Annotated in this window: 40 protein-coding genes and 2 pseudogenes; 23 read left to right on the top strand and 19 right to left on the bottom strand. The window is 41.1% G+C overall.

The features are described 5' to 3' along the window. Positions 1-108: 108 nt before the first annotated feature. The 6 genes from ACIY19_RS07010 to ACIY19_RS06985 all read right to left on the bottom strand — a co-directional run bounded on the left by ACIY19_RS07010 (position 109) and on the right by ACIY19_RS06985 (position 4,515). Complete coding sequence (locus ACIY19_RS07010; RefSeq protein WP_409003046.1) at positions 109-525, bottom strand: hypothetical protein; 417 nt, start codon at positions 523-525, stop codon at positions 109-111. A gap of 107 nt (positions 526-632) precedes the next feature. Continuing rightward, positions 633-1,283: a metal-dependent transcriptional regulator gene (locus ACIY19_RS07005; RefSeq protein ID WP_049538620.1), complete on the bottom strand. Its 651-nt coding sequence runs from the start codon at positions 1,281-1,283 to the stop codon at positions 633-635. 83 nt (positions 1,284-1,366) lie between these two features. Beyond that, positions 1,367-1,861, bottom strand: coding sequence for a thiol peroxidase (gene tpx / locus ACIY19_RS07000; protein WP_409003045.1), 495 nt, complete (start codon positions 1,859-1,861; stop codon positions 1,367-1,369). Between the two features lie 122 nt (positions 1,862-1,983). Further along, a complete protein-coding gene (gene psaA, locus ACIY19_RS06995; RefSeq protein ID WP_409003044.1) occupies positions 1,984-2,913 on the bottom strand; it encodes a metal ABC transporter substrate-binding lipoprotein/adhesin PsaA in 930 nt (309 codons plus the stop codon). Between the two features lie 34 nt (positions 2,914-2,947). Then, positions 2,948-3,796: a metal ABC transporter permease gene (locus ACIY19_RS06990; RefSeq protein ID WP_004263061.1), complete on the bottom strand. Its 849-nt coding sequence runs from the start codon at positions 3,794-3,796 to the stop codon at positions 2,948-2,950. Further along, positions 3,793-4,515, bottom strand: a complete 723-nt coding sequence (locus ACIY19_RS06985) for a metal ABC transporter ATP-binding protein (protein ID WP_409003043.1) — start codon at positions 4,513-4,515, stop codon at positions 3,793-3,795. Before ACIY19_RS06985 ends, ACIY19_RS06990 begins: the two co-directional genes overlap by 4 nt. Before the next feature lie 176 nt (positions 4,516-4,691). On the opposite strand from ACIY19_RS06985, the gene pepO reads away from it, so the two are divergent. Continuing rightward, positions 4,692-6,584, top strand: a complete 1,893-nt coding sequence (pepO, locus tag ACIY19_RS06980; RefSeq protein WP_409003042.1) for an endopeptidase PepO — start codon at positions 4,692-4,694, stop codon at positions 6,582-6,584. A 39-nt stretch (positions 6,585-6,623) separates the two neighbouring features. Here pepO and ACIY19_RS06975 read toward each other — a convergent pair whose 3' ends face one another. Then, a complete protein-coding gene (locus ACIY19_RS06975; protein WP_000690831.1) occupies positions 6,624-7,253 on the bottom strand; it encodes an MBL fold metallo-hydrolase in 630 nt (209 codons plus the stop codon). Between the two features lie 101 nt (positions 7,254-7,354). Next, a complete protein-coding gene (locus ACIY19_RS06970) occupies positions 7,355-8,548 on the bottom strand; it encodes a ferric reductase-like transmembrane domain-containing protein (RefSeq protein WP_000838549.1) in 1,194 nt (397 codons plus the stop codon). Positions 8,549-9,100: 552 nt separating this feature from the next. Between ACIY19_RS06970 and ACIY19_RS06965 the strand changes: the two genes are divergently transcribed. After that, positions 9,101-13,609: a YSIRK-type signal peptide-containing protein gene (locus ACIY19_RS06965; protein ID WP_409003041.1), complete on the top strand. Its 4,509-nt coding sequence runs from the start codon at positions 9,101-9,103 to the stop codon at positions 13,607-13,609. Positions 13,610-13,690: 81 nt separating this feature from the next. Here the strand turns inward: ACIY19_RS06965 and ACIY19_RS06960 are convergent, their stop codons facing one another. The 3 genes from ACIY19_RS06960 to ACIY19_RS06950 form a co-directional block, all read right to left on the bottom strand. Further along, on the bottom strand, positions 13,691-14,767 hold the full coding sequence (locus ACIY19_RS06960; protein ID WP_409003040.1) for a DUF2974 domain-containing protein: 1,077 nt from the start codon (positions 14,765-14,767) through the stop codon (positions 13,691-13,693). 111 nt (positions 14,768-14,878) lie between these two features. Beyond that, positions 14,879-15,655 carry a ferredoxin reductase gene (locus ACIY19_RS06955; protein WP_409003039.1) on the bottom strand — a complete coding sequence of 259 codons (777 nt, stop codon included), beginning with the start codon at positions 15,653-15,655 and terminating at the stop codon, positions 14,879-14,881. An 86-nt stretch (positions 15,656-15,741) separates the two neighbouring features. Beyond that, positions 15,742-16,311, bottom strand: a complete 570-nt coding sequence (locus tag ACIY19_RS06950; RefSeq protein ID WP_409003048.1) for a TetR/AcrR family transcriptional regulator — start codon at positions 16,309-16,311, stop codon at positions 15,742-15,744. 321 nt (positions 16,312-16,632) lie between these two features. Between ACIY19_RS06950 and ACIY19_RS06945 the strand changes: the two genes are divergently transcribed. The 5 genes and pseudogenes from ACIY19_RS06945 (at position 16,633) to ACIY19_RS06925 (ending at position 20,066) form a co-directional block, all read left to right on the top strand. Further along, complete coding sequence (locus tag ACIY19_RS06945; protein ID WP_000548972.1) at positions 16,633-17,310, top strand: response regulator transcription factor; 678 nt, start codon at positions 16,633-16,635, stop codon at positions 17,308-17,310. Beyond that, on the top strand, positions 17,303-18,277 hold the full coding sequence (locus tag ACIY19_RS06940) for a sensor histidine kinase (RefSeq protein WP_000887982.1): 975 nt from the start codon (positions 17,303-17,305) through the stop codon (positions 18,275-18,277). The genes ACIY19_RS06945 and ACIY19_RS06940 overlap by 8 nt, the downstream gene beginning before the upstream one ends. Positions 18,278-18,283: 6 nt before the next feature. After that, positions 18,284-18,382, top strand: a pseudogene (locus tag ACIY19_RS06935) (peptide ABC transporter); the annotation flags it as partial. 55 nt (positions 18,383-18,437) lie between these two features. Further along, a pseudogene (locus tag ACIY19_RS06930) lies at positions 18,438-18,688 on the top strand (hypothetical protein). Positions 18,689-19,016: 328 nt separating this feature from the next. After that, complete coding sequence (locus ACIY19_RS06925; protein ID WP_000147512.1) at positions 19,017-20,066, top strand: DUF389 domain-containing protein; 1,050 nt, start codon at positions 19,017-19,019, stop codon at positions 20,064-20,066. Positions 20,067-20,278: 212 nt separating this feature from the next. Here the strand turns inward: ACIY19_RS06925 and thrS are convergent, their stop codons facing one another. From thrS to ACIY19_RS06910, 3 genes are all read right to left on the bottom strand, one after another. Beyond that, complete coding sequence (thrS, locus tag ACIY19_RS06920; protein WP_125389116.1) at positions 20,279-22,222, bottom strand: threonine--tRNA ligase; 1,944 nt, start codon at positions 22,220-22,222, stop codon at positions 20,279-20,281. A 10-nt stretch (positions 22,223-22,232) separates the two neighbouring features. Continuing rightward, a complete protein-coding gene (locus ACIY19_RS06915) occupies positions 22,233-22,859 on the bottom strand; it encodes an AAA family ATPase (protein WP_409003038.1) in 627 nt (208 codons plus the stop codon). Positions 22,860-23,116: 257 nt separating this feature from the next. After that, entirely contained in the window at positions 23,117-23,491 is a 375-nt protein-coding gene (locus ACIY19_RS06910) for a hypothetical protein (protein WP_049490304.1), read from the bottom strand. 195 nt (positions 23,492-23,686) lie between these two features. Between ACIY19_RS06910 and ACIY19_RS06905 the strand changes: the two genes are divergently transcribed. The 4 genes from ACIY19_RS06905 (at position 23,687) to ACIY19_RS06890 (ending at position 27,333) form a co-directional block, all read left to right on the top strand. After that, positions 23,687-24,538 (top strand): metallophosphoesterase family protein, encoded by an 852-nt coding sequence (locus ACIY19_RS06905; RefSeq protein WP_409003037.1) that lies wholly within the window; start codon positions 23,687-23,689, stop codon positions 24,536-24,538. Positions 24,539-24,698: 160 nt separating this feature from the next. Continuing rightward, on the top strand, positions 24,699-25,640 hold the full coding sequence (locus ACIY19_RS06900; RefSeq protein WP_000801525.1) for a hypothetical protein: 942 nt from the start codon (positions 24,699-24,701) through the stop codon (positions 25,638-25,640). Positions 25,641-25,805: 165 nt separating this feature from the next. Next, positions 25,806-26,243 (top strand): Rrf2 family transcriptional regulator, encoded by a 438-nt coding sequence (locus ACIY19_RS06895; protein ID WP_049490302.1) that lies wholly within the window; start codon positions 25,806-25,808, stop codon positions 26,241-26,243. Positions 26,244-26,310: 67 nt separating this feature from the next. Beyond that, a complete protein-coding gene (locus ACIY19_RS06890; RefSeq protein WP_409003036.1) occupies positions 26,311-27,333 on the top strand; it encodes a YdcF family protein in 1,023 nt (340 codons plus the stop codon). 286 nt (positions 27,334-27,619) lie between these two features. Here the strand turns inward: ACIY19_RS06890 and ACIY19_RS06885 are convergent, their stop codons facing one another. The 5 genes from ACIY19_RS06885 to ACIY19_RS06865 all read right to left on the bottom strand — a co-directional run bounded on the left by ACIY19_RS06885 (position 27,620) and on the right by ACIY19_RS06865 (position 31,454). Continuing rightward, entirely contained in the window at positions 27,620-28,402 is a 783-nt protein-coding gene (locus tag ACIY19_RS06885) for a DUF4037 domain-containing protein (protein WP_000581068.1), read from the bottom strand. A 129-nt stretch (positions 28,403-28,531) separates the two neighbouring features. Then, on the bottom strand, positions 28,532-29,191 hold the full coding sequence (locus tag ACIY19_RS06880) for an amino acid ABC transporter permease (RefSeq protein ID WP_215804429.1): 660 nt from the start codon (positions 29,189-29,191) through the stop codon (positions 28,532-28,534). Between the two features lie 9 nt (positions 29,192-29,200). Next, entirely contained in the window at positions 29,201-29,878 is a 678-nt protein-coding gene (locus tag ACIY19_RS06875; RefSeq protein WP_000131152.1) for an amino acid ABC transporter permease, read from the bottom strand. A gap of 12 nt (positions 29,879-29,890) precedes the next feature. Next, positions 29,891-30,685, bottom strand: a complete 795-nt coding sequence (locus ACIY19_RS06870; protein WP_081103316.1) for a transporter substrate-binding domain-containing protein — start codon at positions 30,683-30,685, stop codon at positions 29,891-29,893. A gap of 10 nt (positions 30,686-30,695) precedes the next feature. Further along, positions 30,696-31,454, bottom strand: a complete 759-nt coding sequence (locus ACIY19_RS06865) for an amino acid ABC transporter ATP-binding protein (RefSeq protein ID WP_409003035.1) — start codon at positions 31,452-31,454, stop codon at positions 30,696-30,698. A 178-nt stretch (positions 31,455-31,632) separates the two neighbouring features. Here ACIY19_RS06865 and recJ point away from each other — a divergent pair, with 178 nt between their 5' ends. The 12 genes from recJ to brnQ all read left to right on the top strand — a co-directional run bounded on the left by recJ (position 31,633) and on the right by brnQ (position 46,029). After that, positions 31,633-33,849, top strand: a complete 2,217-nt coding sequence (gene recJ, locus ACIY19_RS06860; RefSeq protein ID WP_409003047.1) for a single-stranded-DNA-specific exonuclease RecJ — start codon at positions 31,633-31,635, stop codon at positions 33,847-33,849. A 284-nt stretch (positions 33,850-34,133) separates the two neighbouring features. Then, on the top strand, positions 34,134-34,781 hold the full coding sequence (locus ACIY19_RS06855; RefSeq protein ID WP_409003034.1) for a CHAP domain-containing protein: 648 nt from the start codon (positions 34,134-34,136) through the stop codon (positions 34,779-34,781). Positions 34,782-35,292: 511 nt separating this feature from the next. Then, positions 35,293-36,954 carry a ribonuclease J gene (locus ACIY19_RS06850; protein ID WP_409003033.1) on the top strand — a complete coding sequence of 554 codons (1,662 nt, stop codon included), beginning with the start codon at positions 35,293-35,295 and terminating at the stop codon, positions 36,952-36,954. 68 nt (positions 36,955-37,022) lie between these two features. Further along, entirely contained in the window at positions 37,023-37,802 is a 780-nt protein-coding gene (locus ACIY19_RS06845) for an alpha/beta hydrolase (protein ID WP_409003032.1), read from the top strand. A 104-nt stretch (positions 37,803-37,906) separates the two neighbouring features. Then, positions 37,907-38,608, top strand: coding sequence for a M57 family metalloprotease (locus ACIY19_RS06840; protein WP_409003031.1), 702 nt, complete (start codon positions 37,907-37,909; stop codon positions 38,606-38,608). Positions 38,609-38,709: 101 nt separating this feature from the next. Continuing rightward, positions 38,710-40,557, top strand: coding sequence for an excinuclease ABC subunit UvrC (uvrC, locus tag ACIY19_RS06835; protein ID WP_409003030.1), 1,848 nt, complete (start codon positions 38,710-38,712; stop codon positions 40,555-40,557). Further along, positions 40,547-41,401 carry a metallophosphoesterase family protein gene (locus ACIY19_RS06830; protein ID WP_409003029.1) on the top strand — a complete coding sequence of 285 codons (855 nt, stop codon included), beginning with the start codon at positions 40,547-40,549 and terminating at the stop codon, positions 41,399-41,401. Before uvrC ends, ACIY19_RS06830 begins: the two co-directional genes overlap by 11 nt. Before the next feature lie 173 nt (positions 41,402-41,574). Next, on the top strand, positions 41,575-42,180 hold the full coding sequence (locus tag ACIY19_RS06825; protein WP_409003028.1) for a nitroreductase family protein: 606 nt from the start codon (positions 41,575-41,577) through the stop codon (positions 42,178-42,180). A gap of 12 nt (positions 42,181-42,192) precedes the next feature. After that, a complete protein-coding gene (pepV, locus tag ACIY19_RS06820; protein WP_409003027.1) occupies positions 42,193-43,593 on the top strand; it encodes a dipeptidase PepV in 1,401 nt (466 codons plus the stop codon). Between the two features lie 53 nt (positions 43,594-43,646). Then, complete coding sequence (locus tag ACIY19_RS06815) at positions 43,647-44,237, top strand: uracil-DNA glycosylase family protein (RefSeq protein ID WP_409003026.1); 591 nt, start codon at positions 43,647-43,649, stop codon at positions 44,235-44,237. After that, positions 44,234-44,521: a rhodanese-like domain-containing protein gene (locus ACIY19_RS06810; protein ID WP_409003025.1), complete on the top strand. Its 288-nt coding sequence runs from the start codon at positions 44,234-44,236 to the stop codon at positions 44,519-44,521. The genes ACIY19_RS06815 and ACIY19_RS06810 overlap by 4 nt, the downstream gene beginning before the upstream one ends. A gap of 182 nt (positions 44,522-44,703) precedes the next feature. Next, positions 44,704-46,029: a branched-chain amino acid transport system II carrier protein gene (gene brnQ, locus ACIY19_RS06805; RefSeq protein ID WP_409003024.1), complete on the top strand. Its 1,326-nt coding sequence runs from the start codon at positions 44,704-44,706 to the stop codon at positions 46,027-46,029. Positions 46,030-46,123 lie beyond the last annotated feature (94 nt).

Raw genomic sequence — 46,123 nt, 5'->3', positions numbered from 1 at the left:
TGGGACTTTTTTTCTACAACAAAATAGGCTCCATAATATCTATAAGGGATTTACCCACTACAAATATTATAGAGCCAGAAAACCAAGCCCAACTGGCTTGGTTTTTGTTTAGAAACAATCCCAGAAAGAGATATGTTTGTCGTAAAAGTCTGGATAGTTTTCTCTTAGGTGGCTAGCCGTCAGATAATAAAAAGTAGAATGGCAAGAGGTGACGATTGGCATAAGAGAGGAAAATCGCTGAGAACTAGTGAGGGCTAAAAGGACAAATAATAGAAAGTCAATGGTGAGAACTCCTAAATAGTAGAAGCGAATCTTTTTATTGATTTGAGGATAAATCTCAGGGAAATGATGCTTGAGTCGGAAAACCAAGCGAAATAGCAGTAATCCCTGAGCAAGGATTAAAATGAATCCAGAGAGTAGGAGCCAGTCCAAAGATGTCTCGGATTTGGTGTAAAAAAATGTAAATAGTAGTAGCAAATCGCTGACTGCAATAGCTGCAAAATGGATTCTAAAGAGCTTTTTCATAGGAAGACCTCCCTCTTTTATCTAACTTCATTTTACACCAAACGAATGGGAGTTGCAACTAACATAATAAAAAATCCCTAAAAGGAATTTCTTTCAGGAATAAGGGGTTAGTTGATTTTTTCGACATAGAGTTGTTTGGCGATATCCATACTAACTTGGAGGTCTTCGTCTTTGTTGACCAGAGTAAAGCTATTGGAAAAGCCATCAAACTGCTTGACTTGGAGTTGGTCACCGATATGAATTGCGTGCTTTTCTAGATATTTGAGTAGTTCAAAGCTATCATGAACCCGAGTCAGGAGATAGGTTCCAGCTTCCTGGACGGCTGCTAGTGGCAGGTTATTGATTTCAACCAAGAGTTCTCCCTCAGCAGGTATGGTTCCGCCGTGGGGGCAGGTTTGAGGGAAACCAAGCAGTTTATCCAGTCTCTTTACAAATAGGTCAGAGACAGTGTGCTCTAGGACCTCAGCTTCTTCGTGGATTTGATCGCTAGTATAGTCTAGATGGTGAACTAGAAAGACTTCAATCAAACGGTGTTTACGATAGAGCTCAGAGACCAGTTTGAGGCCAATATCTGTCAATAGATAGCCGTTCTCCTTATCCTTGAGGATGAGATTTTCACTTTTCATGCGTTTGATCATCTCTGTTACAGCAGGCGGAGAGACCTGCATACGGGCAGCAATTTCTTTGTTGGTGATTTTTTGCATGTCCGTACCGATTTCATAAATACATTTTAAATAATCTTCTTTATTTGGAGTCATTCGTTTCCTCTTGTATATTCTCTCCATCTAGTATACCAAAAAAAGCTAGATTTCTCTAGCTTTCTGTCATAATGCTTGTGATTTTAGTCCAACTCTTTAACGGCGGCAATTGCGGCTTCGAAGTTTGGCTCAGAATTGATATTATCCACGTATTCAACGTAGCGAATCGTATTGTCAGTATCGAGGACAAAGACTGCGCGTGCTAATAGGTGCCATTCGTTGATCAAGAGGGCATAATCGTGCCCGAAAGAATGGTCAAAGTAGTCTGAAAGCATAATGGCATTGTCAAGGCCTTCAGCACCGCACCAACGTTTTTGAGCAAAAGGTAGGTCCATTGAAACAGTCAATACGACCGTGTTGTCCAGTCCAGCCAATTCTTCATTAAAACGACGTGTTTGAGTTGAGCAGATGCCTGTATCGATAGAAGGAACGACACTCAAGACTTTTTTCTTGCCATCAAAATCAGCCAGAGATTTTTTAGAAAGATCTGTTGTAGTAAGAGAAAAATCAAGCGCCTTGTCTCCGACTTGTAGTTGTTTACCTGTAAAGCTCACAGGATTTCCGAGAAAAGTTACCATAGGATACTCCAATCTTTTTTCTTCCATTGTAGCTGAAACAGTCGAAATTTTCCAATGATTTGACCGGAAATGTGGGCATAGAAAAAACGCCAGCTCATATGAGAATGACGTTTTTCAGAGGCTTATTTTGCCAATCCTTCAGCAATCTTGTCAAGGTTGTATTTCATCATGTTGTAGTAGCTGTCGCCTTCTTTGCCTTCTTCAGCGATTGAGTCAGTAAAGATTTGCGCGTAAATTGGGATATTTGTGTCTTGTGAAACAGTTTTCATTGGACGGTCATCGACACTTGATTCAACAAAGAGGGATGGAACTTTTGTTTGGCGAAGTTTTTCAACCAAGGTCTTGATTTGTTCAGGTGTTCCTTCTTCTTCAGTATTGATTTCCCAGATGTAAGCACTTGGGACACCATAGGCTTTAGAGAAGTATTTGAATGCTCCTTCGCTGGTTACAATGAGTTTCTTTTCAGCAGGGATGTTATTAAATTTATCCTTACTTTCTTTATCAAGTTTGTCTAACTTATCAGTATATTCTTTGAGATTTTTTTCATAGAATTCTTTGTTGTTAGGGTCTTTGGCGCTCAATTGTTTGGCGATATTTTTAGCAAAGATAATCCCATTTTCAAGGTTGAGCCAAGCGTGTGGGTCTTCTTTACCTTTTTCATTTTTTCCTTCAAGGTAGATGACTTCAACCCCTTCACTGACTGCAAAGTAGTCTTTGTTTTCAGTTTTCTTGGCATTTTCTACCAATTTTGTAAACCAGGCATTGCCACCTGTTTCAAGGTTGATACCGTTATAGAAAATGAGGTCAGCCTCAGAAGTTTTCTTAACATCTTCAGGGAGTGGTTCGTATTCGTGTGGGTCTTGTCCAATCGGAACGATACTGTGAAGATCAATCTTGTCACCAGCAATATTTTTAGTAATATCAGCGATGATTGAATTTGTAGCAACAACTTTTAGTTTTTGACCAGAAGCTGTATCTTTTTTTCCGCTAGCACATGCTACAAGAGCAATGACGGAAAGAAAGAGAACGAGTAATGTACCTAATTTTTTCATTAGATCCTCCAATTTATTATTGGGGCTTTGCCCCTTATTTTAACAAATGTTTATTTTTTAGTTTCAAATATCGTTGTTTGGGAGCGATAAAGAAGCTAATGAGAAAGAAACTAGCAGCTGTAAGCACGATACTAGAACCTGCCGCAACGTTAAAGCTATAGCCGATAAAGAGTCCCAAAACTGAAGCAGTAGCTCCAAAGGTTGAGGAAAGGAAAATCATACTTTTCAGGCTATTAGCATACAGATAAGCAGTTGCGGCTGGGGTAATCAGCATGGCTACAATCAGGATAGTTCCGACACTTTGCATGGCTGTCACAGACACGAGAGTCAAGAGTACCATGAGAAGGTAGTGATAGAAATTGACAGGCATTCCCATGGCTTTAGCCAAGAGTTCATCAAAGGAAGTTATCAAGAGTTGCTTGAAGAAAATCCAGATTAACAAGAGAATGACTGCTCCCACACCCATAGTAATAAACATATCCGTATCTTGGACGGCCAGGATATTACCAAAAAGGATATGGAAAAGGTCAGTTGAACTTTTAGCGACACTAATCAAGATGATACCGAGGGCTAAGAAAGAAGAAAAGGTAATGCCGATGGCGGTATCGCTTTTGATAATCGAGTTTCCCTTGATGTAGGTAATGATGATGGCAGCTAGCAGTCCAAAGACAATGGCTCCGATAAAGAAGTCAAGGCCCAAGATAAAGGAGAGGGCTACACCTGGTAATACAGCATGTGAAATGGCATCTCCCATGAGTGACATCCCGCGTAGGATGATGAAACATCCCACAGCTCCAGCTACGATCCCGACGACAATGGCTGTTATCAAGGCATTTTGTAAGAAATGGAATTTTTGCAATCCATCGATAAATTCTGCAATCATAGGTCACCTCCATTGAAAAAGAGTCGATTACCGTAAGCTTCTTTGAGATTGGCTTCGGTAAAGGTTTCTTTGGTTGGACCAAAGGCAATCACTTCTCGATTGACAAGCAAGACTTGATCGAAGTAGTGGGGAACCTTGCTGAGGTCGTGGTGGACGATGAGAACCGTCTTTCCAGCTTTTTTCAAATCTCTCAGCGTATTCATGATGATTTCCTCACTGACAGAATCAATCCCAACAAAGGGTTCATCCAAGAGGATATAGTCTGCTTCCTGAACCAAACATCTGGCAATCAAGACCCGCTGGAATTGACCTCCAGACAGTTGACTGATTTGCCGTTCAGCGTAGTCAGCTAGACCGACGATTTCAAGGGCTTCTTTCACTTTCTTCCAATGTTTAGCCTTTAAACTGCGAAAGAGAGGGATAGAAGGAAGGAGTCCTAGCGAGACGCATTCCTTGACCTTGATGGGAAAGTTGTAGTCGATATTGATTTTTTGTTCGACATAGGCAATTCGGTGTAAGGATTTTTTAACTTCCTTGTCATCGAGAAATGCCTGACCTTGATGTGGGATAATTCCCAACATACCTTTTAATAGTGTTGATTTCCCAGCGCCGTTTGGACCAATGATGCCGGTAATTGTTGGTCCATGGAGCACTAGTGAAATATCCTTAAGTGCCAACGTTTCTTTGTAGGAGACACTGAGGTTTTCGATACGTATCATAAACTTGTATTCCTCCTGTCTCTTAATATACATTAAAAAAAAATTAAGTCAAGTTAATTTTTGAAAAAATTAAAATAATAACTGAAAAACAATAGGAAACATCCGTTTATTTTTAATTGCATTCCTAGGTAATTTTTGTTAAGCTAAAAACAAGTACAAATGAAAGCGAGAACAAGATGACACGTTATCAAGATGATTTTTATGATGCAATCAATGGAGAATGGCAGAAAACAGCTGAAATTCCAGCAGATAAGTCTCAAACGGGAGGTTTTGTTGATTTAGATCAGGAAATTGAAGACCTGATGCTGGCGACAACAGACAAGTGGTTGGCAGGTGAAGAGGTGCCTGAGGATGCTATCTTGGCAAACTTTGTCAAATACCACCGCCTAGTTCGTGATTTTGACAAGAGAGAAGCTGACGGTATCAAACCTGTCTTACCACTCCTTAAAGAATTCCAAGAATTGGAGACTTTTGCAGATTTCACTGCCAAACTAGCAGAGTTTGAGCTTGCTGGCAAACCAAACTTTCTTCCTTTTGGTATATCGCCAGACTTTATGGATGCCAGAATCAATGTTCTATGGGCTAGCGCTCCAAGCACGATCCTGCCAGATACGACCTACTATGCAGAAGAACATCCTCAGCGCGAAGAGCTCTTGACTCTTTGGAAAGAAACTAGCGCAAATCTCCTCAAGGCTTATGATTTCTCTGATGAAGAAATTGAAGACTTGTTAGAGAAAAGACTAGAATTGGACCGTCGAGTGGCGTCAGTAGTGCTTTCTAATGAAGAAAGTTCAGAGTATGCTAAACTTTACCATCCATATACTTATGAAGATTTCAAGAAATTTGCGCCTGCCCTACCTTTGGATGACTTCTTCCAAGCTGTTCTTGGACAAGTACCAGACAAGGTTATCGTAGACGAGGAACGTTTCTGGCAAGCCGCAGACCAATTCTATAGTGAAGAAGCTTGGCCTCTCCTCAAGGCAACCTTAATTTTAAGTGTTGTTAATCTCTCAACCAGCTATTTAACAGAAGAAATCCGTGTCTTGTCAGGTGCTTATAGCCGTGCGCTATCTGGAGTTCCAGAAGCCAAAGACAAGGTCAAGGCAGCCTATCACTTGGCCCAAGGTCCCTTTAAGCAAGCCCTTGGTCTCTGGTATGCGCATGAAAAATTCTCCCCAGAAGCTAAGGCAGACGTAGAGAAAAAAGTGGCGACTATGATTGATGTTTATAAGGAACGTTTGGCTAAGAATGACTGGCTCACTCCTGAAACGCGTGATAAGGCTATTGTCAAACTCAATGTCATCAAGCCTTATATCGGTTATCCAGAGGAATTGCCAGCCCGCTACAAGGACAAGGTAGTGGACGAAACTGCCAGTCTCTTTGAGAATGCCCTAGCCTTTGCGCGTGTGGAAATCAAGCACAGCTGGAGCAAGTGGAACCAGCCAGTTGACTACAAGGAGTGGGGCATGCCAGCACACATGGTTAATGCCTACTACAATCCTCAGAAGAACTTGATTGTTTTCCCAGCTGCCATTTTACAGGCTCCATTCTATGACTTGCATCAGTCATCTTCAGCCAACTATGGTGGTATCGGAGCAGTTATCGCTCACGAAATTTCTCATGCCTTTGATACAAATGGAGCTTCCTTTGATGAAAATGGTAGCCTCAAGGATTGGTGGACAGAGAGTGACTATACTGCCTTTAAGGAAAAAACTCAGAAAGTTATCGACCAGTTTGATGGTCAAGAATCTTATGGTGCCACTATAAATGGTAAGTTGACAGTTTCAGAAAACGTTGCTGACCTTGGAGGAATTGCTGCAGCCCTTGAAGCTGCTAAGAGAGAGCCAGACTTCTCTGCTGAAGAATTCTTCCACAACTTTGCTCGTATCTGGCGTATGAAAGGCCGTCCGGAGTTGATGAAACTCATGGCCAGTGTCGATGTGCACGCGCCTGCTAAACTCCGTGTCAATGTCCAAGTACCAAACTTCGATGACTTCTTTACAACTTATGATGTCAAAGAAGGCGACGGTATGTGGCGTTCACCAGAGGATCGTGTGATTATTTGGTAAGACAAAAACCAAGGATTTTCTTCCTTGGTTTTTTGCTTGCTAGAAAAAAGGATTAAAGGTCTTTTCGTGAGCGATGGTCGTAGCTGGACCATGCCCAGGATAGACATCGTAGTTAGGAAGAGTAAAGAGTTGCGTCTGAATGCTATGGAGGAGTTGTTCCGTGCTACCTGTAGGAAGGTCTGTCCGTCCGATGGTTTCTCGGAAAAGAGCATCTCCGGTCAAGACTAGATGAGCATCAGGAAAGACCAGGGAAACGCCGCCGATAGAGTGCCCTGGGGTCGGTAGAACGGTAAAACGAAATTCCTCAAGCTGGTATTCCTCATGAAAGACAAAGGTGTGCTCTGCTGGTTTTGCGACCACATCTGCCATATCATCATGACGAGGGAGACCAGAGAGATTATCGACTGGAGTGTAAAGCCAGCTAGCTTCGCTCTCTGCTACATAAACTGGAGGATTTCCAAAAGTCTCGCGAACCAAGTCCAGACTCATAATATGGTCGTAGTGGGTGTGGGTCAGGAGAATCGCGCAGACGGGTTTGTTGATTTTTTCGATAGTCATGCGAATAGCTTCCCAATGGCTACCTGGGTCAACCACAATCAGGTGTTGGTTTCCCTCTATGTAGTAGGTATTTTCATAGGCAACGGGATTCACGGTTTTATGGATTTTCATACTGGCTCCAATCTCAAAGAATGTACTAAACTAAGTATAGCATAGAAGAGAGAAATAAAGTGAAAAGAAAGTCCCACTTTTGTGTTAGAGGGACAATGATCTTATTTAAACTTGAAACCTTCGTAAATGAGTTTTGCTTTGGGATTCTTTTTCTTGATTTGCTTGGCAAGGGCTTTCATCATAGGAAGAGGTCCACACATATAGACCGTAGTCTGGTCAGGGATTTCTTCTTGATCCAAAGTCAGGTATCCTTTTTCATTGCTATCGATCAGCTGCAGGTCAAAGTTAGCATTTTGACGGGCGTAGTCTCGAAGTAGATCTAGGTAGACAGCATTTTCCTCTCCACGGAAACTATAGTAGAAGCGGACGCTCTTGTCTAGGATAGGATGCTCCCGGATATAAGAGATGAAAGGTGTCATTCCAATTCCACCTGCGATCCAGATTTGCTGCTTTGGACCATGTTCCATAGTCATATGCCCATAGGCGCGATCAACCGCAACCTTGCTACCAACTTGAAGATTGTCATAGATATTCTTGGTGTGGTCACCAGAGTTTTTTATCGTAAAATAAAGAGTTCGTCCTTGCCCTCCTGAGATGGAGAAAGGGTGTGGAGCAGTCTCAAAACCTTTTTGGAAAATTTTTAGAAAGGCAAATTGTCCATATTCGTAGGTGAAAGGATGACTAAGTTCGATTTCAATTTCAGTTGTATCGTGGTTGAGGCGTTTGATTCCTACGATTTTTCCAAGATAGGTGAAACCGACTTTTTGATAAAGAAAAATAATATAAAAACCTGCAAGCAAGCCTAAAAGAGCATAGATTCCAAAGATAAGACCTAGGAAACTAAAGGAGAGAAGACGATTTCCCATGATCATCAAAACATGAAAAAGGCCAAAGATATAGGCTAGATAAACCAATCGATGAATCCATCTCCATGCTTCATACTGGATATATTGTCCCAGATAGGCAACCAGAACGATGCTGATAAAGATATAGATAGCAATATTTCCAAACTGGGCGGCCAAATGCGAACCCCAGAGACCGCCCATGCTAAAGTTGTGTAGGGTTAGTAGGAGAATGGATAGAAAAGCCGTGAATTTATGAGCTAGATACATCTTTTCAAGTCCGTTGAACCAAGCCTCAAGCAAGGGTAAACGGCTAGCTAGTATAAAAGTAAGTGAGAGGGTAGTGAGAGCTAAACCAGGGATTAGAAACTGACTAGCACCTGAACTGATCCAAGCTAGAATAGTCAGAAGCATACTAAGTCCGATAAATAAAATACCTTTTAATGATTTCATAGTAGAATTCCTTTCATGGATTTATCTTATATTAGATGTAATAATATTTGTTACATTTTAACAAAAAATGAATCTCTAGTCAAGGTTTAGGTTCTAGGCCTCTAAGTCAAATCTTCATGATAATCCATAAATAATGGCTAAGAAATATACTGTTAAATTTGTGCACTTCTTATAGAAAATTTTTTGTTATAACAATGTAAGGCTTGGGAAAATTTAACTTCTACAAGACTCCAAAAAATAAATTGATACATTAAAGTGTATTTTATTTAATTATAAGATAAATGATTCCGGGAGTTTACACGCTGTAAACCTTCATGGATATTGGTTTTTTAAAGCATTTACCATTAAATTATTTTTGTATTTTTCTAAAATAAAATTATAAAAGTTGTTGAAAAAGATAGGGAAAAGTGTTAGTATGAATATGCATATTGAATACGAGGATATAATCCTTTTGAAATATCAAAATTTAAAAGCCTTTTTAAGGAGAGAAAGAAATTTTGTTTTTCTATATTTCAATATCAACATAATGAAAATAGGGAGGTTGTGTATCTTATGAAGAGTAAGCAACAGGGTTTTAGAACGGAGAAGTACATTCGTTATGGCATTCGGAAGTACAGCTTTGGGGCAGCGTCGGTGGCAATTGCGACCGGTTTGATGATGTTCCTAGGTAATGGTGCGGTATCGGCAGCGGAAGTACAAGGTGCAGATGCAACAGTGGCAACGACAACACCAGTAGCAACAAAGGAGTCGGAGTCAACTATAACGGCGGAGAAATCTGAAGCTAAGGCGTCAGAAAAAGTAGTAGAGACTAAAAAAGTTGATAAGACTGCTCTGACTAAAAAAGTAGTTGAGTTAGAAGCGAAGATTGCATCTGCAAAGAAAGCTGATGCAACAGCGATAGCTACTGCAAATGAAGTATTGACTGCGGCAAAGGCAGTTCTTGCAAACGAAACTGCAAAACAGGCTGATATCGATGCAGAGCATGCTAAAGTTGAAGCTTTGATTACAGTTGTAGTTGAGTCAGACGAAGCTGGGAAACAAGTTGAGAAAACAGCAGCAACTACAGCAGTCAAACCAGTGGCGACCACTGCTACAGAAAAAGCAGAAAAAGTAGAAGAAACAAAAGAAACTGTCGAACCAGTCCAAGAAGCTAAAAAAGTCTTAGAACAAGTTACCTCTGAAGCTGAGGTAACCAATGTTTTAGCAACTGAAGCAATCCGGAAAAATAACCTTGAGGCTGAAAACAAAGCGGCAATTGAGGCAGCGATAGCTAATAATAAAGAAGTTATTGCGGAAGCTAAAAAAGTGTTAGTTACGGATAGCGTTACAGCTAAACAAATCAATGATCAATTGTCACGCTTAAATGATTCCATTATTGCTGTCTACAATGATCTGAAAAAAGCAGGAATCGGAAAAGATGGAAACTTCGGAGTAGCTTTGGCTGCTCAAGATTTCTATGCTGAAGAGGGTTCTAACACAACTCATGCATCGGAAACAAACGCTGCAAATCATACTGGTAAAGATACCTATACGATCCCGGTACAAGAAATTAAATTAATTAAAGGTACTGATGCTACAGGGCTAGAGATTGAAGTCTATTCTAATCAACGGACTGGTGAAGATACCAATGCTGGAAATGGGATGCATACAGAACAAGGTGGAAAAACTGGTCATAACAACAAAGGACGTGTAGACTATCCATTAACCCCTGATGCTGCTAAAAAGTTAGCTGAAGAAGCACCACTTTGGAGAAATAAACTCCGTGCGGATGGGTCAAGAATTTCAAACGCTGCGACGTCAATATACTCTGCTAACGGTGGTTATGAATACCTAGCTACAGAAATTTATGGCTATGGGTATGAACAAGGAGTTGACAGAGTTTATATTAAAGGCTTGAAAGATCGTATCGCTGTTTCTGAAAATGCCAAGCAAGCTGGTTGGAGTTTAACTTCTGTAACCCCAACTAACCTTGTGCCGGGATTGACATACGATTCAGAAACAGACACAATTCAAGGAAAAGTTATAGCGGATATTGAAAATGGAGTGTATGACTTACGATTCAATATTACTGCAACGAATACAGATGGGCGGACTGTCACCTTCCAAATTCAGAATCTACGTGCTGGTTGGGTAGGTTGGCAAGATAGTACGCCTCCTAAAATAAAATCAGATTCAGCTCGTTATGATAGAACTGTTGGTGATGATGCGAATATCAATCTTCGTTTTCATGATTCTTCGGGAGCTAGTGCGATACCTGGCAATTCAGCAGGAAACTATGACTATACAACTGCTGAAGGTAAAGTAGTTAAAGTTCGTCAAAATTCTTCTAAAGCAGTCACAGGTGTCTCAGGCTACAACACTATAGGAGCAGAATTAGATGATTCTAAAGTGTTGATTCCTGGCACCAACTATACTGTAACAAACAGTACTGCTGAAGAGCAAAAAGCTGCTGGAACCAATATGGGTAATGCTGTCATTGGAGGTAAGGTGACAGAGGCAGGTATCTATACCGTTTCAGTATTTGCTAAAGATTATGATAAGTTATCTAATAATACGACATGGAATCAGTCAGGTCAAGAGGCGCACGGTTCTATTACTGTAGTTGTTAAGCCTAAAGTTGAAGTTCAAAACGTTGAAACTTACTCAACAGTTGTACCAGTTAAAATTTCTAAAGGTGCATCAAGTGCTAAGGTAACAATGCCTGATGGTACTGTAACCAATCTAAAAGCAGTTAATGGCAAATGGCTCGTAGACAGTGCTTCAACCAACACAGCTGTTTCTGAAAATCAAGAATTAGGTATTGTAGATTCCGATACAGTCTTTAATATTCCTGTGACATCAGAGGCGACTGCCAAAGTTGGTGTGGACAATATTAAAGTGGAAGCATCTGTTGAAAATGTGAAGGGAACTTTCTTACGTGAACAAGTTGAGTTAAATGGAACGGATGGGCAAAAACATACTGCGACTTTTAATAAGGCTACCGGACACTGGGAGTTACCTGGCGACTATGCTGAAAGTAAAACACTGAATAGTGATGGTACGACAAGATGGACTAAACGTCAAGTGTACACAGAAGCTCAGCAAGACGGTGGTATGAAATTTTATATCTATGAGTACATTCGACAGCTTGATAGCACTGGGAAAGTGACAAGTGTAGAAACGCCAACTCGCCCAGAAACGATTTATGTTTCTAAGAATACTAATCAGGTAGGTGATGGAATGTCAGTAACTGTCACTTATGACAAACATTCAAATACCTGGGCGTCATCTGATGGAACGGAAGTGACTGCTACTAAGCTTGGAAATGACTCTTGGGAAGTTCATACTAAGTCAGGATTTGGTGGTATTATTAGAGGGACTATTGCCACAAATACGGATGTGGCAACGGTTGTAAATACAAAACCAACAGCAACTTCACAAGATTATACTTCAACAAAAGGTACAACTGTTGATCTTCGTAATGAAGCAAAAGCTGCAGTAAGCATCTCAGACTCTGAAGATACGAAATATGGAAAAACTACCTATATCACTCGAATCACAGTAACATCGCCTTCAGGAGTTCAAAAAGTATTTGATACCAAACAAGATGCAAATAACTATAATATTGCTAGTGGATATAGCTTAAATGAAGTAGGAGTATATACTGTTAAGATTGATGTTATTGATAGTAATGGAAATTATACTACTGAAGCAACAATCGGTGGAACTGAGTCGGGAGTTGATCATGGAGTTGATTCATCAACCGCTACAACAACCTACCATATTACAGTAACTGATACGATTGAAGGACATAATGTGACTTCGACTGATATTCAAGGTGCTACTCAAAAAGAAACTCCAACCTTTACATCTGTTGGAGATGGATCGCCAGTAAAACCAAGTGCTTCTTCGCCTGCTAAGTTAGTAGATCCAAAAACAGGTGGATTTGTTGATACTCTAACAATTGATGGTCAGGGTACCTACTCAATTAATAATGAAACAGGTGAAATAACTTTTGTTCCATTGAAGACATTTACCGGTACAGCTACACCTGTCACAGTTTCACTTACTGCAAAATTAGGAAAAGATGCTAATGATACGGATATTACAGCAACTGCTACAGCAACGTATACTCCAACTGTAATACCTGTTAAACCAACTTCTACAGATGATGAGTCTGAAGGACCTAAAGGACAAACACAAAACGGTACACCAACTTTTACTGGTGGTAAAGTTGAAGTAAACGGTGTAGAGAAGACTGTTGAAATTGATGAAAATGTTAAACCAACCTTTGATGATGGCACAACTAAGAAAGTTGTTCCAGGAGAAGGAACTTATACCATTGATGAAAATGGTGTGGTAACTTTCACACCAGAAAAAGACTTTGTTGGGAAGGCTTCAGGAGTTACAGTCAAACGAGTTGATAAGAACGGAACAGAAATAACTGCAAAATACACTCCAACTGTACGTCCAATTACTTCATTTGTAGATACTGAGGGGAATACATTAATTCCAACCGAAGACGGTGAACAACCTAAGAAGGATATTCCAGGCTACCGCTTCGTAGAGACTAAGAAACTTCCAAACGGTGACACAGAACATGTCTACGAAAAAGTGAAGACTAGTCACAAGGATAAGGAAGGCAATGAAATTCCAGGTTATCCAACCGAAGACGGTGAACAACCTAAGAAAGATATCCCAGGTTACCGCTTCGTAGAGACTAAGAAACTTCCAAATGGCGACACAGAACACGTTTATGAGAAGGTTAAGACCAGTCATAAGGATAAGGAAGGCAATGAAATTCCAGGTTATCCAACCGAAGACGGTGAACAACCTAAGAAAGATATCCCAGGTTACCGCTTCGTAGAGACTAAGAAACTTCCAAACGGTGACACAGAACATGTCTACGAAAAAGTTGTTACTGCCCCTCAACAAAAACCGACTGAGCAATCTCTAACTACTAAAGCAACCAAAGAATTACCTAATACTGGTATGGAAGATCATGCAGCTTTGGCAACTCTAGGAGTACTTGGTTTGATGAGCGGATTTGGACTTGTGTCTCGCAAGAAAAAAGAAGACTAATTCTATACTCAAGATTCTAAGTAGTATCCATTAGTTTCTTAAACAAAAAACCAACTAACCATTAGGTTAGTTGGTTTTTGTCTATTCTCGATTTTTCCAAGCTTGGTAACGGGTATCGATCAAGAGTTGGGTTAAGCGTCCCATGATTTCTCTTTCTTCGGGAGTGAGGGATTGGGCTTGGACAAAGAGATGGTGAACGTGTTCAATGACCTTGAAGGAAGAGAGGTCGTTGATAGAAGAGATGCCTGCATCGAGAATGATTCCAAAAAAGAGATCAAAGTAGAGCTGCAGTTCAGTATCAGGGACCGTCTCAACCCATTCCTTGAAGGTAGTATCGACTTGCTGGCTGTCACTATTGGTCTCGTCCAGTTGGACAAAGTGTTTGTCTTCAACCTGCCAACTAAAGGTGTCATGCTGGGCAAGACCACCCAAGGCAGTGCTTCGAACGACGATTTTTTTATCAGGAATTTCCAGCATCATCCCGATGATAGACCCTTGTGGGACAAATACTTTCGTTCTTTCCATCATGTTTTGATAGCCAGCTGTTTCGGTTAGTTCCTTGTGAAGTCCAGGCGCATCAAAAGTATAGACAGCGACAATGTTTTTTTGTAAAAGTGAATCGAGTTGACTAGCAGCATAGACAGCTAGATTTCCCCCTTTTGAGTGTCCTGCTAGGATAACCTTTTGGTTAGGATGTTTGGCAAAAAAGTTCTCTAAGTACTGGAGGGCATGTTTTTGAGCTGGGATTTCCTTCATATAGGTCATATGGAAATCTTCTTTCCATCCAATGATACTGTCATCAGTTCCACGAAAAACAAGTAAATAGGTATCAAGACTGATACGATAAGCCATAGCTGCAAACTGTTTTTGCAATTCAGGATCGATATCGTTGATAAAGTCTGAAAGCTTGCAATTTTTAAAGCGTTTGTGTTGAGCGAGCTGATCCAACAACTGGAGACGGTTTTTATTGGTCAACATCGTCGTGTCTCTAGGAATTTGGGGTGCAAGATCTATGAGGCGCTGGTTTTTTTGGGTGACTACACCATCAAAAGCAAGGTAGGTTAATTCGGTCAAGGCAAGAACATCTAACTCGTTCACGGGGAGGTCATAAAAGGAATCGTATGCTACATCATTCAGGTAGTCAAAAATATTGGCCATAAAAGCTCCTTTCTCTATGTTTATCCTATCACATTTACCTAGAATTGGCTAGTAGGCTTGTTCGAATGACTTAGTAGGGTTTGATTGAAATACATAGAAGATAGATTGCTCCTATTTCAAACCTCTAAACGAGCTTACTTGTATGTTTTTGCTATCAATCCCATTTTCCTTTAAAAAATTCTTCATCTCATTTACATCATCAGGCTGACCTGTGATGAGATAGCTGGCTTGATTGCCGTATTCATCAATAGCATGTTTTAAAAATGCTTGACTTTGAGAAAGTTCATCGCTAGTTTTATAAGTAAAATTCGATGTTTTTTGAGCCAGTTCCTTCATCTCATTATCGAAAATAGTAACTCCTTTGTCAAAATGGTTGAGAATAATTGGAGCTTTACCAGCCCATTCTTTGATAAGGGGGCGTAGAGCAGAAATGCCGACATCAGATGCAAAGCAAACTAGTGGCTGATTCGTATCTTTAACAGTCAAAGAGGAATCCAGCCAACTCATCTCAATCTCACTGCCAGCTGGTAAATGTGTCAAGGTGTTCTTAAAGTTGCTACCACTATTATGAGTCAAAATGAGAATTTCATCTTCATCAGGTGTGGAGGCAATGGTTAGCCATCGACTAGTTTGCTCTCCCTTAGCTTCATATTTTTTAGCAGTAGACGAGGTATCAGGGAGTGTAAACTTAGCATAAGCCCCAGCTTTCCAGATTTGATGACTCGGTTTTGTGATATGAATTAAATATAGATCTCCGCTGGGGTTTTCGATGGATTTTATCGATAATGTCTGGCTTCGTCCAAGATAAGCGATGGCACCCCAAGTTATAATACATAGCGCTCCAAGTGTTGATAGAATGATAATAAACATTTTTTTACCTCTTTTCATTTTTTATGACTCCTAATCTTAATTATTGAATGAACTTAAAATAAATTCATTCACATATTTCCAAAAAATAAAGAAAACCATTTTCTTTATTTTAGTACTCCTTTTATGAAGTTGGTTGCAAGTATTTCGACAGTTTTGCCTATATCTGGAAAATCTTTTTCCGTGATATGCATATCTATATAGTAAAACAGATTATAAACCTGTAAAATATCTTGAATCTTTTCTGGCGAGTACCCTTCAGACTGCATGCGATTTGTAAAAGTTTTAACTAGAAACTGATGAAAAGGATTTGCGACTTTGCCTTCTTCCGAGGAATAGTAGCTGTGCAAGTCATCGGCTATGGCAGGATTGTACCATTCTGCAAGGATTTTATTGGAAGAAACGAGTGCTCTGGACTGAGCAAAGAGTTGACTAATAAGATCAATCATATCAATTTCCCAATCCAATTCTTCGATCATAGCTTGACGAACACGGTTGTTTTCATCCATATAGATGTCTAGAAAAATGGCTTCTTTACTCTCGTAATAGTTATAAAAAGAACCAACTGCAACACCAGCTTGCCTAGCAATTTCTGAAATTCCTGTCGCCTTGTAACCTTTTTTCGAAAAAACTTCATAGGCTGCTGTCTTTAAAGATTGTTTTTTGTCCAATAGGATTTAACCTCCTTTGTTTGATGAATGAATATATTTATTAGTTCATTCACATTCTAACAAATCATGGCTAGCTTGTCAATAAGAAGGCTAGATCTATTAAATAAGTTAAAGAAACGCTAACTAAATGAACACAAAAAGGAAAATATAGGATAAGGCTGGAACTATAGTTAAAAATAAGGTATGATATCAGTGGGAATATTCTCTATTTAGCATCTGTTTTCTGATCTGGATTTGGGAAATAGGCTGCTAAACAGTATGAGATACTGATCCGTAAATCTGATATGAAGGGTTTTGATACTTTGAAAAATAGCAAAGGAGGAGCGCATGCACAAGATTTTACTAGTAGAAGATGACCAAGTTATTCGGCAACAAGTGGGGAAACTGCTCTCTGAGTGGGGGTTTGAGGTCATTTTGGTAGAAGATTTTATGGAAGTATTGAGCCTTTTTGTTCAGTCGGAGCCTCATTTGGTCCTCATGGATATTGGTCTGCCTCTTTTTAATGGTTATCACTGGTGTCAGGAGATTCGTAAAATTTCTAAGGTACCTATCATGTTTCTGTCTTCGAGAGATCAGGCTATAGATATCGTCATGGCAATCAATATGGGAGCGGATGACTTTGTAACTAAGCCTTTTGACCAGCAGGTTCTCCTTGCCAAAGTTCAGGGTCTGTTGCGCCGTTCCTATGAGTTTGGGCGGGATGAAAGTTTGCTAGAGTATGCAGGTGTGATCCTCAATACCAAGTCTATGGACCTGCACTATCAGGGGGAAGTTCTGAGTTTGACCAAGAATGAATTTCAAATTTTGCGAGTCTTGTTTGAACATGCTGGCAATATCGTAGCGCGTGATGACCTGATGCGGGAACTCTGGAATAGCGACTTTTTCATCGATGATAATACCTTGTCTGTCAATGTTGCTCGCCTGCGCAAAAAGTTGGAGGAGCAAGGTTTAGCAGGCTTTATCGAAACCAAGAAAGGGATAGGATACGGACTGAAACATGCTTGATTGGAAATCATTTTTTCTAGCCTATCTGCGTTCTCGCAGTCGCGTTTTTACCTATATTTTTTCATTAGGCTTTCTCGTCCTTCTCTTTCAGTTTTTATTTGCTAGTCTAGGAACTTATTTTCTTTATTTCTTTCTGCTCAGTAGTTTTTTGACCTTTTTATTTTTGGCTTGGGATATATTTGCAGAAGCTCAGGTTTACCGGCAGGAAGTACTCTATGCTGAGAGAGACCCCAAGTCTCCTCTGGAATGTGCGCTAGCAGAAAAGCTCGAAGAGCGTGAGTCTGAATTGTATCAAAAGAAGTCGGAAGCGCAGAGCAAGCTGACGGATTTGCTTGATTACTACACCTTATGGGTTCACCAAATCAAGACCCCCATTGCAGCGAGTCGTCTCTTGGTAGCAGAAGTCTCTGATCGTGAGGCCAAGCAGCAACTGGAACAGGAAATCTTTAAGATTGACTCCTATACCAATCTGGTGTTGCAGTATCTTCGTTTGGAGAGCTTCCACGATGACTTGGTATTTGAAAAGGTTCAAGTGGAGGATCTGGTGAAGGAAGTGGTTCGCAAATATGCCCTTTTCTTTATTCAAAAAGGACTGACGCTCAATCTCCATGACCTTGACAAAATCATCGTGACCGATAAGAAGTGGCTGTTGGTCGTCATTGAACAAATCCTCTCAAACAGTCTCAAATACACCAAAGAAGGTGGGCTAGAGATTTATATGGAAGGTCAGGAGCTCTGTATCAAGGATACGGGAATCGGGATTAAAAACAGCGATGTTCTCCGAGTCTTTGAACGTGGGTTTTCAGGCTATAATGGGCGTTTGACCCAGCAGTCATCTGGACTTGGACTTTATCTATCTAAGAAAATTTCTGAAGAACTGGGTCACCAGATTCGCATCGAGTCTGAGGTTGGGATAGGAACAACCGTTCGCATCAAGTTTTCCAATAGGAATCTGATGATTGAGTGAGCATAGTTGATGATGACCTTATCCATCTGTGGAATTTTTGTTCTAGTCTATATCTCTATTTTCATGATAATGTCTAGAAGTTACCGTAAGATTGTCCAGATGTAAAAAATGTTACACTAGGAAACGACTAGAATATAGTCAAAAAATAAAAGAGGCAAAAATGAAAGAAAGTTATTTTGACGGAAGGATCCTAGATTATATTGGATACTCTATCTTAGTAGCCATAATTTTCAGGCTTACCTTGGGGATCGCAACATCTTGGGCGGTTTGCATGATGCAAAATTGAAAACCAAACACACGGTAGTGGATGAGCAACGTCTATACTTTGACAGGACTGGAGCACAACTGTTCGGCAACTGGATCAAGGGGTTTCTTCTAACCATCATCACGTTTGGGAACTATGGCTTCTGATTGAAAATAAAAATGAAGCAATGGATTGTCGAACACACCAATCTTGTTTAAAGATTAAAACGGCATCTTCTTTCAGAGGAGATACCATTTTTTTCTTTTTCGTATAAGGAAACAAAAGTTTCTTCCTTCTCTATCTGTTCAATTGATATATTTCTTCAGAGAAAGACTGTAAAATTTTTGATATAATGTTAAGGATAGACTGACGGATGCTTAAAAGATAATTTTCAAAAAAATAACAGGTGAGAATTAAAATATGTAAAATTGAAAAGAAGTCTCTCTGCCACCATCTAAGCAGAAACAAGAGTATATGAAATAAAAGGAGTAACCAATGACTGGAAATTATTCAACACGTGAATATCGTGAGAAATTATATGATGATCTTCATGTTCGATTAAGAGATACAGTGATTTTGATGTGTGCGATTTTTATTGCCTCTATAGGTTTAAATATGAATTCAACAGCTGTCATTATTGGAGCTATGCTGATTTCCCCTCTTATGACATCGATTGTTGGACTCGGATTTGGTTTAGCTATTTTTGATACGCGTTTAATCAAGCAATCTTTAGAGGTTTTATTTACTCAAGTATTGGTCAGTTTGCTTGTCTCGACTTTGTATTTCTGGATTTCCCCCTTATCTTATGCAAGTAGCGAGTTGATTGCACGAACCTCTCCAACCATTTGGGATGTTCTCATTGCTATTGCTGGTGGGATAGCAGGTGTAATTGGGTCAAGGAAAAAAGAAGCAAACAATATCGTGCCAGGAGTAGCCATTGCAACAGCTCTGATGCCACCTATCTGTACTGCAGGATATGGTTTAGCTAACGGAAATGTACGATTTTTATTTGGGGCTCTCTATCTTTTCTTGATCAACTGTGTCTTTATCATGCTAGCCAACATTATTGGAACAAGAATTTTGATGAGAAAATCTCCCTTAAGTTCATTTAAAGAGCTAAACATTAAAATGAAAATTGGCTTGATATCCTTGATTGTATTATTGGTTCTTCCAGCCAGTTATTCAGCAGTCACTCTGACGATAGATCAAGCGCGAAAAGAAGGAATCAAACAGTTTGTAGGAAAAGAATTCGCCAATCACACGGTCATTAATCAAGTCTATAAGTCAAGGGACAATGAATTAGTCTTGACGGTTGTTGGAGATCCGATTTCAGAAGAAGAATTAGAAAGGATCCACCAAAAACAAGCCTCTTACGGTATTCAATCTGTTCAATTAAAAGTCAATCAAGTCCATAATTCGATAAAATTAGATAGTGAGATGACCAAGGAATTTTATGAAAACATTAACAAGTATATCGATCAAAAACTCTCTGAAAAAGATTCACAAAAAGATCTCGTAAAAGAAAATGAAGCAGACAAGGATTGAGGATATTGAACTTATCTAACTCATGGAAGCAAATGTTGGGAGGATATCCTATATCCAACAGTTAGTGGATAGAAAGGATTGTTGATGAGGATACCATTTGTGGTGGTTTGACCAATCACGACTAGCTCAGGTTAAATAAAATATAAAAAAGCAACAACTATTTCAGTTGTTGCTTTTTCTTACTGAAAAATGTTTCTCAGACAGTGATCGTTTTATTTTTCCACACGTGATTTGTTGGCGATATCAGCTAGGATAGCTTGCACAAAGTCATCGACTGAGACAGTTTGTGTTTCTTTTTGGCCATAGCGACGAACGTTGACAGTTCCGTCTTCCATTTCCTTATCACCAACGATCAATTGGTAAGGAATCTTGCTGGTTTGTGAAGCACGGATCTTGAACTGCATTTTTTCATTGCGCTCATCTACGTCGGCACGGACACCACAGTCACGGAGTTTCTTAGCCACTTCCCATGCGTAGTCTACGTGTTTTTCGTTAGAAACAGGGATGAGAGTTACTTGATGTGGTGCAAGCCATGTTGGGAAAGCACCTTTGTAGTTCTCAATCAAGATAGCTGTAAAGCGTTCCATAGTTGAGATAACCCCACGGTGAATCATAACTGGACGGTGTTCTTCACCATCAGCTCCAATGTATTTGAGGTCGAAGCGTTCTGGAAGCAAGAAGTCAAGCTGGATAGTCGAAAGGGTTTCTTCTTTTCCGAGAGCTGTCTTAACTTGGATATCCAATTTTGGTCCATAGAAGGCTGCTTCACCTTCAGCTTCAAAGTAGTCAACACCCATTTCATCAAGTGCTGCACGAAGCATGGTTTGGGCATTTTCCCACATCTCATCGTTGTCAAAGTACTTGTGAGTATCTTGAGGATCACGAAGAGAGAGACGGAAGCGGTATTCAGTTAAGTTGAAGTCTTCATAAACATCGATAATCAACTGAAGGGCGCGTTGGAATTCTTCTTGGATTTGTTCTGGAGTAACAAAGAGGTGACCGTCGTTGAGAGACATTTCACGCACACGTTGAAGACCTGTGAGGGCACCAGATTTCTCGTAGCGGTGCATCATACCGATTTCAGCGATACGGATTGGCAATTCACGGTAAGAGTGAACATGGTGTTTGAAGACTTGGATGTGGTGTGGGCAGTTCATTGGACGAAGGACAAATTCTTCCCCGTCACCCATGTCCATAGTTGGGAACATGTCTTCTTGGTAATGATCCCAGTGACCAGAAGTCTTGTAGAGTTCAACAGAAGCAAGTGGTGGAGTGTAAACGTGTTGGTAGCCAGAAGCCAACTCTTTGTCGACGATGTAGCGTTCCAATTCACGACGTATAGTCGCACCGTTTGGCAACCAGAATGGAAGTCCTTGACCAACTTCTTGTGAAATCATGAAGAGGTCAAGCTCTTTTCCAAGTTTACGGTGGTCACGTTCTTTAGCTTCTTCACGCATTTGAAGGTAGTTTTTCAAGTCTTTCTTGTCAAACCAAGCTGTACCGTAAATCCGTTGCATCATCGCGTTGTCGCTATTTCCACGCCAGTAAGCACCTGCTACATGAAGAAGGTGGAAGATTTGGATACGGCCTGTTGATGGGACGTGAGGTCCACGGCAAAGGTCCACGTATTCCCCCTGACGGTAGATAGTCAAACCGCCTTCGTCCTCAGAGTGTTCTTCGATCAATTCCAACTTGTAAGGGTCGTTCTTGAAGATTTCACGCGCCTCGTCTTTAGTGACTTCCTCACGAATAGATGGGAAGTTTTCTTTGACGATTTTTTTCATTTCTTCTTCGATACGAGGAAGATCTTCGTTGGAGATTTGACCAGCTTGATTGTCCGTATCGTAGTAGAAGCCATCTTCAATAGCTGGACCAACTCCCAAGTGAATATCAGGGAAAAGGCGACGAGCTGCTTGGGCAAACAAGTGGGCAGCTGAGTGACGCAAGATTGGAAGGGCATCTTCGTGATCAGGTGTCACGATTTCGATGCTTCCATCTTCAGTGATAGCACGAGTCGTGTCGATGAGTTTGCCGTTGAATTTACCAGCCAAGGCTTTTTTAGCTAGGGAATTGCTGATAGATTGGGCAATTTCAAAAGTAGTAACGCCAGATTCGAATTCACGAACAGCGCCATCTGGGAAAGTAATCTTAATCATGGTTTTCTCCTTAAATATTTATTCTATTTTTGTTGGACAATTTTAAGAGCCGAGCAACTTCTTCCGCAGTCTGATTCTCTGATTGACTACCATCTGTTACGAGGCTAGGATAGCCTAATCTCACCGCTTCCTTACGAACCATTTGAGCAAAAAGAATGTCTCGTTGCATCCAGTTTTCAAAAGCTTGCTCGGGGTTGGTTGTACCCTCTAAGACATAAGGAACCCATTCTCTCTGTATATAATGCTTTTTTTGAAAATCAGCTGTCGGAGTCAAGCATAGATAGGAAGATGCTGGACATTCAAGCTTCTTTACCAAGTGAGGCAAAAGTCCTGCTCCCTCCACCAAGAGAGGTCTGTTTTGATTCTTTATCAAGTAAGATTTTACATAAGGAAAAATCTCTTCATAAAAGCGCCATTCTTCATCTGCCATCTCTTCTGGATTTCTCATCCAGATTTGTTCTGGATTTCTATCCTGCCTAAGAAGGCAAATTGGCTGTGAGTCTTCACTTGCTTGACTCATCATCTTTTCTACCAAATCATCCAGTTTGATATGAAGTATTTGATACTGTCTAGCAAGAAGTGAGGCAATTGTTGACTTTCCACTGCAAGGCGATCCGCCAATCATATAAAGCATCATTCTTCCTCCTTCTGACAAAACAAAAACGACATCCTAAAAGGACGTCGCAACGTGGTTCCACCTTCATTCATGTTCCTCAAAAAAGAGGGACACCTCTGATTGGCTTTAACGTGGCCACCGTTTTATGTTTGCATAAAAGTCAGTAGAGTAGTATCAGTTTAGGCTTTCTATGCGTTTCCAGCAACCACGCACTCTCTAGTAGAAAGGGACTAAGTGACTTGTCTCTATGCATTATTATAGCATGATTGCGAGAATTTTCAAGGTTTTTGTATAATTTTTTTGTTTTTCGCTCTCTGGAAGAGATGCTTGATCCCCACACCAGCAGCCAAGCCAAGTAGGGCAAAGAGCTCATAGGCTAGGAAGTAAAGCAGGATGAACTCGCCAAAGGTGATGATGGTAAAGCAATAGAGCAGACCAATACCGAGTAGCCACCAAAGTGAGAAATGAAATCGATAGCTATAAAGTAGCGATACGATAAAGGTTACCAGAGGTGAAAAGAGGATGATGTTGTAAATGTATAGTCCCTTCAGTGTATATGGGTCAGAGATGAGTAGAGAGAGGAGCTCATAGAGGGGCCAGTAAAAAAAGAAAGTGACAAGGTAGTATGGGATATACTTAAGATAATTCCGCATGGCAATAGTCCTCCAATCTGGAAAAATTGAGAGATATTGTATACAACATAATCCTAAATGAAGGGGAAACCTCTACTTATATTATAGCACGATTTGGAGGCTCTTACAATTTAATCCAGTGATCAGTGATAGTGATCTTTTCGAGTGTTTTCTGTTATAATACTAACAAAAGAAGTAAAAGGGTAAGGAGAAAGAATGACCAAAATAGCAGTTCTTTCAGACATACATGGAAATACGACAGCTTTGGAAGCTGTTTTGGCTGATGCAAGAGCGGCAGAGGTAGACCAATACTGGCTTTTAGGGGATATTCTGATGCCAGGAACAGGACGTAGAAGGATATTGGACCTCTTAGCAAGTTTGCCTATTACAGTAAGAGTTCTGGGAAATTGGGAGAATAGTCTCTGGCGAGGCCTGCATCGCAAGTTAGATCCTACAATAGCGAGTCATCGTTATCTCCTGCGTCAAAGTCAGTACATCTTAGAGGAGGTCAGCCCTGAAGAAATCGAAGACCTCAATAATCAACCCATGCAAGTTCATCGTCAGTTTGGTGATTTGATGGTAGGAATCACTCATCATCTCCCTGATAAAAACTGGGGTAGAGAGTTGATTCATACGGGAAAGCAAGAAGATTTTGATAGATTGGTGACGAATCCACACGCCTCTATCGCAGTATATGGCCATATTCATCAACAGTTGCTTCGTTACGGAAGTGATGGACAGTTGATTCTTAATCCAGGTTCCATTGGACAACCTTTCTTTCTAGATGCGAAGTTGCGTAAGGACTTGCGTGCTCAGTATATGATTTTAGAGTTTGATGAAGCAGGTTTGTCTGATGTTGATTTTCGTCGTGTGGATTATGATGTAGAAGCTGAATTGCAGTTGGCTAAGGATTTGAAGCTCCCCTATTTTCAGGTCTACTATGAAAGTTTGGTAAATGGGATTCACCATACTCATAATCACGAATTGTTAGGTCAGATTAGTGAACAAGAAGGTTATGATCAGGATGTTGAACTCTGGATGGAAAGAGACAAGAAAGATTGGTTTTAAGAGGACTTCTAGCTTGAAATCAGATAGTCTAGTGACTGTTGTTTTCCGATAAGTCGAACTGGATACGAATTGACGGCTTCTCAAATTTATGTTAGAATAACGGAATATAACTAATTTGAATCTCATACTAATTGATATTCAAAATAAGAGGAGACAGATAATGAAACCAGAAGAGTTACACGCTATTGCCTCGGAGTTGGGCTTGCAATTTGACGAAGATTCGCGTAGTATTTATGGCACGCAGTCAGGTTATTTACTTTTCCTGCAAGAAACTGATGTGAAAAATCAGTTTCGACTTTGTGTCAGTGTGAGTTTAAATGGCAATCCTGCGGATTCAGAAGAAAACGAATTGGTTTGGGATGAGTTTAAGAGTGAATCTCTTCCAAACTTGTCGACCTTGTCCATCAACCAGTACCTTGTTTCTTTTGTCGTAAAAGGTGCCATGCGCAAATCCAAAACAATTGAAAAGTTACAGACGCTCATAACAGACCTCGTTGCCTTCCTTGAAACCCATCATTTCGTCCAAGTGTGTGCCTATAGCGGTCAGGAGGGTCCTGTTGGTCTCTATCAATTAGGTGATTCAATTTTCCTTATCAACGAGGAAAGCTATCAATTGCTGAAGAGCAACCTTCAGATCGAGGTGGATTCTTATCAAAACCAGAAGGAAAATGTTCTTCTTGGAGCAGTTGGTGCCTTGCTGGGAGCCTTGATTGGTGGAGCAGTTGCTCTATTTATCGCACGTCTAGGTTATGTAGCTATGGTAGCGGGTATTGTTTTAGGGATTTGTACCATTAAAGGATATGAAATCCTTGGAAGAAAGGTATCTCGAAAGGGAATTGTGATTTCCTCTATTTGGATGGTGATTACTGTCTTTCTAGTGAATCAAATTGATTTGGCAATGGAAGTCGTTTCCAAACTAGGGGTTGAGTTTGCCTTTGCTTTCCGAGTGGTGAATCAATTAATCTTTAGCGGTGATTTCCCAGATAACTATTTTTATAATCTAGCTATGTTAGCTGTGTTTACCTTAGTTGGTGCTGGGGTGTCTATCAGCTCGGTTTGGTCAAGTCATAAAACAAAAGGGATTGTCCGTAAAATTGCATAAAAAAATAAGTCTTTGTATGTCCTCCGCTGTTCTGGGTACCAAGAGGGATACAGGACTTTTTGCATGGAGAAGGTAATCATTCGTTAATATTTGACAGGATAAGCAAAAAAGGTATAATGTTTATACGGGAAAAGATGAATAAAATATCAATGAAAGGAGAAGAAGATGCAAATTTCAAGCCGATTTACAATTGCGACTCATATGATGATTATTATTGCAATGCAGGATACAGACAGCAAGGTAACCAGTGATTTTCTTGCGGCTAGTGTCGGAGTCAATCCAGTCATTATCCGTAAGACTTTATCGCAACTCAAAAAAGCAGGATTGATTTCAGTTGCTCGTGGTACGGGGGGAACTGAGATAATAAAAGACCTTCAGGATATCAGTTTGTTGGATGTCTACCAAGCTGTGGAGTGTTTAGGAAAATCCGGTAAGCTCTTTAGTTTCCATGACAATCCAAATCCTAATTGCCCAATTGGTGCGAATATCCATGCAGTCTTGGACCAAAAATTGTTCGATGTTCAAGCAGCTATGGAAAACCAACTGCGTCAGACAAGTCTGGCTCAGGTTGTGGCAGATGCTCAGAATAAACTCTCTAAGTAAGAGGACTAAGGTTCTCTTTTTCTATTGCTATAATTATGGTACAATGTAGTCATCAAAGGAGGAGACAATGTACTTTATCACAGGATTTTTTGTCCTACTTTTTCTCGTTTCGTTTTTAAGGGACAATCGCAGTCTCTGGAATCCAGCTCTCTTGCTTTTGTCTCTGCTCTTTTCTTACCTGTCTATTGCCAATCTTTTTTACGAAGCTGGGCAGAAAGAAGTGCACATGGTTTTCTTTGCAGGGATTTTTCTCCTGCTGCCTCTTTTAGTTTTTCTAAGTGGTTTTTTCCTTATTTATAATGGATTTGTGTTATTGAAAAAAGAAGGAAAATCCAAGGCAAATTATTTGTCTCTAGGATTAGGCTGCGTGATTCTATTCTTTTTTGTGATCATGGCGATTCGAGTGAGCGATACCAAGGGCTTGTTTTACACCAATCATCTAGTGAATATTATCTTTTTCTTTTTGATTTATTCGTATTTGATTTTTGGTTTTGCCTTTGCAGGATTTCTGCTTTATTCCATTCTGTATCTTTTCATTCCTAAGAAAAAATATTATGATTTTATCATCATTCACGGAGCAGGCTTGTTGAATGGAGAAAAAGTCACTCCCTTACTGAAGAGTCGCATTGACAAGGCAGTAGAAGCTTATCACCAGTCTCTCAATCCCAATGTTAAAATCATCGCAAGTGGTGGTCAAGGTGGGGATGAGAAGATTTCCGAGGCTCAGGCAATTTGTAATTATTTGCTGGAAGAGACGGATGTTCCGAGAGAAGCGATTCTCCTGGAGGAAGACTCAACGACGACCTATGAGAATCTTCTCTTATCAAAAGAAATGGGAGAGAAGCTGGTGGCCAGTCCACGTTTTCTCTTTGTGACCAATGATTACCATGTTTTTCGTACCAGTACCTATGCTCGCTGTATTGGGATGAAGGGAGATGGTCTTGGTTGCCGTACAGCCGCCTACTATATCCCATCGGCCTTTATCAGAGAATACATTGCTCTATGTGTGAAGATGAGATGGCTTTTTCTCGCCTTCTATATTTTATTAATTTTAGCTCTGATTTTCTCCTATAGAGGTGTTCTATGGTAATATGTAAAATTCATATTGTAATTCTTGTTAGAATCTCTAAAAAATCTTGTAGTAACCCTAAGGGAAAAATTGTCACTAGTAATGAAAGAGCAGGGTAAGTGATTGTGAGTGCGGTTTTTGGAACGGTTTCATGATTGCTCGTCAATCAATTGAACAATTTCTAACCTAGTTGCAGATTTTCAGAGAGAGTCAAAAATAGGCAACTGAATATGAGTAGACTAGAATTTTACAGTCAACGACAAATAAAAATGTGAACAGCAACAGAGGTTCACATTTTCTTTTTGGTCTATGGCAAAATGGCTTTTAGTTCCTTCAGGATAGTTTGCAAGGTTACGATCGCTTGTTCTCCTTGTTGTGGTTGGTAGAGTAGTTGGAAATACTTGCGAATAGTTTCTTCAAATTGCTTAGGGAGGAGTGTACAATTGGTCTTTGCGTACTCCAACATTCGTTTTTCACCAGGATGGGTTTGCTCATTGAGCGCAAATAACAAGTCAAAGTAGGAAGCAAAAAATTCACTCGTACGATGATTCATGCTAAGAAGATCTTGGCGTTTGATAGCTTTTTCTATTTGGTGAGAGAAGGCAGGCATGGCTTGGTCTAGCAAAAGGAGTTGCCTTTCAATGATATGCTTTTTGAGTTCCTGTGGATAGGGAATCTGGTAGGTTCTTTGGAGAGAAGCATAGTGTCCATTCGGGTCATATAGAATCTTGCTGTGGAGTAGATTATGCCACATGCAAGTTGTATAAGCATTTTGAGCTTTGTGCTGAAAAACGGTTGAGTTCAATTCCTGTTCAAACGACTCCAGCGAACGATAAATCAACTCGATTTCGATACCGTTGTTTAGTACGCAGTCATCCTCTAACTCCCAAAACTGGTTTCCAATTTCCATATAGGAGCAATAGTTGCTAAGAATGATTTGACGAGTTTTCTCATCAATAGGTGAGTTAAGATAGACATAGACATCATAGTCAGAATTTTGATCGTAGGCTTGTCCTGCACGAGAACCACCAAGAGCTATAGCTTCTACTTGTTCCAGTTGAGAGAATTCTTTGCAAAGTTCGTGGATCATGATTTTTCTCCTTGCTTTATGGTTTTAAAGTCATTTTACCAAAAAGTAAAACGTTTGCATAGCATTGAGTTGCTCTTTTTCATTTATAGAAAAAATGTGAACCCTTGTTTTGAGTTCACATTTCTTTTTTTATTCTGCAGCTTGTTGCCAACGTTTTGCTAGCTTATGAGACAGGCTAGAAATGGCAAAGTTAAAGATAAAGTAAATCAAGGCAATCAGGATATAAAGACTGAAGACCTGCTCTGGTTCGAAATAGCGTCCCATGAGAATTTGGCTGGCGCCAAAGAGTTCTTGTAGGGCGATAACAGAGTAGAGAAGGCTGGTATCCTTGATCACAGTTACAAACTGAGAAATGATAGCTGGCAGCATTTTACGGATCGCTTGTGGGAGAATGATATGGTAGAGGATTTGGGCTGAAGTGAATCCTTGTGACATTCCTGCTTCGTATTGTCCCTTGTCCACGGCATTGAGGCCGCCTCGGATAATCTCAGCCAAGGCTGCTGAGGTAAAGAGGGTAAAGGCTGTAATACCAGCTGGCGTCGACTTCATCTTGAAAACCAAAAAGATGGTGAAAATCCAGAGAAGGTTGGGAACATTACGCACAAACTCGATGTAAATGCTAGAGATGATTCGCAAGACAGGATTTTTCCCATTTCGCATAACCGCAAGTACTGTCCCGATCAGGGTCGAGAGGACGATGGCAATCAGAGAAATATAGAGGGTCAAGCCAAATCCTTTAAAGATAAAGACTAGGTTATCTGGGGTCAAAACTTCTAAAATAGATTCCATAGTAACCTCCTAAAGTGAATAGGCTTTTTTGTTGGCTTGCTCCATCTTGCGACCAAATTGGGCGACAGGGAAGCAAAGGGCAAAGTAGAGTAGAGCAGCACCTAGAAATGCTGGGATGTAGTTTCCGTTAAGAGCTGACCAAGATTTGGTCACAAACATCAAGTCTACTCCAGAGATGATAGCAACAGTTGAAGTATTCTTGATAAGGTTAACGATTTGGTTGGTCAAAGGAGGGAGAATGATACGGAAGGCCTGAGGCAAGATAATCAAGCGCATAGCACTGATATAGGTAAAACCTTGCGACAAGGCGGCCTCCATCTGACCACTAGGAATAGACTGAATCCCTGAACGGATAACCTCAGCGATATAAGCGCCGTGATAGAGTCCGACGCAGAGAACAGCTGTCCAATAAATCGGAATCATGATGGTGTGTTCACTGATAAGAGGTAGACCATAAAAGACGATAACAAACTGCACTAAGAGGGGGGTGTTTTGGTAAAATTCGACAAAGATACGAGCCAAAATTCTTAAAATTTGATGTTTGCTAGTTGATAGGACTCCAAAGATGATTCCTAAGACCATAGCTAGGATAAAGGATCCAATCGCTAGGGCAAGAGTGAAGAGGAAACCATTGAAAAATTGTCCAAAATCCTGAAAATAGGCTGTCCAAGATGATAAATCTGTCATGGGGTGTCCTCCTTAATCTGCAGTATGGCTAGATGGTTTGAGCTTGTATCGGTCATAAAGTTTCTGTAAACTACCATCCTTGCTCCATTTAGTGACCAAGGTATCGAGATAGTCATTGAGCTCGGTATTTGATTTCTTGGTAACAATGCCATAGTCAGATGGCTTGAAACTATCATCTAGTAGTTCTGTCCGTTTACTAATGTAGCCAGACAGGATAGAACGATCCACGGAAAAGGCATCAATACGGTGAGCGTGAAGGGAAGTAATCAATTCTGGGTAGGAGCCAAGTTCGACGAATTTAAAGGTTAGACCTTTCTTTTTCCCTAGTTCAGTAATCAGGCGTTGGGTGATGGAACCTTGAGCAACTCCGATCGTTTTACCGTTTAGGTCTTCAATGCTTTTGATGTTGGCAGATTTGTTGACCAAAAAACCAGAAGCGTCCGTATAGTAGGGACTGGTGAAGTTGTATAGTTTTTTACGCTCGTCTGTGATAGTGAAGGTCGCGATATCCATGTCGACTTGTTCATTGTCTAGTAGTGGTCCGCGAGTTTGTGCAGTAACAGGAACGTAGCGAATCTTGACCTTGAGTTCGTCTGCAATCATCTTGGCCAAGTCCGTTTCGATACCAGAATAAGTTCCAGTCTTAGGGTCCTTGTAACCAAAATTGGGAACGTCTTGTTTGACACCGACAACCAGTTCGCCTCTTTTTTGAATGTCTGCGACACTGGTATCAGCCTGGACTGGTTTGGCAGCAGCAAGGCTGAAAAGGCTAATCAATAATGCGGATAAAAAGAATTTCTTTTTCATAGGCGCCTCCTTATTTGACTTTATCACTTTCGTGGTTGATAATTTTGCTGAGGAATTGTTGGGCACGAGGTTCGCTTGGATTGTCGAAAAAGTCATCGACATCTGTCGTATCCACCAAAACTTCTCCGTCAGCCATAAAGATAATGCGGTCCGCAACTTCACGGGCAAAGCCCATTTCATGGGTAACGATGATCATGTTCATCCCGTCATGTGCCAGTTTCTGCATAACTGCTAGAACATCTCCGATAGTCTCAGGATCAAGAGCAGATGTTGGCTCATCAAAGAGGAGGAGTTCCGGATGCATGGCAAGACCACGTGCGATGGCGATTCTCTGTTTTTGTCCACCAGACAGCATAGCCGGATAAGAATCTTTCTTGTCCCACATATTTACAAATTCCAGATATTTTTGGGCTGTTTTTTCAGCTTCTTTTTTATCAATTCCTAGAACTTTAATGGGCGCAAGTGTCACGTTTTCTAACACTGTTTTGTGTGGATAAAGGTTAAAATGCTGGAAAACCATGCCAACTTCCTTACGAAGAGGAACCAGATCTTTCTGGCTAGCACCTGCTACTTGATGTCCATTGACTAGGAGACTTCCTTTGTCAACAGCCTCTAAACCATTAATCGTTCGGATAAGAGTGGACTTCCCAGAACCGGAAGGTCCAAGCAGGACAACAACTTGTCCTTTTTCAAAACGGAGATTGATGTCGCGGAGTGCGTGGTAGTCTCCGTAATATTTTTCGACGTTTTTAAATTCTACTAAAACCATGAGAGATCTCCTTTGTGTTAGATTTTATAACATGATTTTACAACAAAAGAATGTTCTTGTCAAATCATATCTGAAAAAAATTCACTAAAATGTTATAAAAAAGCAATCTGGATAGAGAAAATGCCTAAATCATGTTATAATGAAACGATAGAATTCTTAGAAAGAGTGGATGTTTTTTTTGATAACTCCTACTTATGAATGGCAGTTTGCCCCGCAGGTTGAAGATGCGGATTTTACAAAGATAGCCAAGAAGGCTGGACTGGGTCCCGAGGTGGCTCGCTTATTATTTGAAAGAGGGATTCAGGATGAAGAAAGTCTAAAGAAGTTTTTAGAACCTTCTTTAGAGGACTTACATGACCCCTATCTGCTCCATGATATGGACAAGGCAGTGGAACGGATTCGTCGGGCGATTGAAGAAGGGGAAAACATTCTCATCTATGGAGACTATGATGCGGATGGAATGACTTCAGCTTCGATTGTTAAGGAAAGTTTAGAACAGCTTGGCGCCGAGTGCCGTGTTTACCTACCCAATCGTTTTACCGATGGCTATGGTCCCAATGCCAGTGTCTATAAATACTTTATCGAGCAAGAGGGTATTTCCTTGATTGTGACAGTGGACAATGGGGTTGCTGGTCATGAGGCCATTGAATTGGCTCAGGCTATGGGAGTGGATGTCATTGTGACCGACCACCATTCCATGCCGGAAACCCTTCCCGATGCCTATGCGATTGTTCACCCTGAGCATCCGGATGCGGACTATCCTTTCAAATATTTGGCCGGATGCGGAGTGGCTTTCAAGCTGGCTTGCGCCCTTTTAGAAGAAGTGCAAGTGGAGCTACTCGATTTGGTAGCTATCGGAACTATTGCGGATATGGTGAGCTTGACAGATGAAAACCGTATCATGGTTCAATATGGTCTGGAAATGTTGGGACATACTCAGCGCATCGGTCTGCAAGAAATGCTAGACATGGCTGGGATTGCTGCTAATGAAGTAACGGAAGAAACGGTTGGCTTTCAGATTGCCCCTCGTTTAAATGCCTTGGGGCGATTGGATGATCCCAATCCTGCCATTGATTTGCTGACTGGGTTTGACGACGAGGAAGCTCATGAGATTGCCCTCATGATTCACCAGAAAAATGAAGAGCGCAAGGAAATCGTTCAGTCAATCTATGAAGAAGCTAAGACCATGGTGGATCCTGAGAAGAAGGTCCAGGTCTTGGCAAAGGAAGGCTGGAATCCTGGCGTTCTGGGTATCGTTGCTGGTCGTTTGTTGGAAGAACTAGGGCAGACAGTCATCGTTCTTAATATAGAAGATGATCGTGCCAAGGGTAGCGCTCGTAGTGTGGAAGCGGTCGATATTTTTGAAGCCTTGGATCCCCACCGAGATCTCTTCATCGCATTCGGTGGCCATGCTGGTGCAGCAGGAATGACGCTGGAAGTGGAGAAACTCTCAGATTTATCTCAGGTCCTAGAAGATTATATCCGTGAAAAAGGCGCAGATGCTAGTGGTAAGAATAAGTTAAATCTAGATGAAGAGTTGGACTTGGAGACTCTTAGCCTGGAAACGGTTAAAAGTTTTGAACGCTTGGCACCCTTTGGAATGGACAATCAGAAACCTGTCTTTTATATCAAGGATTTTCAGGTCGAAAGTGCCCGTACCATGGGGGCAGGCAATGCCCATCTCAAGCTGAAAATTTCCAAGGGTGAGGCGACTTTTGAAGTGGTGGCCTTTGGACAAGGTAGATGGGCGACAGAGTTTGCTCAAACAAAAAAACTAGAATTGGCAGTTACCTTGTCTGTCAATCAATGGAATGGTCAAACTGCCCTCCAGTTGATGATGGTGGATGCGCGTGTGGAGGGTATTCAACTCTTTAACATTCGTGGGAAGAATGCAGTCTTGCCAGAAGGGGTTCCAGTCTTGGATTTTTCTGGTGAGTTGCCAGATCTAGCGACTAGTGACGCGGTTGTTGTGAAAACCATTCCCGAGGATATTACCCTGCTGAAGACCATTTTTCAGGAACAGGATTTCTCTGCTGTCTATTTCAAAAATGACATCGATAAGGCCTACTATCTGACGGGTTATGGGACTAGAGAACAGTTTGCCAAATTGTACAAGACTATTTACCAGTTCCCAGAGTTTGATATTCGCTACAAGCTCAAAGATTTGGCAACTTATCTCAATATCCAACAAATCTTGCTGGTCAAGATGATCCAAGTATTTGAAGAGCTGGGCTTTGTGACGATCAAAGATGGTGTCATGACAGTCAATAAAGAAGCGCCGAAAAGGGAAATTGCTGAAAGTCAGATTTACCAAAATCTCAAACAAACTGTAAAAAATCAAGAAATGATGGCGCTGGGTACCGTGCAAGAAATGTATGATTTTTTAATGGAGTAATAGATAGAAAGGGACTGAGATGACCGATCTCGGTCTCTTTTTGACGGATAAATGCTTGATGTGGGAGTGGTTGATAAGACGATCTTTTGAGTGGTTTACTGATGTTAAGATTGGGGAAATGATTCATTTTTATTCTCTTCTATCACTTTATACGATGTCTGCTTTTAAACCTTATGTAGTAAAAGTATAAATTTTTGTAACATGACTAAAATATAACTCTAAACGAACTGACATGTAAATCAAGTATGATTTTCTTATCAAGAAAATATAAGGGGAAAATAGTTATGAAAAAAACAGTTACGAAACTGACTCTAGGTTTGACTTCTACCGCTATTTTAGCGACAGTTGGTGCTCAAACGGTTCATGCCAACTCTTACGTTGTCCAAGACGGAGATTCATTTTTTGCCATTGCTACCGCCAATGGTATGGATCCTTATGACTTGGCGACTTTGAATGGGAAAACCATCTTTGATACCATCCACCCAGGAGATGTTCTCCAAGTGAGTGGTTCAGCTCAGGCTAACTCTACCTACAGTGCTCCGGCTAGCACTGCGAATGTGGTATCAGATACAGAAGATGTTGTCGAAAAGACTCCAACAAACTATGGAAACTCTTATCCTGTTGGTCAATGTACATGGGGCGTGAAAGAATTAGCGCCTTGGGCTAGTAACTGGTGGGGAAATGCCAACACGTGGGCAATCTATGCTAGTGCTCAAGGCTATAAGACAGGCAGTGTTCCAGTAGTAGGAGCGATTGCCGTTTGGGACGGTGGTGAATACGGCCACGTTGCTTATGTAACAGATGTTCAAAGTGAAAACTCTATCCAGGTATTGGAAGCAAACTATAGACGTCAAAAGCAGATTGCGAATTACCGTGGCTTCTTTAATCCTCATGAATTTTTAGGTAACGTCACTTATATCTATCCAAACTAAAGATGATAAAAAGATTTAGAACTTTCTAAGTCTTTTTTCTTTTTGAAAAAATTTCCTAACGTTATCCTCTATCTTAGTGGATAATTACTGAAAAATTTTTAGATTCTGTAGCGAACAGGAAATTCTCGCTTTTGGACGTAGATAAACCATGTCTTTGTGGAAAATAGTTCTCAAGTCGAGAGGTAAAGGGCAAGAATTTAACTTGTTTTGAACTAAAAGAGAAATTTAGAGTTCGAGAAAGGTATCTGAAATCAAATTGATTCAGAAAATCCATATTTTTGATGGTACAATCGTTCTATTATCTTAGATGAAGCCTCCAAAAGAGAAGTCAAAGTAAAAGAATTCGATTCACAGTAGTGACCAATCTCTAGTTAAAAACCTATCTTCGTTTTGAAAATAATCAAAAAAATGGTATAATGGTAGGAAAAGATTCGGCTGAAAGTTTTGGAACTTTTAGAATAAGAGGGTGAATTCGCCCTATAATCAAGATAAATGAAGTTTCGGAGGAAAAATGAGTAATATTAGTTTAACAACACTAGGTGGTGTACGAGAAAATGGGAAAAATATGTACATCGCTGAAATCGATGGTTCTATTTTTGTTTTGGATGCGGGGCTTAAATACCCTGAAAATGAACAACTAGGTGTTGATGTCGTTATTCCAAATATGGACTACCTTTTTGAAAATAGAGATCGTATTGCAGGGGTCTTTTTGACCCACGGACATGCGGATGCTATTGGTGCCCTGCCTTATCTTTTGGCAGAGGCTAAGGTGCCTGTGTTTGGTTCTGAGTTGACCATTGAGTTGGCCAAACTCTTTGTCAAAGGGAATGATACGGTTAAGAAATTCAATGACTTCCATGTGATTGATGAAGATACGGAGATCGACTTTGGAGGGACTGTGGTTTCCTTCTTCCCTACGACTTACTCCGTTCCAGAGAGTCTGGGAATTGTCTTGAAGACATCGGAAGGAAGCATCGTTTATACAGGTGACTTCAAATTTGACCAAACGGCTAGTGAATCTTATGCAACTGATTTTGCTCGTTTGGCAGAGATTGGTCGTGACGGCGTCCTGGCTCTCCTCAGTGATTCGGCCAATGCAGACAGCAATATTCAGGTGGCTAGTGAAAGTGAAGTTAGGGATGAAATTACCCAAACTATTGCTGACTGGGAAGGTCGTATCATCGTTGCAGCTGTTTCCAGTAATCTTTCTCGTATTCAGCAGATTTTTGACGCTGCGGATAAAACAGGTCGACGTATCGTCTTGACAGGATTTGATATTGAAAATATCGTCCGCACAGCGATTCGTCTTAAGAAGTTGTCTTTAGCCAACGAAATTCTCTTGATTAAGCCTAAAGATATGTCTCGCTTTGAAGACCATGAGTTGATTATTCTTGAGACAGGTCGTATGGGTGAACCTATCAATGGACTTCGTAAGATGTCGATTGGTCGCCATCGTTATGTAGAAATCAAGGATGGGGACCTGGTCTATATTGCTACGGCTCCGTCTATTGCTAAAGAAGCCTTTGTTGCGCGTGTGGAAAATATGATTTATCAGGCAGGTGGGGTTGTCAAATTGATTACCCAAAGTTTACATGTATCAGGGCACGGAAATGTGCGTGATTTGCAGCTGATGATCAATCTTTTGCAACCTAAGTACCTCTTCCCTGTCCAAGGGGAGTATCGTGAGTTGGATGCTCACGCTAAGGCTGCCATGGCAGTTGGGATGTTGCCAGAGCGCATTTTCATTCCTAAAAAGGGGACAACCATGTCTTATGAACATGGAGACTTTGTTCCAGCTGGAGCAGTTTCTGCAGGTGATGTCTTGATTGACGGAAATGCCATCGGGGATGTTGGAAATGTCGTCCTTCGTGACCGTAAGGTCTTGTCAGAGGATGGAATCTTTATCGTGGCAATCACTGTCAACCGTCGTGAGAAGAAAATTGTGGCCAAGGCCCGTGTTCATACGCGTGGATTTGTTTATCTCAAGAAGAGTCGTGATATTCTCCGTGAAAGTTCAGAATTGATTAACCAAACGGTAGAAGAGTATCTTCAAGGTGATGACTTTGACTGGGCAGATCTCAAAGGCAAGGTTCGTGACAATCTGACCAAGTACCTCTTTGATCAAACCAAGCGTCGTCCAGCAATCTTGCCAGTCGTGATGGAAGCAAAATAATAAGCAGAATACCTACAGAAAAAGTCGAAATTCGGCTTTTTCTTATAGAATAGTAAAAGGAGATAACCATGGCAGTTATGAATATTGAGTATTACTCAAAAGTTTTGGATATGGAGTGGGGCGTTACCGTACTCTATCCAGATGCTAGTCGGGTGACTGAACCAGATTGCACGGATATTCCTGTTCTTTATCTTTTGCACGGAATGTCAGGAAACCAAAATAGCTGGCTCAAACGTACCAATGTCGAGCGCTTGTTGCGTGGAACCAATCTCATTGTTATCATGCCCAATACTAGCAATGGCTGGTACACGGATACTCAGTATGGCTATAACTACTATACTGCTCTAGCAGAAGAACTCCCCCAAGTCATGAAACGTTTCTTCCCCAATATGACCAGCAAGCGAGAAAAGACCTTTATAGCAGGTCTCTCCATGGGTGGTTACGGCTCCTTCAAACTCGCTCTATCGACGAATCGATTTTCTCATGCGGCTAGTTTTTCTGGCGCACTCAGTTTTCACGAATTTTCTCCTGAAAGTCAGGATCTTGGGTCACTTGCCTACTGGAGAGGAGTTTTTGGAGAAATCAAAGATTGGACAGCTAGTCCTCATTCGCTTGAAAGTATGGCTGCAAAATCCGATAAAAAGACCAAACTATGGGCTTGGTGTGGAGAGCAAGACTATCTCTACTCTGCCAATAATCTCGCAGTGAAAAACCTCAAAAATCTTGGTTTTGAGGTGACCTATAGTCATAGTCCAGGTAAGCACGAGTGGTACTACTGGGAAAAACAATTGGAGCGTTTTTTGGCTACCTTACCAATTGACTTTGTCTTGGAAGAACGTTTATCTTAGTTTTAGGTTTCTTTCAGCTTTCTTCAGTAAAATAGAGAATCTATCTTGATCAAAGAGAATGTGATTTCAAGATAGATTCTTATTTTTATGAAAGGTGGAGCGTCATGTTCTGGATTATTCGACTATTCTTCCGATTTCTTTTGGGAATTTGGCGTTTCTTCTGGCGTCTGGTTTGGACCGTGGTTATTCTACTTCTCATTGCCTTTGGAGTGGTTTGGTATCTGTCTGGTGATTTTCATTCTGCGGTCAATCAGGTTGAAAAAATGAGCAAGATTGGTCAAGGTGGCTGGAATCAATGGAAGGAGACGGGAACGCTGGAAGTCTTGTCTCAGACAGACAGTCACCAACATGCAGAAGGCAAGTGGGCTCAGGCCTCAGCTCGCATCTATATTGAGCCTCAAATGGATGAGACCTTCCAAGGTGCCTATGCAGAAGCTATAAAAAACTGGAATCAAACGGGAGCTTTTACCTTTGAGGTGGTTGCGGATCCTAGTCAGGCAGATATTGTGGCAAGTGAGATGAATGATGGATCAACCGCTGTAGCAGGTCAAGCCGAGAGTCAAACCAATTTGTTAACCAATCAATTTATATCTGTAACGGTTCGCCTGAATCACTATTATCTATCCAATCCAAACTATGGTTATTCTTATGAACGGATCGTGCACACGGCGGAGCACGAGCTGGGACATGCCATTGGATTGGATCATACTAACGAAACTTCTGTCATGCAGCCAGCAGGTTCCTACTATGGGATTCAGCCTCAGGATGTGAAGGCTGTTCAAGAACTCTATACCAGAAGCGACTAGATGAAGTAGGTGCAATCCGAAAAGAAATCAAAGCTCCTCTATCAAGCGATTGGTGGGGCTTTTTGTTCGTCCTGTTACGGCCTTTTTGCTATAATGGAACTATGAATAACTTGATCAAATCAAAACTAGAGCTCTTGCCGACCAGCCCTGGTTGTTACATTCACAAAGATAAAAATGGCACCATTATCTATGTCGGAAAGGCTAAAAATCTGCGCAACCGTGTGCGCTCCTATTTCCGTGGAAGTCACGATACCAAGACGGAGGCACTGGTGTCTGAAATTGTAGATTTTGAATTTATCGTCACTGAGTCCAATATTGAGGCACTTCTCCTAGAAATCAACCTCATCAAGGAGAATAAGCCCAAGTACAATATCATGCTCAAGGATGACAAGTCCTATCCCTTCATCAAAATCACCAATGAGCGTTATCCTCGATTGATTATCACCCGTCAGGTCAAAAAGGACGGTGGTCTTTATTTTGGACCTTATCCCGATGTAGGGGCAGCCAATGAAATCAAGCGACTATTGGACCGGATTTTTCCTTTTCGCAAGTGTAATAATCCACCCTCTAAGGTTTGTTTTTACTACCATATCGGCCAGTGTATGGCCCACACAATCTGTAAAAAAGATGAGGCCTATTTCAAGTCCATGGCTCAGGAGGTTTCTGATTTCCTAAAAGGGCAGGATGATAAAATCATCGATGACCTCAAGGGGAAGATGGCAAAGGCGGCTCAAAGTATGGAGTTTGAACGTGCAGCGGAATACCGTGACCTGATTCAGGCCATTGGGACTCTTCGGACCAAACAAAGAGTTATGGCTAAAGACCTCCAAAACCGTGATGTATTTGGTTACTATGTGGATAAGGGCTGGATGTGTGTTCAGGTCTTCTTTGTCCGTCAGGGCAAGCTCATTGAGAGGGATGTCAATCTCTTCCCCTACTACAATGATCCGGATGAGGACTTCTTGACCTATGTGGGACAATTCTATCAAGAAAAATCTCACCTGGTTCCCAATGAAGTATTGATTCCGCAGGATATCGATGAAGAAGCAGTCAAGGCCTTGGTGGATACCAAGATTCTCAAACCCCAACGTGGAGAGAAAAAACAACTGGTCAATCTAGCCATCAAAAATGCCCGTGTTAGTCTGGAGCAGAAGTTCAATCTGCTAGAAAAATCTGTTGAAAAGACCCAAGGAGCTATTGAAAATCTGGGACGCTTGCTCCAAATCCCGACCCCAGTCCGTATCGAGTCCTTTGATAACTCTAATATCATGGGAACCAGTCCTGTTTCAGCCATGGTGGTCTTTGTCAATGGCAAACCGAGTAAAAAAGACTACCGAAAGTACAAGATAAAAACGGTTGTTGGACCAGACGATTATGCCAGTATGCGAGAGGTTATTCGCAGACGTTATGGTCGAGTACAACGAGAAGGTTTAACCCCGCCAGATTTGATTGTCATTGATGGGGGGCAAGGTCAAGTCAATATCGCTAAGCAAGTTATTCAAGAAGAGCTAGGTTTGGATATCCCAATTGCAGGTCTGCAAAAGAATGATAAGCACCAAACCCATGAATTGCTCTTTGGAGATCCGCTGGAAGTGGTGGAGTTGTCTCGCAATTCTCAGGAATTTTTCCTCCTCCAACGCATTCAAGATGAGGTACACCGCTTTGCTATCACTTTCCACCGCCAACTGCGCTCCAAAAATTCTTTTTCATCTCAATTGGATGGGATTGACGGTCTGGGACCTAAACGTAAACAGAATCTCATGAAGCATTTTAAATCTCTCACTAAAATCAAGGAAGCCAGTGTGGATGAAATTGTCGAAGTTGGGGTGCCAAGAGCAGTCGCAGAAGCTGTTCAGGGAAAGTTGAATCCGCAGGAAGAAGTGGAGTTGACTCAAGTAGCAGAAGAGAGAGTAAATTACCAAACGGAAGGAAATCATCATGAACCATAAAATCGCAATTTTATCAGATATTCATGGCAATGCGACGGCATTAGAAGCAGTGATTGCAGATGCTAAAGCACAAGGAGTCAGTGAATACTGGCTCATGGGAGACATTTTCCTCCCTGGTCCAGGTGCAAATGACTTGGTCGCTCTGTTAAAGGAACTTCCTATCACGGCAAGTGTTCGAGGCAATTGGGATGATTGTGTCCTTGAGGCTTTAGATGGGCAATATGGCTTGGAAGACCCACAGGAAGTCCAGCTCTTGCGTATGACGCAGTATTTGATGGAGCGAATGGATCCTGCAACGATTGACTGGCTGCGAAGCTTACCTATGCTAGAAAAGAGAGAAGTTGACGGACTGCGTTTTTCTCTTTCTCATAATTTGCCAAATAAGAACTATGGTGGTGACTTGCTAGTTGAGAATGATACAGAGAAATTTGACCAACTCCTAGATGATGAAGTGGACGTGGCAGTCTATGGTCATGTTCATAAGCAGTTGCTTCGTTATGGCAGTCAAGGGCAACAAATCATCAATCCAGGTACCATTGGTATGCCTTATTTTAATTGGGAAAAGTTAAAAAATCACCGTGCCCAGTATGCCGTGATAGAAGTGGAAGATGGGGAATTGGTAAATATTCTATTCCGAAAAGTTTCTTATGATTATGAAGCGGAGTTAGAATTGGCCAAGTCCAAGGGGCTTCCTTTTATCGAAATGTATGAAGAACTACGTCGAGATGACAACTATCGGGGGCACAATCTAGAACTCTTAGCTAGTTTAATTGAAAAGCATGGGTATGTAGAGGATGTGAAGGATTTCTTGGAGGCTATAAAGTCAGAATACAAGATAGACTAGTTTCTTTAAACCCCTGAAAATTAGTTGGAACTGGATGAGGGAATCCCTGACTTAAATGATGGATTTCGTTTGGTTACTCATCCTTGTTCCAATTTCTTTCTATGAAAAATCTCTGCAAGCTCTTTCAAAATATGGTAGAATGGATGCAGTAGAATTAGAAAAGGAAATCGATTATGAAATTTCTTGAATTAAATAAAAAACGTCATGCGACTAAGCATTTTACTGATAAACCGGTAGATCCCAAAGATGTGCGTACGGCTATCGAAATCGCAACCTTGGCCCCAAGTGCCCACAACAGCCAGCCATGGAAGTTTGTGGTTGTTCGTGAGAAAAATGCTGAATTGGCAAAATTAGCTTATGGTGCGAACTTTGAGCAGGTATCATCAGCGCCTGTAACCATTGCCTTGTTTACAGATACAGACCTTGCCAAACGCGCTCGCAAGATTGCTCGAGTTGGCGGCGCTAATAACTTTTCTGAAGAGCAACTTCAATATTTTATGAAGAATCTGCCAGCTGAATTTGCGCGTTACAGTGAACAACAGGTCAGCGACTACCTAGCCCTCAATGCAGGTTTGGTTGCCATGAATTTGGTTTTGGCTCTTACAGACCAAGGAATCGGTTCTAACATTATCCTTGGATTTGACAAATCAAAAGCCAATGAAGTTTTGGATATCGAAGACCGTTTCCGCCCAGAACTCTTGATTACAGTGGGTTACACAGACGAAAAATTGGAACCAAGCTATCGCTTGCCAGTAGATGAAATCATCGAGAAAAGATAGAAGGAAGAAAAAATGACAGCAATTGATTTTACAGCAGAAGTAGAAAAACGCAAAGAAGGCCTCTTGGCTGACTTGTTTAGTCTTTTGGAAATCAACTCAGAACGTGATGACAGCAAGGCCGATGCTGAGCATCCATTTGGACCTGGGCCAGTAAAAGCCTTGGAAAAATTCCTTGAAATCGCAGACCGTGATGGCTATCCAACTAAAAATGTTGATAACTACGCAGGACATTTTGAGTTTGGTGAAGGAGAAGAAGTTCTCGGAATCTTTGCTCACATGGACGTGGTGCCAGCTGGTAGCGGTTGGGACACGGACCCTTATACATCAACTATCAAAGATGGTCGCCTTTATGCGCGTGGAGCTTCAGATGACAAGGGTCCTACAACAGCTTGTTACTATGGCTTGAAAATCATCAAAGAATTGGGTCTTCCAACTTCTAAAAAAGTTCGTTTCATCGTTGGAACAGACGAAGAGTCAGGCTGGGCAGACATGGACTACTATTTTGAACATGTAGGACTTGCGAAACCAGACTTCGGTTTCTCTCCAGACGCTGAGTTCCCAATCATCAATGGTGAAAAAGGGAACATTACGGAATACCTTCACTTTGCAGGTGAAAATACAGGTGCAGCTCGCCTTCACAGCTTCACAGGTGGTTTGCGTGAAAACATGGTACCTGAATCAGCAACAGCAGTCGTTTCAGGTGACTTGGCTGACTTGCAAGCTAAACTAGATGCCTTTGTTGCAGAACACAAACTCAGAGGAGAAATTCAAGAAGATGCTGGCAAATACAAGGTCACCATCATTGGTAAATCAGCTCATGGTGCTATGCCTGCTTCAGGTGTCAATGGTGCGACCTATCTGGCCCTCTTCCTCAGTCAGTTTGACTTTGCAGGACCTGCAAAAGACTACCTCGACATCGCTGGTAAGATTCTTTTGAATGACCATGAGGGTACAAATCTCAAGGTTGCTCATGTAGATGAAAAGATGGGTGCCCTTTCTATGAATGCCGGTGTCTTCCGCTTTGATGAAACAAGTGCTGACAATACCATTGCCCTTAACTTCCGTTATCCAAAAGGAACAAGCCCAGAGCAAATCAAGTCAATCCTTGAAACCTTGCCAGTTGCTTCTGTTAGCCTTTCTGAACACGGTCACACACCTCACTACGTGCCAATGGAAGATCCACTTGTACAAACCTTGTTGAATGTCTATGAAAAACAAACTGGTCTTAAAGGTCATGAGCAAGTCATTGGTGGTGGTACCTTTGGTCGCTTGCTGGAACGTGGAGTTGCCTACGGTGCCATGTTCCCAGACTCAATCGATACCATGCACCAAGCCAATGAATTTATCGCCTTGGACGATCTCTTCCGAGCAGCAGCAATCTATGCAGAAGCTATTTATGAATTGATCAAATAAAACGATAGAAGTCTGAGATGTTATGCTTGGACTTCTTTTTGGAGGGAAAACAGATGTCTCAAATTGAAAGAATCAAGAAAGCTATTATAGCGGATCCGCAGAATACCAGCTATACAGAACGCGGAATTGAGCCTCTCTTTGCGGCGCCAAAAACTGCCCGCATCAATATTGTCGGTCAGGCTCCTGGGCTTAAAACGCAAGAAGCTGGGATCTATTGGAAGGATAAGAGTGGCGATCGCTTGCGTGAGTGGCTAGGTGTGGATGAAGACACCTTTTACAATTCAGGTTATTTTGCAGTTCTGCCCATGGATTTTTACTTTCCAGGACATGGCAAGTCGGGTGATCTTCCACCTCGTACAGGTTTCGCAGAAAAATGGCATCCGCAACTCTTGCAAGAGTTGCCCGATATCCAATTAACTCTCTTGATTGGGCAATATGCCCAAGCCTATTATTTACAGGAAAAAATCAGTGGCAAGGTGACAGAGAGAGTAAAACATTACCAGAACTACTTACCAACCTATTTTCCTCTAGTTCACCCTTCTCCCCGTAATCAAATTTGGATGGCTAAAAATCCTTGGTTTGAGTCAGAAGTAGTGCTAGAGTTGAAAAAAAGAATTAAAACCATTTTAGGAGAAAAAGAATGAAAGAAATAGCCTTCGATGCATTTTACCAGCTTTATCAAAATGAGCAACTTTCTCTAGTGGACGTGAGAGAAGTAGATGAGTTTGAGTCTCTTCATTTAGAAGGTGCTCGTAATTTACCTCTCAGTCAATTGGCTGATACTTATGAACAACTAGACAAAGACCAGCTTTACTACGTGATTTGTAAATCAGGAATGCGTTCAGCGCGTGCTTGTCAATTTCTAGCTGAACAGGGTTATGACGTTATCAATGTCCAAGGTGGAATGACGGCCTTTGAAAATCTTTAAATATATAGTGACAGATCCTAACCTTCCCTTGCTCGGTTCCAACTGAGTGAGGGATTTTGTTTTTAGATAATTCTTAATTTTAAAAATATTGAAAACATTCAATGATTAATTTTGGATACTTTTTTCAGAGTCTTAATCATGGTATACTAGGTCAGTATTTTAGAAATATGAAGGAGATTTTTATGGCTAAAAAAGGTGCCCTAACAGGTTTACTCCTGTTTGGAATATTTTTTGGTGCGGGGAACTTGATTTTTCCGCCTTCTCTGGGTGCTCTATCTGGAGAACATTTTCTTCCTGCCATCGCAGGTTTTGTCTTTTCAGGCGTCGGTATCGCCGTCTTGACCCTTATTATTGGAACGCTAAATCCTAAAGGATATATCTACGAGATTTCAACAAAGATAGCGCCTTGGTTTGCGACTCTTTACCTCTCAGTTCTTTACTTGTCAATCGGTCCATTCTTTGCTATTCCACGTACTGCTACAACGGCTTACGAAGTAGGGATTAGCCCCCTTTTGTCTGATGCAAATAAAGGACTTGGCTTGATTGTCTTTACAGTTCTTTATTTTGCGGCAGCTTATCTGATTTCGCTTAATCCATCAAAAATCTTGGATCGTATTGGCCGTGTTTTAACGCCAGTTTTTGCGATTTTGATTGTTATATTAGTTGTTCTAGGAGCTTTCAAATATGGTGGAACAAGTCCTCAAGCTGCTTCAACTGCTTATCAAGCTTCTGCCTTTGGTACAGGTTTCCTAGAAGGTTACAATACCTTGGACGCCCTTGCCTCAGTTGCCTTTAGCGTAATCGCAGTTCAAACCTTGAAACAACTTGGATTTTCAAGTAAGAAAGAATACATTTCGACTATTTGGGTTGTTGGAATCGTTGTTGCTCTGGCCTTTAGTGCCCTTTACATCGGTTTAGGTTTCCTTGGAAATCATTTCCCAGTACCAGCTGAAGCGATGAAGGGTGGAACGCCAGGTGTTTACATCTTGTCACAAGCCACTCAAGAAATCTTTGGCTCAACAGCTCAACTCTTCCTTGCAGCTATGGTGACTGTAACCTGCTTCACAACAACAGTTGGTTTGATTGTGTCTACAGCTGAGTTCTTTAATGAACGCTTCCCAAAAATCAGCTACAAGGTTTATGCGACAGCCTTTACCTTGATTGGATTTGCCATTGCCAATTTGGGTCTTGATGCGATTATCAAGTACTCCATTCCAGTATTGGTTATCTTGTACCCAATCACGATTGCCATCGTTATGATTGTCATTGTCAACAAATTTGTTGCCCTTTCAAAACCAGGTATGCAGTTGACAATTGCTGTTGTTACAGCTATTGCCATTGCAAGCGTATTAGGAAGCTCATTTAAGGTTGAGTTTCTTGCAAATCTTGTCAACGCTCTTCCTTTTGCAAAGGCATCTCTTCCATGGTTGGTGCCAGCAGTTGTCGGAATCTTGCTCTCATTGGTTTTACCAAACAAGCAAGAGAGTGACGTTTTTGAGATGGAATAAAAAAACCTTGGCATAAGTGTACTGACCCCAAAAAGTTAGACAATTAATTTATCCGAAGGATTTAGTTCTGTATTGCACAGGACTGAGTCCTTTT

The sequence above is a fragment of the Streptococcus sp. ST14 genome, from assembly GCF_046098195.1.
GTDB lineage: Bacteria > Bacillota > Bacilli > Lactobacillales > Streptococcaceae > Streptococcus.
This window is presented reverse-complemented; position numbering and strand designations above follow the sequence as displayed.

What these genes read in the sequence shown, in the direction of transcription:
- ACIY19_RS07010 (WP_409003046.1), bottom strand. Translation starts at nt 525, where the DNA reads ATGAAAAAGCTCTTTAGAATCCATTTTGCAGCTATTGCAGTCAGCGAT.
- ACIY19_RS07005 (WP_049538620.1), bottom strand. Translation starts at nt 1,283, where the DNA reads ATGACTCCAAATAAAGAAGATTATTTAAAATGTATTTATGAAATCGGT.
- tpx (WP_409003045.1), bottom strand. Translation starts at nt 1,861, where the DNA reads ATGGTAACTTTTCTCGGAAATCCTGTGAGCTTTACAGGTAAACAACTA.
- psaA (WP_409003044.1), bottom strand. Translation starts at nt 2,913, where the DNA reads ATGAAAAAATTAGGTACATTACTCGTTCTCTTTCTTTCCGTCATTGCT.
- ACIY19_RS06990 (WP_004263061.1), bottom strand. Translation starts at nt 3,796, where the DNA reads ATGATTGCAGAATTTATCGATGGATTGCAAAAATTCCATTTCTTACAA.
- ACIY19_RS06985 (WP_409003043.1), bottom strand. Translation starts at nt 4,515, where the DNA reads ATGATACGTATCGAAAACCTCAGTGTCTCCTACAAAGAAACGTTGGCA.
- pepO (WP_409003042.1), top strand. Translation starts at nt 4,692, where the DNA reads ATGACACGTTATCAAGATGATTTTTATGATGCAATCAATGGAGAATGG.
- ACIY19_RS06975 (WP_000690831.1), bottom strand. Translation starts at nt 7,253, where the DNA reads ATGAAAATCCATAAAACCGTGAATCCCGTTGCCTATGAAAATACCTAC.
- ACIY19_RS06970 (WP_000838549.1), bottom strand. Translation starts at nt 8,548, where the DNA reads ATGAAATCATTAAAAGGTATTTTATTTATCGGACTTAGTATGCTTCTG.
- ACIY19_RS06965 (WP_409003041.1), top strand. Translation starts at nt 9,101, where the DNA reads ATGAAGAGTAAGCAACAGGGTTTTAGAACGGAGAAGTACATTCGTTAT.
- ACIY19_RS06960 (WP_409003040.1), bottom strand. Translation starts at nt 14,767, where the DNA reads ATGGCCAATATTTTTGACTACCTGAATGATGTAGCATACGATTCCTTT.
- ACIY19_RS06955 (WP_409003039.1), bottom strand. Translation starts at nt 15,655, where the DNA reads ATGAAAAGAGGTAAAAAAATGTTTATTATCATTCTATCAACACTTGGA.
- ACIY19_RS06945 (WP_000548972.1), top strand. Translation starts at nt 16,633, where the DNA reads ATGCACAAGATTTTACTAGTAGAAGATGACCAAGTTATTCGGCAACAA.
- ACIY19_RS06940 (WP_000887982.1), top strand. Translation starts at nt 17,303, where the DNA reads ATGCTTGATTGGAAATCATTTTTTCTAGCCTATCTGCGTTCTCGCAGT.
- ACIY19_RS06925 (WP_000147512.1), top strand. Translation starts at nt 19,017, where the DNA reads ATGACTGGAAATTATTCAACACGTGAATATCGTGAGAAATTATATGAT.
- thrS (WP_125389116.1), bottom strand. Translation starts at nt 22,222, where the DNA reads ATGATTAAGATTACTTTCCCAGATGGCGCTGTTCGTGAATTCGAATCT.
- ACIY19_RS06915 (WP_409003038.1), bottom strand. Translation starts at nt 22,859, where the DNA reads ATGATGCTTTATATGATTGGCGGATCGCCTTGCAGTGGAAAGTCAACA.
- ACIY19_RS06910 (WP_049490304.1), bottom strand. Translation starts at nt 23,491, where the DNA reads ATGCGGAATTATCTTAAGTATATCCCATACTACCTTGTCACTTTCTTT.
- ACIY19_RS06905 (WP_409003037.1), top strand. Translation starts at nt 23,687, where the DNA reads ATGACCAAAATAGCAGTTCTTTCAGACATACATGGAAATACGACAGCT.
- ACIY19_RS06900 (WP_000801525.1), top strand. Translation starts at nt 24,699, where the DNA reads ATGAAACCAGAAGAGTTACACGCTATTGCCTCGGAGTTGGGCTTGCAA.
- ACIY19_RS06895 (WP_049490302.1), top strand. Translation starts at nt 25,806, where the DNA reads ATGCAAATTTCAAGCCGATTTACAATTGCGACTCATATGATGATTATT.
- ACIY19_RS06890 (WP_409003036.1), top strand. Translation starts at nt 26,311, where the DNA reads ATGTACTTTATCACAGGATTTTTTGTCCTACTTTTTCTCGTTTCGTTT.
- ACIY19_RS06885 (WP_000581068.1), bottom strand. Translation starts at nt 28,402, where the DNA reads ATGATCCACGAACTTTGCAAAGAATTCTCTCAACTGGAACAAGTAGAA.
- ACIY19_RS06880 (WP_215804429.1), bottom strand. Translation starts at nt 29,191, where the DNA reads ATGGAATCTATTTTAGAAGTTTTGACCCCAGATAACCTAGTCTTTATC.
- ACIY19_RS06875 (WP_000131152.1), bottom strand. Translation starts at nt 29,878, where the DNA reads ATGACAGATTTATCATCTTGGACAGCCTATTTTCAGGATTTTGGACAA.
- ACIY19_RS06870 (WP_081103316.1), bottom strand. Translation starts at nt 30,685, where the DNA reads ATGAAAAAGAAATTCTTTTTATCCGCATTATTGATTAGCCTTTTCAGC.
- ACIY19_RS06865 (WP_409003035.1), bottom strand. Translation starts at nt 31,454, where the DNA reads ATGGTTTTAGTAGAATTTAAAAACGTCGAAAAATATTACGGAGACTAC.
- ACIY19_RS06855 (WP_409003034.1), top strand. Translation starts at nt 34,134, where the DNA reads ATGAAAAAAACAGTTACGAAACTGACTCTAGGTTTGACTTCTACCGCT.
- ACIY19_RS06850 (WP_409003033.1), top strand. Translation starts at nt 35,293, where the DNA reads ATGAGTAATATTAGTTTAACAACACTAGGTGGTGTACGAGAAAATGGG.
- ACIY19_RS06845 (WP_409003032.1), top strand. Translation starts at nt 37,023, where the DNA reads ATGGCAGTTATGAATATTGAGTATTACTCAAAAGTTTTGGATATGGAG.
- ACIY19_RS06840 (WP_409003031.1), top strand. Translation starts at nt 37,907, where the DNA reads ATGTTCTGGATTATTCGACTATTCTTCCGATTTCTTTTGGGAATTTGG.
- uvrC (WP_409003030.1), top strand. Translation starts at nt 38,710, where the DNA reads ATGAATAACTTGATCAAATCAAAACTAGAGCTCTTGCCGACCAGCCCT.
- ACIY19_RS06830 (WP_409003029.1), top strand. Translation starts at nt 40,547, where the DNA reads ATGAACCATAAAATCGCAATTTTATCAGATATTCATGGCAATGCGACG.
- ACIY19_RS06825 (WP_409003028.1), top strand. Translation starts at nt 41,575, where the DNA reads ATGAAATTTCTTGAATTAAATAAAAAACGTCATGCGACTAAGCATTTT.
- pepV (WP_409003027.1), top strand. Translation starts at nt 42,193, where the DNA reads ATGACAGCAATTGATTTTACAGCAGAAGTAGAAAAACGCAAAGAAGGC.
- ACIY19_RS06815 (WP_409003026.1), top strand. Translation starts at nt 43,647, where the DNA reads ATGTCTCAAATTGAAAGAATCAAGAAAGCTATTATAGCGGATCCGCAG.
- ACIY19_RS06810 (WP_409003025.1), top strand. Translation starts at nt 44,234, where the DNA reads ATGAAAGAAATAGCCTTCGATGCATTTTACCAGCTTTATCAAAATGAG.
- brnQ (WP_409003024.1), top strand. Translation starts at nt 44,704, where the DNA reads ATGGCTAAAAAAGGTGCCCTAACAGGTTTACTCCTGTTTGGAATATTT.